The organism is Pseudomonas sp. FW305-20 (assembly GCF_058788075.1).
On record NZ_JBYTAJ010000021.1, the window covers coordinates 1 to 57387 of the forward strand.

A 57387-nucleotide genomic window follows, 5' to 3' on the forward strand; every position below is an offset into this window, starting at 1 on the left:
GGCTTGGGTAAGCTGGGGGGGATTATAGGAAGGAGGCTAACGATCGAACAAGGGGTCAAGGACTGGCGATGGCTCCCTCGCCACAGGTTGGGGGCAGGGTTCAAATAACTGCTGGAACTGAGCTGGTATGCCAGATCAAAACCCGCGTGACGCGATTGTCTTCAGTCTCCAGAATCTCCAGCCGATAACGCCCGATCTTCAGGCATACCGCACTGTCCGGAATCGTCTCCAGGGCCTCGGTCACCAACCCGTTGAGGGTTTTCGGGCCGTCGCTCGGCAAGTGCCAGCCCAGGCTCTTGTTCAGTTCGCGAATCGACGCTGCACCTTCGATCACCAGGCGGCCATCGGCCTGTGGGTGGATATGCGGGTTATCCAGGCTGTGCTGGCTTTCGAACTCGCCGACGATTTCTTCGAGAATGTCTTCCAGGGTCACGATGCCAAGCACTTCACCGTACTCGTCGACCACCATGCCCAGGCGTCGCTGTTGTTTGTGGAAATTCAGCAGCTGCAATTGCAACGGTGTGCTTTCCGGCACGAAGTAGGGGTCGTGACACGCTGCCAGCAGTGCTTCACGGGTCAGGCTGGCGTCGGGCAGCAGATGACGGATCTGCCGGGTATTGAGTACCGCCTCGACCTGATTGATGTCGCTGTGGAAAACCGGCAGGCGCGTGCGTTTATTGGCGCGAAGCTGCTCGATGATCTCCTCGAGGGAGTCATCCAGATTGACCCCGTCGACGTCACTGCGTGGCACCAGAATGTCGTTGACCGTGATGTTGTCCAGCGCATGGATGCCTGACAGCGGATGCGGGCGGCAGGCGGCGTGTTCGTGATCGTCGTGCCGATCATTCGGGGTCTCGTCTTCGCTCTGCTGCACCACTTTGACTTTGCGGGCGAACGGTCGCATCAGCAGCTGGCTGATGCCATTGAGCAGCCAGGCGGCGGGATAGATGATTTTCAGTGGCGCGCCAAGCAAGGTGTTGCCCAGGGCCAGGACGGCGTCCGGATAACGGGCGGCGAGGGTGCGCGGCAGGTAGTCGGCGAACACCAGAAGCACAGTGCCAGCCCCCAGGCAGGCGACCCATGGACCGTTTTCCGCCCAAGTGAAAATCGCCAGCAAGGTGCTGATGACTACCACCAGTGCGCGGCACAAGGTGTTGCAGAGGATCAGGCTATTGAGCGAAAAGCTCAGCTTTGCCACAGGTTTGTCGCTCGAACGCGAAGCGGTTCGCTGGGCGAGCAAGTGCTGTTGCGCCGCTTCGATGGCGGTAAACAGCCCCGACCATAAAATCAGCAGGGCCATTACCGCGAGCATCGGCCCTATGGGCAAGTCGTCCATTAATGCCGCCCGTCAGATATGCAGGATGTATTCACGGACCAGTTTACTGCCGAAATAGGCCAGCATCAGCAGGCAGAAACCGGCGAGGGTCCAGCGAATGGCCTTGTGTCCGCGCCAGCCGAGGCGATTGCGCCCCCATAGCAACACGCTGAAAACGATCCAGGCCAGGCAGGCCAGCAAGGTTTTGTGCACCAGGTGCTGGGCGAAAAGATTGTCCACGAACAGCCAGCCGGAAATCAGCGACAGCGACAGCAGGGTCCAGCCGGCCCAGAGGAAACCGAACAGCAGGCTTTCCATGGTTTGCAGCGGCGGGAAGTTCTTGATCAGGCCGGACGGGTGTTTGTGCTTGAGCTGATGGTCTTGAACCAGTAGCAGCAACGCCTGGAACACCGCAATGGTGAACATGCCGTAGGCGAGGATCGACAGCAGGATATGGGCGAGGATGCCCGGCTCTTCGTCGATGATCTGCACGGTGCCGGCGGGGGCGAGCTGTGCGAGCAGTACGGTGGCGGCGCCGAGCGGGAACAGCAATATAAGCAGGTTTTCCACCGGGATCCGTGAGCAGGCCAACAGCGTCAGGGCAATCACCGCGGCGGCAATCAGGCTGGCGGCGCTGAAAAAATCCAGGCCCAGGCCAATCGGTGTCAGCAGGTGGGTGAACAGGCTGGCGCTATGAGCCAGCACGGCGAGCACGCCGAGCGTGACCAGCAGGCGTTTGTTCGCCTTGGCACCGGTGGCCAGGCGAGTGCCCTGATAGAGGGTCGCAGCGGCGTATAAGCAGGCGGCGGCGAGGGTAACTAGCAAACTGGGTGACAAGGGGAGCATAAATCCTGTTAGGCAAGCCCGAAAGGCGCTGAGTTTGGCATAGAACCCCTACAGCACGAAAGACCATACAAGCTGACGACGAGGTGTCCGCCAGACGCAGTCTTCGCTATAATCCGCGACCTGCCCACGCCGCAGGCTCGCCGAGCACATGTTTATTCCGGTCTGGGCCGCCATTATCCCGGTCTACACAGGGCCTGAAAGGATCGCGCAATGTTTGAAAACTTAACCGACCGTCTCTCGCAGACGCTGCGCCATGTCACCGGCAAGGCCAAGCTGACCGAAGACAACATCAAAGACACCCTGCGCGAAGTGCGCATGGCGTTGCTCGAAGCTGACGTCGCCCTGCCGGTCGTCAAGGACTTCGTCAATTCGGTCAAGGAACGCGCCGTCGGCACCGAGGTGTCGCGCAGCCTGACGCCGGGCCAGGCCTTCGTGAAGATCGTCCAGGCCGAACTCGAAAGCCTGATGGGCGCGGCCAACGAAGACTTGAACCTGAGCGCCGTTCCTCCGGCCGTCGTGCTGATGGCCGGTTTGCAGGGCGCGGGTAAAACCACCACCGCCGGCAAACTCGCGCGCTTCCTCAAAGAGCGCAAGAAGAAGTCGGTCATGGTCGTGTCGGCGGACGTTTACCGTCCGGCGGCGATCAAGCAGCTGGAAATGCTCGCGGGTGAAGTCGGCGTAACCTTCTTCCCGTCCGACCTGAGCCAGAAGCCGGTCGACATCGCGCAAGCGGCTATTAAAGAAGCAAAACTGAAATTCATCGACGTGGTCATCGTCGATACCGCCGGTCGCCTGCACATCGATGAAGAGATGATGGGCGAGATCAAGGCGTTGCATGCCGCGATCAACCCGGTCGAAACGCTGTTCGTGGTCGACGCCATGACCGGCCAGGACGCCGCCAACACGGCCAAGGCCTTTGGCGACGCGCTGCCGCTGACCGGTGTGATCCTGACCAAGGTCGACGGTGATGCCCGTGGCGGTGCTGCACTGTCGGTGCGCGCAATCACCGGCAAGCCGATCAAGTTCATCGGTATGGGCGAGAAGAGCGACGCGCTCGAGCCGTTCCACCCGGAGCGTATCGCTTCGCGCATCCTCGGGATGGGCGATGTGCTCAGCCTGATCGAGCAGGCCGAACAGACCCTCGACAAGGACAAGGCCGACAAACTGGCCAAGAAGCTGAAGAAGGGCAAGGGCTTCGACCTCGAAGACTTCCGCGATCAGCTGCAACAGATGAAAAACATGGGCGGCCTCGGCGGCCTCATGGACAAACTGCCAAACATGGGCGGTATGAACCTGGCGCAGATGGGTAACGCCCAGGGTGCGGCAGAGAAACAATTCAAGCAGATGGAAGCCATCATCAATTCCATGACCCCGGCCGAGCGCCGCGACCCTGAGATGATCAGCGGTTCGCGCAAACGCCGGATCGCCATGGGTTCCGGCACTCAGGTGCAGGACATCGGTCGCTTGATCAAGCAGCACAAGCAGATGCAGAAGATGATGAAGAAGTTCTCCGCAAAAGGCGGAATGGCCAAAATGATGCGCGGCATGGGCGGTATGTTGCCCGGCGGCGGCATGCCAAGAATGTAAATAATTTACGCAAGGGCTTGCCCTTGCACCTCCCACACGGAAGTGGGATCTCCAGCAAACCCGCACTTGGCGGGAGCTGACTGGCCGTTTTCAACGACGGCTCTATAGCAAATCTTGATGGCGGCCGAAAGACCGCCGGAAAAAGACATTTGCAAAAGTCCGGATATTCCTTAGAATATGCGGCCTTTCGGGCACCTATGCCCGCTGTGCCTTTAGATTTGCAGCACCGACTACAGGAACGATGTTCACATGCTAACAATCCGTCTTGCCCTTGGCGGCTCCAAAAAGCGCCCGTTTTACCACTTGACCGTAACCGACAGCCGCAACCCGCGCGACGGTTCGCACAAGGAACAGGTTGGTTTCTTCAACCCTGTTGCTCGTGGTCAAGAAGTCCGTCTGTCCGTGAACCAAGAGCGCGTAGCCTACTGGCTGAGCGTTGGTGCACAGCCTTCCGAGCGTGTTGCTCAGTTGCTGAAAGACGCGGCTAAGGCTGCGGCCTGAGCAATATGAACGCGACGCCAGCTGTTGCTGATGATTTGATCGTTATCGGCAAAATTTACTCGGTTCATGGCGTTCGCGGCGAAGTGAAGGTGTATTCCTTTACTGATCCGACTGAAAACCTGTTGCAGTACAAAACCTGGACGCTCAAGCGCGAAGGCAATGTGAAACAGGTCGAGCTGGTCAGCGGACGCGGGAACGACAAGTTCCTGGTCGCAAAGCTCAAGGGTCTCGATGATCGTGAAGAAGCGCGTCTTCTGGCCGGTTATGAGATCTGCGTGCCGCGCAACCTGTTCCCTGAATTGACCGACGGCGAGTACTACTGGTACCAGCTGGAAGGTCTGAAGGTCATTGATCAACTCGGGCAATTGCTCGGGAAAATCGATCATCTTCTGGAAACCGGCGCCAATGATGTAATGGTGGTCAAGCCTTGCGCTGGCAGCCTGGATGATCGCGAACGCCTGTTGCCCTATACGGAGCAATGCGTGTTGGCTGTCGACCTTGCCGCAGGCGAGATGAAGGTGGAATGGGATGCGGACTTCTAAGCGTGGCTAACTTGCGCGTAGAAGTGATCAGTTTGTTTCCCGAGATGTTTTCCGCCATCAGCGAGTACGGCATCACCAGTCGTGCGGTGAAACAGGGGCTCTTGCAGCTCACCTGTTGGAATCCGCGAGACTACACGACGGATCGACATCACACTGTGGACGATCGCCCATTTGGCGGTGGTCCGGGCATGGTGATGAAGATCAAGCCCCTGGAAGATGCGTTGGTTCAGGCCAAGGCAGCAGCCGGGGAGGCGGCGAAGGTGATTTACCTGTCCCCCCAAGGCCGTCAACTGACTCAGTCGGCGGTACGCGAGTTGGCGAATCTGGATGCATTGATCCTGATTGCCGGCCGCTATGAAGGCATTGACGAGCGTTTTATTGATGCTCATGTCGATGAAGAGTGGTCGATTGGCGACTATGTACTGTCTGGCGGCGAGCTGCCGGCGATGGTCCTGATCGATGCGGTTACACGACTGCTGCCTGGAGCTTTAGGGCATGCGGACTCCGCCGAGGAAGATTCCTTTACGGATGGTTTGCTGGATTGCCCGCACTACACCCGACCGGAGGTGTATGCGGATCAGCGTGTTCCCGACGTATTGCTAAGTGGCAATCACGCGCATATCCGGCGTTGGCGTTTACAGCAGTCCCTTGGTAGGACCTTTGAACGACGCGCCGATCTTCTGGAAAGCCGCTCGCTTTCTGGAGAAGAGAAGAAGCTGCTCGAGGAATACATCCGCGAGCGGGACGATAGTTAACAACGTATCGATGGTAGATCCGACGATTTACCTTAGGAGCACAGCATGACTAACAAAATCATCCTTGCACTCGAAGCAGAGCAGATGACCAAAGAGATCCCTACCTTTGCCCCGGGCGACACCATTGTCGTTCAGGTGAAAGTGAAGGAAGGCGACCGTTCGCGTCTGCAAGCGTTCGAAGGTGTTGTTATCGCCAAGCGTAACCGCGGCGTAAACAGTGCTTTCACCGTTCGTAAAATCTCCAACGGTGTTGGCGTAGAGCGTACTTTCCAGACCTACAGCCCGCAAATCGACAGCATGGCCGTTAAACGTCGCGGTGACGTACGTAAAGCCAAGCTGTACTACCTGCGTGACCTGTCCGGTAAAGCAGCTCGCATCAAGGAAAAACTGGCTTAAGTCCAGCTTCCGATGCAGAAAAAAGCAGCCTACGGGCTGCTTTTTTGTTGCCTGCGATTTATCTTCCCTGACCGTACTGTCGGTCTTGCCTGAGCCTTTATGCCCGCCATCGATCATCCTTTGATAGACCAGTTTCTCGACGCGCTGTGGCTGGAGAAAGGTCTTTCCGATAACACCCGCGATGCCTATCGCAGCGACCTTGCTCTGTTCAACGGCTGGCTGCAGGAAAAAAACCTGGAGCTGATCAACGCCGGACGCGAGTTGATCCTCGATCACCTGGCCTGGCGTCTGGAGCAAAATTACAAGCCCCGTTCCACCGCGAGGTTTCTCTCGGGTGTGCGCGGCTTTTATCGTTATCTGCTGCGGGAAAAGTTGATCGCGGTCGACCCCACGTTGCGGGTCGATATGCCTCAACTCGGTAGGCCATTGCCCAAATCCCTGTCGGAAGCAGACGTAGAAGCGCTGTTGAAGGCTCCGGATTTGAGCGAAGCCATCGGCCAACGCGACCGCGCCATGCTCGAAGTGCTTTATGCCTGCGGCTTGCGCGTGACGGAACTGATCAGCCTGACGCTGGAGCAGGTCAACCTGCGCCAAGGCGTGCTGCGAGTGATGGGCAAGGGCAGCAAGGAGCGGCTGGTGCCGATGGGCGAAGAGGCGATTGTCTGGGTCGAGCGTTACCTGCGCGATGGCCGCCAGGAGCTGCTTGGCGGGCGTCCCAGCGATGTCATGTTCCCCAGCCAGCGCGGCGAGCAGATGACGCGGCAAACCTTCTGGTATCGCATCAAGCACCAGGCCAAGGTTGCCGGGATCGGCAAGTCGCTGTCGCCGCATACCCTGCGTCATGCCTTTGCCACCCACTTGCTCAACCACGGCGCCGACCTGCGGGTGGTGCAAATGCTGCTCGGCCACAGCGATCTGTCGACCACGCAGATCTACACCCACGTCGCCCGCGCCCGCTTGCAGGACCTGCACGCCAAACATCACCCGCGCGGATGAACACAACCCTTGTAGCAGCTGGCGGAGCCTGCGTTCGGCTGCGCAGCAGTCGTGAAATCAAACACCGCAGTGTTTCAGTTAAACCGCGAGCTTCAGGGTTTACGACTGCTTCGCAGCCGAACGCAGGCTTCGCCAGCTGCTACATAAAGGCGTCGTGCATCGTGAGCGAGATGTCCTGCATCAGGCGCATTCGGCCACAGGGGCCTTATGTGGTAGGCTTTGCCGGTTTGCACGATGGGCGTTTATGACCCGGTGTTTCGGCACGGGCGTTCTGATCGTCCCATTTGTCCGCCTTCAGGAGTTCTCATGCGTCTGACCCAGATTTTCGCCGCCGCAGCCATTGCGTTGGTCAGCACCTTTGCCGTCGCCGATGACGCGGCCGACAAAGCCATTCGTAAAAGCCTGGAAAACCTCCAGCTCGAAGTGCCGGTAGAAAGCATCTCCGCCAGCCCGCTGCCGGGCCTGTACGAAGTCAAGCTCAAGGGCAGCCGCGTACTCTATGCCAGCGCCGATGGCCAGTACGTCGTTCAGGGTTATATGTTCCAGCTCAAGGACGGCAAACCGGTCAACCTGACCGAGAAGACCGAACGCCTGGGCGTGTCCAAACTGGTCAACGCCATTCCAGTCGCGGAAACCGTGGTCTACCCCGCGATCGGCGAAACCAAATCGCACATCACCGTGTTCACCGACACCACCTGCCCGTACTGCCACAAGTTGCACGCTGAAGTGCCTGAGCTGAACAAGCGCGGCATCGAAGTGCGTTATGTTGCGTTCCCGCGCCAGGGCCTGGGCTCGCCGGGTGATGAGCAGCTGCAAGCGGTCTGGTGCTCCAAAGACAAGAAAGCGGCGATGGACAAGATGGTCGACGGCAAGGAAATCAAGGCCGCCAAGTGCGATAACCCGGTTTCCAAGCAGTTCGCCCTCGGCCAGTCGATTGGCGTGAACGGTACACCGGCCATCGTTTTGGCCGACGGCCAGGTCATTCCGGGCTACCAGCCAGCGCCACAAGTCGCCAAACTGGCGCTGGACGCGAAATAAATTCGCATCGTCACGGTCAGCCATTGACGATCATGGTTCGACGGCAGCGTTCGCCGAGCCATTAATAGAGAGCCGCGAGTATGCGGTTGTTTTCACGGCCGGCCTTGAGTCGGCCGTTTTATGGGGAGTTCACAGTGAAACCGGTCAAAGTAGGCATCTGTGGGTTAGGGACCGTCGGTGGCGGTACCTTCAACGTACTTCAGCGTAACGCCGAGGAAATTTCTCGTCGTGCCGGGCGTGGAATCGAAGTGGCACAAATTGCCATGCGCACGCCAAAGCCTCAGTTCCAGACGACCGGTATTGCGATTACCAACGATGTCTTCGAAGTGGCCACGAACCCTGAGATCGACATCGTCATAGAGCTGATGGGCGGCTACACCGTTGCCCGCGAGCTGGTACTCAAAGCGATCGAGAACGGAAAACATGTGGTGACCGCGAACAAGGCATTGATCGCCGTTCACGGTAATGAAATTTTCGCCAAGGCCCGGGAGAAGGGCGTGATTGTGGCGTTCGAAGCCGCCGTGGCCGGTGGCATCCCGGTGATCAAAGCGATCCGTGAAGGCCTGTCGGCCAACCGCATCAACTGGGTCGCCGGCATCATCAACGGCACCGGTAACTTCATCCTCACTGAAATGCGTGAGAAGGGCCGCACCTTCGAAGACGTACTCGCCGAGGCACAGGCCCTGGGTTACGCCGAGGCCGATCCGACCTTCGACGTTGAAGGCATCGACGCGGCCCACAAGCTGACGATCCTGGCGTCCATTGCGTTCGGTATTCCGCTGCAATTCGACAAGGCCTACACCGAAGGCATCACCAAGCTGACCACCGCTGACGTGAACTACGCCGAAGCGCTGGGCTATCGCATCAAGCACCTGGGCGTGGCGCGCAGCACCGCGGCCGGCATCGAACTGCGTGTGCATCCGACGCTGATCCCGGCCGACCGCCTGATCGCCAATGTCAACGGCGTGATGAACGCAGTGATGGTCAACGGTGATGCTGCCGGTTCGACCCTGTTCTACGGCGCTGGCGCTGGCATGGAGCCGACCGCTTCGTCGGTGATCGCCGACCTGGTGGACGTGGTTCGCGCCATGACGTCCGACCCGGAAAACCGCGTACCGCACCTGGCCTTTCAGCCGGATTCGCTGTCGGCCCACCCGATCCTGCCGATCGAGGCCTGCGAAAGCTCCTATTACCTGCGCATCCAGGCCAAGGATCATCCGGGCGTGTTGGCGCAGGTGGCGAGCATCCTGTCGGAACGCGGCATCAACATCGAATCGATCATGCAGAAGGAAGTCGAAGAACACGACGGCCTGGTGCCGATGATCCTGCTGACTCACCGCGTGCTGGAACAGCACATGAACGACGCGATCGCCGCCCTGGAAGCCTTGGCGGGCGTAGTCGGTCCGGTCGTACGGATCCGCGTCGAGCACCTGAACTAAGCCGTTATCGTTCACCGGGCTCGCCTGCGGGCCCGGGTTTGCGAACACTGTCTATTGGAGCCAGTCATGCGTTATATCAGTACCCGCGGCCAGGCACCGGCCCTGAATTTCGAAGACGTCCTGCTGGCCGGTCTGGCCACGGACGGTGGTCTGTACGTCCCGGAAAACCTGCCACGTTTCACCCAGGAAGAAATCGCTTCGTGGGCCGGCCTGCCGTATCACGAGCTGGCTTTCCGGGTGATGCGCCCGTTCGTCACCGGCAGCATCCCGGATGCCGATTTCAAAAAGATCCTCGAAGAAACCTACGGCGTGTTTTCCCACAACGCCGTGGCACCATTGCGTCAGCTGAACGGTAACGAATGGGTGCTGGAGCTGTTCCACGGCCCGACCCTCGCGTTCAAAGACTTCGCCTTGCAGCTGCTGGGTCGTCTGCTCGACTACGTGCTGGAAAAACGGGGTGAGCGCGTAGTGATTGTCGGCGCCACCTCCGGCGACACCGGTTCGGCCGCCATCGAAGGCTGCAAGCATTGCGAAAACGTCGACATCTTCATCCTGCACCCGCACAACCGTGTGTCCGAAGTGCAGCGTCGCCAGATGACCACCATCTTCGGCGAGAACATCCATAACATCGCCATCGAAGGCAACTTCGATGACTGCCAGGAAATGGTCAAGGCCAGCTTCGCCGACCAGAGTTTCCTCAAAGGCACGCGTCTGGTGGCCGTGAACTCGATCAACTGGGCGCGAATCATGGCCCAGATCGTTTACTACTTCCATGCAGCCCTGCAGTTGGGCGGCCCGGCACGTTCGGTATCGTTCTCGGTGCCGACCGGCAACTTCGGCGACATTTTCGCCGGTTACCTGGCGCGCAACATGGGCCTGCCGATCAACCAGTTGATCGTCGCTACCAATCGCAACGACATCCTGCACCGCTTCATGAGCGGCAATCAGTACGTCAAGGACACCCTGCACGCCACGCTGTCGCCGTCGATGGACATCATGGTGTCGTCCAACTTCGAACGCCTGCTGTTCGACCTGCACGGTCGCAATGGCGCAGCGATCGCCGGGTTGATGGACACCTTCAAGCAAGGTGGCGGTTTCAGTGTCGAACAGGAACGCTGGACCGAGGCTCGCAAACTGTTCGATTCGCTGGCCGTGGACGACGCTCAAACTTGCGAAACCATTGCCGAGGTTTTCGAGCAAACCGGTGAACTGCTGGATCCGCACACTGCCATCGGCGTGAAGGCAGCGCGCGAGTGCCGTCGCAACCTGGATATCCCGATGGTGATCCTCGGTACGGCGCATCCGGTCAAATTCCCCGACGCAGTGGAAAAAGCAGGTGTAGGAAAAGCACTCGAACTACCTGCACATCTTTCTGATTTGTTTGAGCGAGATGAGCGCTGCACCGTGCTGCCAAATGACTTGAAAGCCGTGCAGGCCTTTGTCAGCAAGCATGGCAACCGCGGCAAGCCTCTGTAACCAATTAAATCTGTCACATTTTGAAGCCCGTCTCCTGACGGGCTTTCTCATTTCTGCATGTCACACTTGCTGGGTTTTCGCCCTATGAAGGACGGGCGAGTTGATCACGAAGGAAGTGGCAATGCTGTTTTTCAGAGGGTTAAAACCAGCCGCGTGCTGGATGTTTTTTTTACTCGGCACCCTGGGCTTTGCTCAATCGGGGAGCGCGTCGCAATTGGCGGCAACTGATACTAAAGGATTGGTTGCTGGCCCAAGGATCGAGCTGGATGCTCAGGAGTTGAAATGGATTGCCGAGCATTCAAATGTCGTCGTCGCCTCGGTGCAATATCCGTTGTACCTGTTCAAGGATAAGCACGGCCAATGGAATGGCTTGAACAATGATCTGCTCAACCGCATCAGCGCGATGACGGGGTTGCGGTTTGTTCACGAAGAATCGTTTTCCACCGATCAGTTGCTCGGGCGCCTGGAAAGTGGTGCGGCGGACATGAGTACGACGCTGGCGATGAATGACGAACGCAAGATGTTTCTGGATTTCAGTCATGCGTTCGGTGGTGCTGGCTGGGTGTTCGTCGGGCGGGCCGGAGCGCCAGAGGTGCAATCCCTGAAGCAGCTGTCGGGAAGGGTTCTGGTGTTGCCGACCCGGCATGCGCTGGAGGCTACGATTCGCCGCGACTATTCGGACATCGAGCTGCGCTCGGTCAAAACCTACGCGGAGGCCCGGGCGCTGGTCGAGAGCGGCGAGGCCTATGCCACCATCGAAAACGAAACCGGAGCCCACCTCTATCCGTCCGGGCAACTCAAGGTCGGGTATACGGTGGAGGGCAAATGGGAGGCGGACCACCTGGCCGTTCGCAAAGGTCAACCTCAGCTGTCGAGCATCCTCAACAAGGCGCTTGAGGCGCTTGATCCTGCCGAACTGCGCGCCATGCGCCTGAAATGGCTCAATGGGATTGTCCCCGTCAAGGTGCCCGGCACCTGGCATCGACTCGCCGAGTGGGGCTGCTGGGGAATGTTTATCGTCAGTCTGTTCGGCTTGTTGTCCCTGCTCTGGAACCGACGGCTCACGATATTGATCCAGCAGCGCCTGGATGCCGAAAAAAGTCTGAGTGATCAACTCGCCTTCCAGCACGCGTTGATGGACGCCATGCCCGATCCGATGTTTGTTCGCGATCTGGAGGGGCGTTTGATCATGTGCAACAAAAGTTATGAGGAGGGCTTATCGACCCGTTTCGACCAGGTTCAGGGACGACAGTTGATTGAACTGGACGTCTTGCCCAAAGAGACCGCTGAACTGCTGCACGCAGAGTTCATGGCCCAGCTCGGTACGCGCAAGACGCGCTTCAGTGAGCGTCAATTGAAGTTCAACAACGGCGTCAGGCATATCTATCAGTGGACGGTGCCTTTTTACGGTGCCGACGGACAATTGCGGGGCCTGCTGGGAGGATGGACCGATATCGGCAAGCGCAAGCAGCAGGCATGACGCGGTTGTTTTTTATCTGTCATCTTGGCCGTGCATGCTCTATTGACCCGCAGCGCAGGTTCACCAGCAGTCGGTATCCAGAACTTTCTTCTCGAGCCCGTGGTCATTTACTGTAGGAACGCCTCTGGCACTTTGTTTTCGGACTATTGAGTGGTGATCGAGATGGAAAGTATCAGTCTATTGCTCGGTGAAGCTCTGAGCCCGTATCAGGTAACGTTGACCCCGTCGGGAACCCATGGCGAATGCCTGGTGACACTGAAAAATGCGACCGGCGCGATCGTGGTCGAACGGGCGTTCAATCAGGCCCAGCTGACCAGCAAGCGTCTGCTGACGGATGTCGTCGACGGATTGCATCGCGACGTGCTGATCGCCGAAGGCAGGCTGGAGCCCTGTGTCATCGCGGCGTTGCGCAATGCTGCCCAGGACAAGATCCTGGCCAACCGAAATTGAATTGTTTTTTGTGGGAACCTTCCTTCGCTCAGGTCAGTCAGACCTTGTAACAGCAGGATCGAGCATTGTGCTCCGGTGCTTGTAGCTTGCTGCCACTGGTCTTTATGTAGGCCACGTTTAACCCCGAGTCGTCTCCCCACTTCTCGGGGTTTCTTTTTGTCTGCGATTTGTCATTGCTCGGCCTGCTGCAGGAAAAATACCCGGCTGGCTTCCAGGTAGTCGCTGCGGCTTTCGGGGTCCAGCCAGGCGGCATATGCCTCGCTCAAGTGATCGTGGGGCAGGGTGCGCAACAGCTGGTTGATTTCGATGATCGCCTGCCGGCCCTGAGGGGTGTCAGTACAGCCGATGTAACCGGACAGGTATTTGCCCGTGCCGCGAATCGGGTAGAACTGCAATTCATCTTCCGCGATCCCTTGCTGCTGGGCCTGGTAGCGGATCTCCGAGCGGTATCCCAATAGCATCCGCAAGCGCCCCAGGCGTTGCATTTGCAACAGGCTGCCCAACGCATCGTTTCCGTAATGGAGAGTCAGTGAATTGGCTGGCGCTTGTTTGAGCAGTGCGTCGAGATATTCGCCGTAATTGCGCTCGGCAATAATGCCCAGTTTCTCTCGGCCACTGGCCAACAGGGCCGCCAGGTCCACTTCGCCGTCCTTGATAAAGGGCGTCAGCACCTCCCGATCGATGCGCCGCACTGCCAGGCCGTTACTCATGGCGCGAAAGACCGGAATGGAAAACGCGATCCAGCCAGCGCGCTCCTTGCTCCAGTTCAGCGCCGCATCGCACGTGAGGGAGGGCTCGTGGAGCATTTGCAAGCCGCGAGCGCGATTGACTCGCATCAGGGTGTGTTCGTATTGCGGCATGCGGGCGATCAGCATGGGTAATAGCTGATCGATGACTCCCTGGCCCTTTTTCGAACCCTCGAAAATCATCAGCGGTGGAAGGTCGCGCAGTAACCAGACCAGGGTTTCTTTTGGTTGCGCCAACGTTGGCTGAGCCTGGCCAGCGAGCAGCAAGAAAAACGCAAACGCGCACAATGCTCGCCCGCCGCGCAACAGGCAGTGGTTGATGGGGCGCGCCAGCAGGCAGCCCAGCTTAGATGGCCCCGTCTTCACGCAGCTTTGCGATCTGTTCCTTGTCATAACCAAGATCGTTGAGTACCTGCGCATTGTGTTCGCCCAACTGCGGCCCGACCCATTCCGATGTTCCGGGTGTCTCTGAGAGTTTCGGCACGATTCCCGGCATCTTGAAATCTTTGCCGTCCGGCAACTTGGCCTTGAGGAACATTTCCCTGGCCAGGTACTGCGGATCACTGAACATGTCCTCGGCACTGAAGATCCGGCTGGCCGGTACGTCGGCCTGATTCAACTGCTCGATGAGGGTGTCCAGCGGCAGCGAGTTGGCCCAGCGATCAATCACCCCATAAATCTCGTCGCGACGGTTATCGCGTCCGTCGTTGCTGGCCAGCGCAGGGTCGTTGGCCAGATCCTCGCGTCCAATGACCAGCATGAAACGCTTGAAGATCGCGTCGCCATTGGCGCCGATCTGCACATGTTTGCCGTCGGCACTGGTGTGGATCGACGAGGGCGTGATGCCCGGCATGATGTTGCCGGTGCGTTCGCGGATGAAACCGAACACGTCGAATTCCGGGACCATGCTTTCCATCATGGCGAAGATCGCTTCATACAGCGCCACATCCACCACTTGGCCAAGGCCACCGTTGACCTCGCGATGACGCAGGGCCATCAATGCGCCGATCACACCCCAGAGCGCGGCAATAGAGTCGCCGATGGAAATCCCGGTGCGCACCGGTGGTCGGTCTTCGAACCCGGTGATGTAGCGCAAGCCGCCCATGGATTCACCGACGGCGCCAAAGCCTGGCTGATCCTTCATCGGCCCGGTCTGACCGAAACCCGAGAGACGCACCATCACCAGTTTCGGGTTCAGTGCGTGCAAGACTTCCCAGCCCAGGCCGAGCTTTTCCAGCACGCCAGGGCGAAAGTTCTCGATCAGGATGTCCGCTTCGCTGAGCAGTTTTTTCAGAATCGCCAGCCCGTCGGGGTGTTTGAGGTTCAGGGTCAGGGATTTCTTGTTGCGCGCCTGGACGAACCACCACAGCGAGGTGCCTTCATACAGTTTTCGCCATTTGCGCAACGGATCGCCGCCATCGGGGGACTCGATTTTGATCACCTCGGCACCGAACTCGCCGCAAATGCGCGAGGCAAACGGCCCGGCGATCAACGTACCCAATTCAATGACTTTCAGCCCTGAGAGCGGTTTTCCGGTGAGCGGCATGCTGGATCCTGTAGGACAAAGGTTGAGCGAAGACAGGGTTTTAACATAGCCGAACGTCAGACGACCAAGGTTGATCGCCTTCAATTCGTGGATTGCCTACCGCATCGGTTAGACTTGCCGCCTTTCCCCGTATCAAGAAGCCCGTTCATGGCCCAGCCGTCCACGACCTACAAGTTTGAACTGAACCTTACCGACCTCGACCGCAGCGTGTACGAGAGCGTGAAGCAGACCATCGCCCGTCACCCTTCGGAGACCGAAGAGCGTATGACCGTGCGGCTGCTGGCCTACGCCTTTTGGTACAACGAGCAGTTGTCGTTCGGTCGCGGTCTGTCAGACGTGGACGAACCTGCCCTGTGGGAAAAGAGCCTGGACGACCGCGTCCTGCACTGGATCGAAGTCGGCCAGCCAGACGCCGATCGCCTGACCTGGTGCTCGCGTCGCACCGAGCGCACCAGCCTGCTGGCCTACGGCAGCCTGCGCGTCTGGGAGACCAAAGTGATCCCGGCGATCAAAAACCTGAAAAACGTGCACATCGCTGCAGTTCCGCAGGAAGTGCTGGAAACCCTGGCCAAAGACATGCCCCGGGTTATCAAGTGGGACGTGATGATCAGCGAAGGAACGATTTTCGTCACCGACGACCGTGGTCAGCACGAAGTCCAGTTGCAGTGGCTGAGCGGCGAACGCGGCTGATTATTCGCTGCTGGTCCGCGTTATCCGGTTTTGTCCTACGTCTCCAAGAGAAGCACCTGTCACCCCATGCGCATCGAACCTCGCCTGTTGCCCGATACCCTGCCATTCCTCGGTGATCTGCCGCCACTGCTGACCCGTCTGTACGCGGCGCGGGGCGTGCTGTCCGAGGCTGAACTGGACAAGAGCCTGGCGCGGCTGATTCCGTTCCAGCAACTCAAAGGCATCGATGCCGCGGTGGATTTGCTGGTGACGGCGCTCGAGCAGCGTCAGCGGATTCTGATCGTCGGTGACTTCGACGCCGATGGCGCGACGGCCAGCACCGTGGGCATGTTGGGCTTGCGCCTGCTGGGCGCGGCGCACGTCGACTATTTGGTGCCGAACCGGTTTGAGTATGGCTACGGCCTGACGCCGGAAATCGTCGAAGTGGCGCTGACCCGTACACCCCAGTTGCTGATCACTGTGGACAACGGGATCTCCAGCGTTGAAGGCGTGGCGGCGGCGAAAAAGGCCGGGCTCCAAGTGCTGGTCACCGACCACCACTTGCCCGGTGACGCGTTGCCGCTGGCCGATGCCATCGTCAATCCGAATCAGCCGGGTTGCGAGTTTGCGAGCAAGGCGCTGGCCGGCGTCGGGGTGATTTTCTATGTACTGATGGCCCTGCGCGCGCGTTTGCGTAGCCTCGGTTGGTACGAGAGCAAGCCGCAGCCGAACATCGGCGAGTTGCTGGACCTTGTGGCTCTTGGCAGCGTCGCCGACGTGGTACCGCTGGATGCCAACAACCGGATTCTGGTGCACCAAGGCCTGGAGCGGATTCGCGCCGGGCGTGCGCGGCCGGGGATCAAGGCGATCCTCGAGGTCGCCAAACGTGATCACACGCGCATCACCTCTACCGACCTGGGTTTCATTGTTGGTCCGCGTCTGAACGCGGCGGGGCGGCTGGATGACATGAGCCTGGGCATCGAATGCCTGCTCACCGAAGACGCTGGTCTGGCACGTGAAATGGCCGCACAACTCGACGGCATGAACCAGGACCGCAAATCCATTGAGCAGGGCATGCAGCGTGAAGCGCTGGCTCAACTCAAGGATTTGCCGGTCGAGTCGATGCCGTTCGGCCTGTGCCTGTTCGATCCCGAGTGGCACCAAGGTGTCATCGGAATCCTTGCATCGCGTATGAAAGATCGCTATTTCCGTCCGACCATTGCCTTTGCCGATGCCGGCGATGGTTTGCTCAAGGGCTCGGGACGTTCGGTTCAGGGTTTTCATATTCGCGACGCATTGAGCGTGGTGGCGGCGCAGCATCCGAATTTGATCAGCAAATATGGTGGCCATGCGATGGCCGCCGGCCTGACGCTGCCGGAAGCGAATTTTCCGTTGTTCGCCGAAGCCTTTGACGCGGAAGTGCGTAGGCAATTGCGCGAAGAAGACCTGACCGGGCGATTGTTGTCGGACGGCACGCTGGCGGTCGAGGAATTCCACCTGGAACTGGCCCGCGCCCTGCGCCATGCCGGACCTTGGGGGCAGCACTTCCCGGAGCCGTTGTTCCACGGCGTGTTCCAGCTGGTCGAGCAGCGAGTGGTCGGCGAGCGGCACCTCAAAGTGGTACTGAAGAGTGAATGCGGTTCGGTAAAACTGGATGGCATTGCCTTCGGAATCGACCGCGACATCTGGCCGAATCCGACCATCAAGTGGGTGGAATTGGCCTACAAACTCGACCTCAACGAGTTTCGTGGCAACGAAACGGTGCAGTTGATGATTGCCCACATCGAACCGCGTTAAGCCCTTCGCGGGCAGGCTCACTCCCACAGGATTTGCGCAAACCCTGTGGGAGTGAGCCTGCTCGCGATAGCGATCTTTCTGACACCGAATCCCTCGGAACCCTCCCTCATCCCCCGATGTCGACTAGTCTCTAAGCACTGCTTGATTCTCCTTGTGACGTCTTGTCGAATTTTTTGCCCGCGGGGGCGGGTGCTGCACCTTTTTCCTGTCACTCGTCGACTTTCAAACAGAACCCTGGAGCCTGCCCACTGATTCGAGAGGTGCCCCATGAGTCTGCTGCTTGAACCCTATACCCTTCGTCAATTGACCCTGCTCAACCGCATTGCGGTATCGCCGATGTGCCAGTACTCCAGCGTCGATGGACTGGCCAATGACTGGCACCTCGTCCACCTCGGCAGCCGTGCTGTCGGCGGCGCCGGCCTGGTATTTACCGAAGCCACGGCGGTCACGGCCGACGGGCGCATCACCGCCGAGGACCTCGGCCTGTGGAACGATGAACAGATCGAACCGTTGCAACGCATCACGCGCTTCATTGCGGCGCAAGGCGCTGTGGCCGGCATTCAGTTGGCTCACGCCGGGCGCAAGGCCAGCACCCATCGGCCGTGGATCGGTAAACATGGCAGCGTCAAACCCGAAGACGGTGGCTGGATGCCGGTGGGGCCGTCGCCGATTGCTTTCGACCCGCAGCACACCCATCCCAAGCAGCTCGATGAAAGCGAGATTGCCGAGGTCATTCAGGCCTTTGTCGCTTCGGCCAAGCGAGCGCTGACCGCCGGTTTCAAAGTGGTGGAAATACACGCCGCCCACGGCTACTTGTTGCATCAGTTTCTTTCGCCCCTGAGCAATCAGCGGCGCGATCAATATGGTGGCTCGTTCGAGAATCGCATCCGGCTGGTGCTGCAAGTCACCGAAGCGGTGCGTGCGGTATGGCCTGAAGAGCTACCGCTGTTCGTGCGGGTGTCGGCCACCGATTGGGTGGAAGACGGCTGGAACCCGGATGAAACCGTAGAGCTGGCGCGACGCCTCCACGCGTTGGGCGTAGATCTGATTGACGTCTCGTCGGGCGGTACGGCGGTCAACGCCGAGATTCCTACAGGTCCCGGTTATCAGACCCGCTTCGCTGAACGTGTACGCAAAGAGTCAGGCATTGCCACCGGCACGGTAGGAATGATTACCGAGCCGGCGCAGGCTGAGCACATTCTGCGCACCTGTCAGGCTGACATCATCTTTCTGGCCCGCGAGCTGTTGCGTGATCCGTACTGGCCGCTGCATGCCGATGATGACCTGGGTGGACGCAAGGCCATCTGGCCGGCGCAGTATCATCGGGCTACCCATCGTGAGCAGCCGATTCATGAGTCGGATTTGCGCGACTGATTGAGGCGGTAAAACCAAAAAGCCCCGGTCGTTGTGATCGGGGCTTTTGCGTTTCTGTGCAGGAGTGTTTGTTGCCTGTTCGGCCGTCTTCGCGGGCAAGCCCGCTCCCACAGGGGTGTAGTGGAGTTCACTCATTTTGTGCGACACCGCCGATCCTTGTGGGAGCGGGCTTGCCCGCGAAGAGGCCCGCCCAGACAACCAATTACCCTCAGGTGTACTTGCGCTTCTCAGGCGCCGGCGGGAAATACTGGTACAACCAGGTTTCACTCAACGTCCGGTCATTGGTGCGAATGAACAGCCGCAGCTCCACCGGCTCCACGCTGTCATTGGTCGGGTACCAGTCAAAGGTAATCCGGTAGCCCTTGATGTCATCGAGCACCAGCACGTTGAAATCCTTGACCTGCCCGTTCGAGCACGTGACCACCGGCTCGATCCCCGTGCCTTCAGGCAAGCGATCCAGACCGCCTCCGGTGAAGTCCACGGCAAACCGTCGAGCCCAGACTTCCGGGTAATGCTCGCCAGGTGCCCAGCCTTCGATGAAGCCGCCCATGCCCGAACGAGTGGCGTTGACCCTCGCCAACGGTGTGCCGACCGGTGGCAGTGCGCTCCAGTACAGCTTGTAGCCGTAGTTCAGTGAGTCGCCGGCCGCGACCGGTTTCTTCGGCGTCCAGAACGCGACGATGTTATCCAGGGTTTCGCCCGTCGTAGGAATTTCCAACAGATCGATAGAGCCTTCGCCCCACGCGGTCGTAGGTTCTACCCACAGGCTCGGACGCTTGCTGTACCAGTCGACGGTGTCTTGATAGCTGTCGAACTCATGATCGGTCTGCACCAGACCGAAACCTTTCGGGTCGGTGTCGGCGAAAGCGTTGAATTGCAGGGTGGCCGGGTTGTTCAGCGGGCGGCAGATCCACTCGCCGTTGCCGCGCCACATGGCCAGGCGATCAGAGTCGTGGATTTGCGGGTGAATCGTGTCGCACATGCGCCGTTCATGGGTGCCGCAGCTGAACATGCTGGTCATCGGCGCGATGCCCAGTTGTTCGATGGCAGTGCGGGCATTGATGTGGGCATCGATGGCCATGACAACCTGGCTGGCCTGGCAGTCGATGTCGAAACGGTAGGCACCGGTGGCGCTCGGCGAATCCAGCAGGGCATAGACCACGAAGCGGGTGCTGTTTTTGTCCGGGGTCTCGAACCAGAACTTGGTGAAATCCGGGAATTCTTCACGCTTCTTGGCATAGGTATCGATCGCCAGCCCGCGTGCCGACAGACCGTACTGCCCTGAGGCATCGACCGCGCGGAAATAGCTGGCGCCGAGGAAGGACAGTACGTCGTGCCGGTCCAGCTCCGGGGCCTTGAACAGCTTGAACCCGGAGAACCCCAGGTCGCCCGTGAGCTGTTTGGTGTCGACCGTGGTTTTTTCATAGTTGAACAGGGAAGGGCGGAAATGCACTTCCCGCGCCTGACGCGTCTTGGGGTCGACGCTGTACATGCGCACCGGCTGCTTGAACCCCATGCCCACATGGAAGAACTGCACATCCAGCTGACCCTTGAGGTCATGCCAGAGCGAGTGGTTGCCGTCGTAGCGGATCGCGTTGAAGTTCTGCGGCGTCATGGTCGCCAGGGTCGGCGGCAACACCTGCTTGGTGTCCTGATAGCGATTGCCGGCGAGCTGCTTGGCCTGGATCTTCAGCGCTTCGAAATCGAATGCCTGAGCCTCGCCATCTGCCGCGCCGGTACCGGCCCAGGCCCGCGAAGCCAGCAGGCCGGTGGCTGATAAACCGGTGTAGGCGGCGATGGCCATGGATGCTTTGAGCAAATTCCTGCGGTGCATAAGTTCAACCTGTCGTGAACAATCCCGCGCCGTTCCTGGCACGTGCTGGATCAAAAATAAAGGTTCGGACATGCCTTCGGCCAAACGCAACGGACATTAAACAGATAACAAATAGCTTAAACCGTTCGGTTGTGTAGAAAAAATGATTGGTAGCACTTTGGCTTCGCGGCAATGAAACAAGAAATGTCGGTTAAGTTTTCTGACAGTGCTTTCTGATTTATAGGGCATTTCTGCTTTTTTCGACTAATTACTCTAAAAATCGCTTTTCACCGCCGTGATAGTTCCTATTCTGTGTTCATGACCGACCCTGCCCTTCAGGCCGGCGACTACAAAAAGGAGAGGGCGATGCGGTTTTTGAAGTTTTCTCGGGCTTATAGAAGGACATCGTCCATGGCGAAAGTACAAGGCATCACTCAGTTGCTGGGAATCCTACCTTGCCTGAGCACTGCGCGCCGAAGGCGTCGGGTCAGCTCGGACGAGATGAAGTTGTTGGAGCGCTATCGGGAGCTGTCGGAAAGCGACCAGATTGCGATGCGGTATCTGGTGGAGGCGATGAGGAGTGTTTCGCGGTTTTGAGGAGGAGGGGATTTGGCTATGACGTGTTGTCGTGGCCAATCCTAAGCGCGGTAGGAGACCTGATACCAACGCGGTCTGTAGCAGCTGGCGAAGCCTGCGTCCGGCTGCGCAGCAGTCGTAACACCTGAGCACACGGTCTTCCTGAAGCACCGCGCAAGCTGATTTCACGTCTGCTGCGCAGCCGGACGCAGGCTTCGCCAGCTGCTACAAGGAGCGTGTATCTGCTGAGATTTTCTTAATCGACTGACATTAGGCAGGCAACTGATGTTGCGAGGTGAGGATTGATGCTTTGGGGTGAGACCGGGAGATTTGGAGAGCTGACTAACCAAAGGGGCGGACTGTGAAGTCTGCCCCTTTTTCATTTTTTCATCCCGCCTTCAACTGCAAGTGCCCATGATCGGGAAAGGTCGTTGTACCTGCATCAGATCAGGCATGTCCCGCCACTTGACCCAGGCCTGATGCTGCCAATGCAGCAGCGGCACCGAGATCCCGGCCCACTGCAACGAACTCAGGCTTGGAAAGTTATCCACAGATGCTGCTTTCGATTCACGCAGCATTGGGATGACTACGTTGCTCAACCACTGGCGCAGGTTTCGGTTTTCCGGGACGAAATGGTGCACCAGAAGGGCGTACATCCCTGATTCGCTGACCATCAGTGATTCGACTGTTTTGCCGTTCTTGGGCAGCCAGACGTATCGACGCTGGTCAGGATCAAGTTTCAGGGTGAGGCGTTGGTCCATCGGGCGGCCCATCAAGCGACCGGCACCACTAGCGGTACCGAGAGAGCAAAAAACCTTACCGACTAACCTTCCAAGCATCCCCCGCAGGCGCAGTCCCATGGTCATACGGCTTGGCCAGCCACATGTAAACCAGCCCCAACCCAATCACGATCGCAGTACTCAACACCATTGCATAGTTGATATGCCAAGCCGCATCCGGCGTGCGTGGCCAGGCCATGTTGATGATCGCGCCGACGCCATACACCAACGCGCCGATGTTCACGGCCCAGCCCCAGGCGCCGAGGGTGAATTTGCCGCTCGGTTTCCAGCCTTTCATGCGTGCGTAAAGCGCCGCGAGCACGATCATCTGGAATGCCAGGTAGATACCGATGGCCGCGAAGCTGACGATGGTTGCCACCGCATCCTGCAAGAAGAAGCCCAGCACAATGATCAGCGCTGGCAGGACGCCGGACACGAACAGCGCCGCAACCGGCACTTGAGTCGTAGGGGAAATCTTCTTCAGCAGTGAGCTGCCGATGACCATTTCATCCCGAGCGTAGGAATACAGCAGACGACTCGCCGCGGCTTGCAGGCTGATGACGCAGGAGATGAAGGAAATCATCACCACGCCCATCACCACTTTCGAACCGACCGGGCCGAAGGCGTTGTTGAGGATGGTGGTGACCGGGTCCTTGTCGGTGCCATTGATGACCGCTTGCATGTCTGGCACGGCGAGGATCAGCGCCAGGCAGGCGAACATCGCCGCGATGCCGCCGATGTAGATGGTCATGCGCATGGCCACCGGGATTTGCTTGCTCGGGTTCGGGGTTTCTTCGGCCACGTCGCCGCAGGCCTCGAAGCCGTAGTACAGGAACATCCCCGCCAGCGAGGCGGTGAGGAACGCCGGCAGATACGAGCCATCGACGCTGATATCGAAGGTGTTGAACAACACACTGATCGATTGATGACGTTCGAAAACCAGCAGGTAAACGCCGACGATCACCGAACCGACAAGCTCGCACAGGAAGCCGAACATGGCGATCCGCGCCAGCACTTTGGTGCCGCTGAGGTTGACCAGGGTGGCGAACAACGTCAGGAACAGCGCGATGACGATGTTGGTGGTGTTGCTCGGTTCAAAGCCCATCATGGCGGCCAGGTACGGACCGGCGCCGACCGCAACGGCGGCGATGGTGACGCACAGGGCGATGGAGTAGATCCAGCCGACCATCCACGCCCAGCGCTTGCCCACCAAGCGACGAGCCCACGGGTACACGCCGCCGGAAATCGGGAACTGCGAGACCACTTCGCCGAAGATCAGGCACACCAGCAACTGGCCGCATCCGACCAGTAAATAAGCCCAGAACATCGGTGGCCCACCGGCGGCGAGGCACAGGCCGAACAGGGTATAAACCCCTACGACCGGAGAGAGATAAGTGAAGCCCAGGGCGAAGTTTTCCCACAGGCTCATGCTGCGATTGAAGTTCGAGGTGTAACCTAGCTTGCGCAGTTGCTCGGCGTCGCTGTCGGCCACGGCTGCAGAGAGATCGGGTGATGCACTCATGTGTGTTAGCTCCGGAAAATCGGCAGATTTCGGATGTCCGAAACCGTGACAGGGCCATCACGGCGCTGCCCGGATCGGTGGTTATTGTTTTGTGTTGCGGTGAGGCCATCGCGAGCAGGCTCGCTCCCACATGGATTGCGCTGAACCTGTGGGCGCGAGCCTGCTCGCGATGCTTTTAGTGCTTGAACATCACATGCCGAACGACGGTGTAGTCCTCCAGCCCGTACATGGACATGTCCTTGCCATAACCGGACAGTTTCTGACCGCCGTGGGGCATTTCGCTGACCAGCATGAAGTGCGTATTCACCCAGGTGCAGCCGTACTGCAAACGCGCAGACAGGCGATGCGCACGACCGACGTCCGAGGTCCAGACCGACGACGCCAGGCCGTAGTTCGAATCGTTGGCCCAGCCCAGCACCTGCGCTTCATCGGCGAATTTGGTCACCGATACCACCGGCCCGAACACTTCACGACGGACGATTTCGTCGTCCTGTTGCGCGTCGGCCAACACGGTGGGTTCGAAGAAGAAACCATTGCCTTCCACAGCCTTGCCGCCGGTGATCAATCGGATATGCGGCTGCGCCACGGCACGCTCGACGAACCCGGCCACGCGGTCGCGATGTTGCGCGGTGATCAACGGGCCCAACTCGGTCGACGGATCATCCTGCACACCGTACTTGATGCTGCTGACCGCTTCGCCGAGCTTCTCGACGAACGTGTCGTAGATACCTTCCTGCGCGTAGATGCGGCAAGCGGCGGTGCAGTCCTGGCCGGCGTTGTAGAAACCGAAGGTGCGAATGCCTTCCACGGCGGCGTCGATGTCGGCGTCGTCGAAGATGATCACCGGGGCCTTGCCGCCCAGTTCCATGTGCATGCGTTTGACGCTGTCGGCGGTGCTGGAAATGATGTTCGAACCGGTGGCGATCGAACCGGTCAACGAGACCATGCGCACTTTCGGGTGTGTGACCAGGGGATTGCCAACCGTAGGACCACGACCGAACACCAGGTTAAGCACGCCGGCCGGGAAAATATCCGACGCCAGTTCCGCCAGGCGCAACGCGGTCAACGGGGTTTGTTCCGACGGCTTGAGCACCACGGTATTACCCGCGGCGAGGGCCGGGGCGATTTTCCAGGCGACCATCATCAGTGGGTAGTTCCACGGTGCGATGGACGCGATCACGCCGACCGGGTCGCGGCGGATCATCGAGGTGTGGCCGGGGAGGTATTCACCGCCCGCCGAACCGCTCATGCAACGGCTGGCGCCAGCGAAGAAACGGAACACGTCGGCAATCGCCGGGATCTCGTCGTTCAATGCGGCGCTGTAGGGTTTTCCGCAGTTATCCGATTCCAGTTTGGCCAGTTCTTCGCCATGGGCTTCGATGGCGTCGGCGAGTTTGAGCAGCAGCAATGAGCGTTCTTTCGGCGTGGTTTGCGACCAGCCTTCGAAGGCGCTGTCGGCGGCACGCACGGCGGCATCGACCTGGGCTTCACTGGCTTCGTTGATTTCCACCAACACACGACCGAGGGCCGGGTTGAACACCGGTTGGGCGGGGCCTTCGCCGTCGATCAGTTGGCCATTGATCAAGAGTTTGGTTTGCATGGCTTTGTCCTCTTCGCAACTGTTGTTTTTTCTCTGTAGGAGCCCGATCAAATTGTGGGAGTGAGCCTGCTCGCGATAGCGGTGTATCAGCTGACATCAATGTTGAATGTGATGTCCTCATCGCGAGCAGGCTCACTCCTACAGAGATTCGATTCCTTCAGTGGTCATTCGGTTATTTCCCGCCACTGCCCGCAACGCTTTCGCCGCCACGGGTCAGGTAATAGGCGCCGAGGATCGGCAGCATGGTCACCATCATCACCAGCATCGCGACGACGTTGGTCACCGGCACGTCCCGTGGGCGGCTGAGTTGGTTGAGCAGCCACAGCGGCAGGGTGCGTTCATGGCCGGCGGTGAAGGTGGTAACGATGATTTCGTCGAACGACAGGGCAAACGCCAACATGCCGCCGGCCAGCAACGCCGAGCCGAGGTTCGGCAGGACGATGTAGCGGAAGGTCTGCCAGCCGTCGGCACCGAGGTCCATCGAAGCCTCGATCAAACTGTGAGACGTGCGACGCAAGCGGGCGATGACATTGTTGTAGACGATCACCACACAGAAGGTCGCGTGGCCGACAATGATGGTGAACATTCCCGGCTCGATCCCCAGCGTCTTGAAGGTCGCCAGCAAGGCGATGCCGGTGATGATCCCCGGCAAGGCAATCGGCAGGATCAGCATCAGCGAAATGCCTTGCTTGCCGAAGAAATCCCGCCGGTACAAGGCCGCCGACGCTAGCGTGCCGAGGATCAGCGCAATCAACGTCGCGACGGAAGCGATTTGCAGTGACAGCTTGATCGCTTCCAGCACGTCCGGCCGGGAGAACGCCACGCCGATCCACTTCAACGTGAAGCCTTTAGGCGGAAAACTGAACGCCGCGTCTTCGGTGTTGAAGGCGTACAGGAAGATGATCAGGATCGGAAAGTGCAGAAACAGCAACCCGCCCCAGGCGGCGATGCGCAGGCCGAGCGAGGCTTTCTCCCCGTGGGTTTGCGGCACTGGTTTTTTTGCATCAGAGCGCATCGAAGGCCCCCAGTCGTTTCACGATAGTCAGGTAAATGGCGATCAACACAATCGGCACCAGCGTGAAGGCCGCGGCCATCGGCATGTTGCCGATCGCGCCTTGCTGGGCGTACACCATGCTGCCGACGAAGTAGCCCGGCGGGCCCACCAGTTGCGGCACGATGAAGTCGCCCAGGGTCAGCGAAAAAGTGAAGATCGAACCGGCCGCGATGCCCGGAATCGACAACGGCAGAATCACTTGCATGAACGTCTGGCGGGGCTTGGCACCGAGGTCGGCCGAGGCTTGCAGCAAGGACGGCGGCAGACGTTCCAGCGAGGCCTGGATCGGCAGGATCATGAACGGCAGCCAGATGTAGACGAACACCATGAACCGGCCCAGGTGCGAGGTCGACAAGGTGCTGCCGCCGACGCCCGGAATGCCCAAAACGAATTGCAGAACCGGCTCAAGGCCCAGGTGCTGAACGAACCACTGCGCCACGCCGCCCTTGGCCAGCAGCAACGTCCATGCATACGCCTTGACGATGTAACTGGCCCACATCGGCATCATCACCGCGATGTAGAAAAACGCCTTGGTTTTGCCGGTGGTGTAGCGCGCCATGTAGTAGGCGATCGGGAACGCGACGATGGCGCTGGCGATCGACACGACGACGGCCATGCTCAAGGTGCGCAGGATGATGTCGAAGTTCGACGGCTGGAACAGCGCAGCGAAGTTCGCCAGGGTCAGGTCGGGCGTGACCGCCATGGTGAAGTCATCGAAGGTGTAGAAGCCTTGCCACAGCAGAACCAGCAGCGATCCGAGGTAGATCGCGCCGAACCACAGCAGCGGCGGCACCAGCAGCAGCGACAGGTAAAAATTAGGCCGGCGATACAGCAGGTTGGAAAACCTGCGCAACGGCGAGCCGCCGGCCGGGGTTTGAGGGAGAGTCACGCTGTTCATCTCACACCCCGCCGACAGCGTTGTCGTGCAGCGGGATCATCGCTTCCCGTGCCCAGCGTGCGCTGATGCGTTGTCCGGTCTGATGCTGCGCGCTGACGTCGAGCCACTGGACGTTGGCCTGGCTGATGTTCAGGGTCTGGCCGTTTTCCAGTTTCACTTCATAGCGCGTGGCGCTGCCCTGGTACTGAATGTCGTGGAGCAAGCCGCTGACTTCGATTTCATGACTGGCCAACGGTCCTTCGGCGAAACGCACGTGTTCCGGGCGAATCGAAAACGGCTGTGGATTGCCACTCAATTGTTTCGCCAGGTCGCCGCGAATCACGTTGGAGGTGCCGACGAATTCGGCGACAAAGGTTGTGGCCGGTTTCATATAGAGGTTGCGCGGGGTATCGACCTGCTCGATGCGCCCCTTGTTGAACACCGCCACGCGATCCGACATGGACAGCGCTTCGGTCTGGTCGTGGGTGACGAAGATGAAGGTGATGCCGAGCTGGCGTTGCAGCTTCTTCAATTCACTCTGCATTTGCTCGCGCAGTTTTAAATCGAGCGCGCCCAACGGTTCATCGAGCAGCAGCACCCGCGGACGATTGACCAGGGCGCGGGCCAGGGCCACACGCTGGCGCTGACCGCCGGACAGTTGCACTGGTTTACGCGCGCCGTAGCCGCCGAGGGCGACCATGTCGAGGGCTTCTTCGGCGCGTTTCTGGCGTTCGGTTTTGCCGACGCCTTTGACCTTCAAACCGTAGGCGACGTTGTCGAGTACGTTCATGTGCGGGAACAGTGCGTAATCCTGGAACACGGTGTTCACGTCACGCTGATAGGGCGGCAGCCCGGCGGCCTCGAAGCCGTGAATCCGGATAGAACCTGCACTCGGTTGTTCGAAACCGGCGATCAGGCGCAGACAGGTGGTTTTGCCCGAGCCGGAAGGGCCCAGCATGGAAAAGAACTCGCCGTCCTGAATGTCGATGGAAACCCGGTCAACGGCCTTCACGTCGCCGAACTGACGGGAAACGTTGGTGAACTGGACTGCAAGCGTCATGGTGCGGTGCTCCAAAAAATCGAGGGCTGGTGATGATCGTTCCCACGCTCTGCGTGGGAATGCAGCCCGTGACGCTCTGCGTCACTTTTGCGCGAATGGACGCGGAGCGTCCGGTGATGCATTCCCACGCAGAGCGTGGGAACGATCGGTACGGGGTGTGTCAGCGACCACCCATGATCGAGATGTAGTCCTGGGTCCAGCGGCTGTATGGCACGAATTTGCCGCCCTCAGCCTGTGGGGTTTTCCAGAAGGCGATCTTCTCGAACTGGTCGAAGCCGTTGGTTTTACAGCCCTCGGCGCCGAGCAATTCGCTTTCTTTGCAGCCCGCAGGAACCGCCGGCAACGAACCGAACCAGGCCGCCAGGTCACCCTGGACTTTCGGTTGCAGCGACCAGTCCATCCACTTGTAGGCGCAGTTCGGGTGCTTGGCTTCGGCGTGCAACATGGTGGTGTCGGCCCAACCCGTTGCACCTTCTTTTGGAATGACCGAGGCCACCGGCTGCTTGTCCGCCACCAGGCCGTTGACCATGTAGCCCCAAGTGCTGGACGCCGCCACGCCTTCGTTCTTGACGTCACTCATCTGGACCGTTGCGTCGTGCCAGTAGCGGTGGACCAAGGGCTGTTGCTTGCGAAGCAGGTCCAGCGCCGCTTTGTATTGCGCTTCATTGAGCTGGTACGGGTCCTTGATGCCCAGCTCCGGCTGTTTCGATTTGAGGTAAAGCGCCGCATCGGCGATATAGATCGGGCCGTCGTAGGCCTGGACCCGGCCCTTGTTGGACTTGCCGTCCGGCAGGGTTTGCTCTTCGAACACCACACTCCAGCTGTCCGGCGCCGTTTTGAAGATATTGGTGTTGTACATCAGCACGTTCGGCCCCCATTGGTACGGGGTGCCGTAGGTTTGCTGGTTAACGACATACCACGGGCCATCCTTGAGCCGAGGGTCAATGGTCTTCCAGTTCGGGATCAACGCCGTATTGATCGGCTGCACACGTTTGCCGGCGATCAACCGCAGGGAGGCGTCGCCGGATGCCGTCACCAGGTCGTAACCACCCTTGGACATCAGGCTGACCATCTCATCGGAGGTTGCAGCAGTCTTGACGTTGATCTTGCAACCGGTTTCCTTTTCGAAACCGGTGACCCAGTCGTAGGCCTTGTCGCTTTCGCCACGTTCGATGTAGCCAGGCCAGGCCACAATATCCAGCTGACCTTCGCCGGCACCGACGGCTTTCAGCGGTTCGGCGGCCTGGATACTGGCACTGGCCAGCAGCGCGGTGGTAATAGCACTGAGCAGTGCGGTCTTGTGCACGAACATGGGGTTTCCCTCTTCTTTAATTATGGTCGGGGCAGTTTTGAACGTGGTGAAGCAGGCCGTTAGCGGCTTCTTATAAGCGTAGTCAGAGATGCTGGCCGTGGCGGGCCATGATGTGCCGCACCACGCTGTAGTCCTGGAGCGAATCGCTGGATAAGTCTTTGCCGTAGCCTGAACGTTTCAGGCCGCCGTGGGGCATTTCGCTGACCAGCATGAAATGGCTGTTGATCCAGGTGCAGCCGTACTGCAAGCGCGCCGCGACCTGCATCGCCTTGTCGAGGTTCTGGGTCCAGACCGAGGAGGCGAGGCCGTATTCCGAGTCGTTGGCCCAGTCCACGGCTTGTTCGAGCTGATCGAAGCGGGTCACGGTGACCACTGGCCCGAACACTTCGCGCTGGACGATCTCATCAGTCTGTTTGCAACCGGCCAGCAAGGTTGGCTGGTAATAGAAGCCGGCACCGGAATGCACCGCCGCGCCGGTCACTCGTTCGATGTGCGGCTGACCGAGGGCGCGCTCGACGAAACTGGCCACGCGGTCACGCTGGCGGGTGCTGATCAGCGGGCCAATCTCGTTGTCGGCGTCGCGCTTGCCGGCGAAGCGCAAACTGCTGACCGCCGCCCCGAGTTCGGCCACCAAGCGATCATGAATCCCGGCCTGTGCATAAATCCGGCAGGCCGCGGTGCAGTCCTGGCCGGCGTTGTAATAGCCATAAGTGCGCACGCCTTCGACCACGGCTTGTATGTCCGCATCGTTGCAAACGATCACCGGGGCCTTGCCACCGAGTTCGAGGTGAGTGCGTTTCAGGGTTTTCGCCGCGGCCTGGAGGATTTTTTGCCCGGTGACGATATCGCCGGTCAGCGACACCATGCGCACTTTAGGGTGACTGACCAAGTGGCTGCCGACGCCTTCACCGCCGCCGCAAATGATGTTGATCACACCGCGCGGCAGAATCTCGGCCAGCGCGGGCGCCAGGGCCAGAATCGACAGCGGCGTGTGTTCGGAGGGCTTGAACACCAGCGTATTGCCGGCGGCCAGGGCCGGGGCGATTTTCCACGCGGCCATCATGATCGGGTAGTTCCACGGCGCAATCGACGCCACCACGCCAATCGGATCGCGGCGAACCATGCTGGTGTAGCCCGGCAGGTATTCGCCGCTGAGCTGGCCGGTCTGGCAACGCACGGCGCCAGCGAAGAAGCGGAACACATCGACCGTGGCGCTCAAGTCATCTTGACGCGCCAGGTGCAACGGCTTGCCACAGTTCAGGGATTCGAGGCGGGCGAGGAGGTCGGCTTGTTTTTCGATGGCGTTGGCGATGTCCAGCAACAGGTTCGAGCGTTGTTGCGGCGTGGTTCGCGACCATCCGGCGAAGGCACGGTGGGCAGCGAGAATGGCGGCTTCGACTTGCTCGGTGCTCGCTTCGGCGATGTGCGTCAGCACTTCCCCGGTGGCCGGGTTGAGGATCGGTTCGACAAAGCCCTGGCCCGCGACCAATTCGCCATCGATCAACAACGCGGTGAACAACGGGGTCTGCGCGCCAGCCATTTTTCGGGTTCTCTTTTCTTGTGTGGCCATGCTGCTCCCTGTGACCGGGGCGCGACCGTCTTCTAGATGTACCAAGACTAGGCGCCGCACCCGAGGTCGACAAATTCTAAATACTGAAGGTGGCGTTCGATTAAATAGATGGCTTGCGCCCGCCGGGAGGTTGCTCGCGGGCGACGGTCAGGAACGGGTCCACCAGCGCTGGGCGCGCGGTGCCGCGACGCCAGGCCAGACCGACGTCGAGGGTCTGGCTCAGGTCGGCAATCGGCCGCGCTTCGATGATGTCGCCCTCCAGTGACCATGGGCGATAAGTCATGTCGGGCTGGATCGACACGCCCAATCCGGCTGCCACCAGGCTTCGCACCGCTTCCGTCGATGCCGTTCGCAAGGTGATGCGCGGTTGCAGGGAGGCCGCGGCCCACATGCGCTGGGCGTTGCGATCCATTTCATCGACGTTCAGCTGAATCAACGGCTCACGGGCCACATCGGCGAGGTTGATGCTGTCGTGTTCCAGCAGCGGATGCTGGGCCGGCAACCACAGCCGATGGGGCGAGTGAGTCAGCACTTCGGTCTGCAAGGCGTGGCGGTCTTCGAGGTTGGAGAGGATCAGCACGCCGACATCGATCTCACCGCTGACCAGCAAATGCTCGATGTAAGGGCGCTCGTCCTCCATCACCCGGATCTCGACATTGGGATAGGCGCGCTGGAAACGAGTGAGTAGATCCGCGAGGTAATAACCGGCCACCAGGCTGGTCACGCCGATGATCAACTGCCCGGCGACCTGATCGGTGCTTTGTTGCAGGCTGCGTTTGGCGTTGTCGACCGTTGCCAGAATCAGGTGCGCCTGGCGTAGGAATTGGTGACCCTGGTGGGTCAGCGTCATGCCCTTGGCGTGGCGGTTGAACAGGCCGACGCCGATTTCCTGCTCCAGTTGCTGGATCGCCAGGGTCAGTGTCGATTGGGAAATGAACGCGGTTTGTGCGGCGGCGGAGATCGAGCCGGTCTCGGCCACGGCGATGAAGTGACGAATCTGACGCAAGGTCATCATGTGGAATTACCCGGTGGGCGGTTTTTATAGATTTGCTTGAGTGTATATCCATTTTTCTGAAGGGCCCGTGATCAGCGCAAAGGCGCTACGCAACATCTCGAAGCACTCTCGCTCCCGAATGCCGGGCACTTTCGATCTAGGCTGGTGGCCTTATTGATCCGGTTAACCCCTTTTTTGGAGGCGGAAAATGAACACGCGTGGATTGCTCGATCAGCTACTCAAGTCCGGTCAGGACATGTTGCAGAACAAGGCCGGCGGCTCACAGAACAAATCCTCCGGCGGTGGCTTGGGCGGATTGCTCGGCGGCAGCAGCGGTTCGGGCGGCCTCGGCGGCTTGCTCTCGGGCGCAGGCGGCGGTGCGTTGGCAGCCGGTGCCATGGGCCTGTTGCTCGGCAGCAAGAAGGCACGCAACGTCGGCGGCAAAGTCGCCATCTACGGCGGCCTCGCGGCGCTCGGCGTCATTGCCTACAAAGCCTACGGTAATTGGCAGGCCCAGCAGGGCACCGTGTCAAAGACTGAACCGCAGACCCTCGACCGCCTGCCTCCAGCGCAAGTCGAATTGCACAGCCAGGCGATCCTCAAGGCGCTGGTTGCAGCGGCCAAAGCCGATGGCCATGTTGATGAACGCGAGCGTGCATTGATCGAAGGCGAATTCAGCAAGCTTGATAACGATCAGGAACTGCAGCAGTGGCTGCATGCCGAACTCAGCAAGCCGCTCGACCCGACAGAAGTCGCCCGCGCCGCCAGCACGCCGGAAATGGCTGCCGAGATGTACATCGCCAGTGTGATGTTGGTGGATGAGGAGAGCTTCATGGAGAAATCCTACCTCGATGAGCTTGCACGTCAGCTGAAGCTTGAACCGGGGTTGAAGGCAGAGCTGGAGAAGCAGGTGCGCCAGGCTTCTATCTAAGCCCTCATATAGGTTTACAGCTGTTTACCCCAACGCCCGATGCCCCGCATCGGGCGTTTTGTATTTAAGGACCGCTCGGTCGAGTGTGGGAGCGAGCCTGCTCGCGATGGCATTTTCAGCGGCACCACAGATTCTTTTGTCATCCACGACCCGTTTCTTGCGATTCAACCCAGACAACAGTCTTATAAATGAAACACAGCCCTCAGCTATACTCCGCAACATTTGAACCGCACCCGAGGACTGACTGTGAAGAACTGGACGTTGCGCCAACGCATCTTGGCGAGCTTTGCGGTGATTATCACCATCATGTTGCTGATGGTCGTGGTGTCGTATTCCCGTTTGCTGTCGATTGAGTCCAGCGAGAACGTTGTGCGCTCGGACAGTGTTCCCGGGATTCACTACAGCTCCCTGATTCGCGGTGCCTGGGTCGATGATTACGTGCTGACCCAGCAACTGATCGGGCTGGGTGGCGGTCGAGACATGACCCAGGCTGACAAGGATATGTACCAGCGTATTGAGGAACGGCTGGGACGCGCGATGGCCAGCTACCAGGGCACCATTTTCGAGAAAGATGATCAGGCAAGGTTCGACGAGTTTGAAAAGCTGCACGACCAATATGACGAGCAGCTCGAAGCGGTACTCGATGTCTACCAGAAAAAGGACTTCGAACAGGCCCGTCGCCTACTCGCCGAACAGTTGACCCCAGCCTGGACTGCCGGCCGCAAACAGCTGGATGAACTCATTGAATTCAACAGGCTGGCGGCTGAAGCGGCCACTGACTCGATCATTTCATCGGTCGCCGTGGCGAAGCTGATCATGGGCATTTCGTTGCTGGTCGCAGTCCTGTGTGCCGGGTTGTGTGGTCTTTTGTTGATGCGCGCGATCATGGCGCCGATGAATCGCATTGTGCAGATTCTCGAAATAATGCGTACCGGCGATCTCAGCGGTCGCCTCAACCTGGCGCGCAAGGACGAATTCGGCGCTGTGGAAACCGGCTTCAACGACATGATGGCCGAGCTGACGTCCCTGGTGTCCCAGGCCCAGCGTTCCTCGGTACAGGTCACCACCTCGGTGACCGAGATCGCCGCCACCTCCAAGCAACAGCAAGCGACCGCCACCGAAACCGCCGCCACCACCACCGAAATCGGCGCGACGTCCCGTGAGATTGCGGCCACTTCGCGGGATCTGGTGCGCACGATGATCGAAGTCTCCACCGCCGCCGATCAGGCCTCGGTGCTCGCCGGTTCCGGGCAGCAAGGCCTGGCGCGGATGGAAGAGACCATGCACTCGGTGATGGGCGCGGCCGATCTGGTCAACGCCAAACTGGCGATCCTCAATGAGAAGGCCGGCAACATCAATCAGGTGGTGGTGACCATCGTCAAGGTCGCCGACCAGACCAATCTGCTGTCGCTCAACGCGGCGATTGAGGCCGAAAAGGCCGGTGAATATGGCCGCGGTTTTGCCGTGGTCGCCACCGAAGTGCGGCGTCTGGCAGACCAGACCGCCGTCGCCACGTACGACATCGAGCAGATGGTGCGCGAGATCCAGTCGGCGGTGTCGGCCGGGGTGATGGGCATGGACAAGTTCTCTGAAGAAGTGCGTCGTGGCATGTCCGAAGTGCAGCAAATCGGCGAGCAGTTGTCGCAGATCATTCATCAGGTTCAGGCATTGGCGCCGCGGGTGTTGATGGTCAACGAAGGCATGCAGGCCCAGGCCACGGGCGCCGAACAGATCAACCACGCGCTGGTGCAGTTGGGCGATGCCAGCAGCCAAACCGTCGAGTCCTTGCGTCAGGCCAGTTTCGCCATCGATGAGCTGAGCCAGGTGGCCGTAGGGCTGCGCAGCGGCGTTTCGCGATTCAAAGTCTGATGAGCGAGCCCTCGGCCAAACGCACCGCCGTGAAGCCGGCGCTGCAATCATTGTTTCTGGTGTTCCGCATCGGCAGCGAGCGTTACGCCCTGCAGGCGATCGAGGTGGCGGAAGTGCTGCCGCGTCTGCCGTTGAAACCGATTCCCCGCGCGCCGGAATGGGTGGCCGGGGTGTTCGCCTACCGCGGCGCGGTGGTGCCGGTGATCGACCTCAGTGCGCTGACGTTCGGCCAACCGGCCCAGGCCCGTACCAGCACCCGCCTGGTGCTGGTCAACTACCGTGCGGACGAGTTCGCTGAGGCGCAATTGCTCGGGCTGATTCTGGAGCAGGCCACCGATACCTTGCGCTGCAACCCGGCGGATTTTCAGCCCTATGGCCTGGACAATCGTCAGGCGCCGTACCTCGGGCCAGTGCGTGAAGATGACCAGGGTTTGCTGCAATGGGTGCGGGTCGCCGACTTGCTTGACGATCAGGTTCGCGCGCTGCTGTTTCCAGCGCAGCCGTTGGACCTGGCGCTGCTTGAGGAGCGGCCATGAGCAACGATCAACGGTTTTTCGATTTTCTCAAAGAGCGCATCGGTCTCGATGTGACCTCGGTGGGCCCGGCGATCATCGAGCGTGCGGTGCGCCAGCGCAGCACGGCATCCAAAGCGCTGACGGCCGATGAGTACTGGCACACCTTGCAGGGTTCGCAGGACGAGCAGCAGGCGCTGATCGAAGCGGTGATTGTCCCCGAGACCTGGTTTTTCCGTTACCCGGAATCCTTCGCCACGTTGGCGAAACTGGCCAGCAAACGCCTGAGCGACATCAACAACATGCGCGCGCTGCGGGTTCTCAGCCTGCCGTGTTCTACCGGTGAAGAACCGTATTCCATCGCCATGGCGTTGCTCGATGCCGGGTTACAGCCGCACCAGTTCAAGGTCGAAGGCATGGACGTCAGCCCGTTGTCGGTGGAAAAAGCCCGGCGCGCGCTGTATGGCAAGAATTCGTTCCGGGGCCAGGACATCGCCTTTCGCGACCGGCATTTCAGCGCTGAAGGCGAGGAGGGCTATCGCCTCAGCGGGCGAGTGCTCGAACAGGTGCGTTTGCAGGTCGGCAATCTGCTGGATCCGACGTTGCTGGCCAACGAACCGCCGTATGACTTTGTGTTTTGCCGCAACCTGCTGATCTATTTCGATCAGCCGACCCAACAGCAAGTGTTCGAAGTGCTCAAGCGTCTGACTCATGTGGATGGCGTGCTGTTTATCGGCCCGGCCGAGGGCAGCTTGCTCGGCCGTTTCGGCATGCGTTCGATCGGCATCCCGCAGTCCTTTGCGTTCAGTCGTCAAAGCGCACCGGAGCCTGCGCCCATTGCGACGTTCGTGCCGACGCCACTGCCCGTGCGCCAACCGGTGCCCAGCGTGGCACCGCCGCCCGTTCGCAACCGGCCCTTTGCAACGTTGGTGCCGCTACCTGCCGTGACGAAAGTCGCCAACCCGGACACCGCCACACTGCTGGCAAACATCGCCGCGCTGGCCAACGAAGGCAAAAGTGCCGAGGCCCGCGCCGCGTGCGATAGCTATTTGCGCAGTCATGAACCCGTGGCCCAGGTCTTCTACTGGCTGGGCTTGCTCAGCGATGTCGCCGGCAGAGTCCTTGAAGCCCAGGGGTTTTATCGCAAGGCGTTGTACCTCGACCCGCAACATCCCGACGCGTTGATGCACCTCGCGGCATTACTGCAGTCCTTGGGCGACACCGCGGGAGCCAGACGATTGCAGGACCGCGCCGCCCGCAGCGAGCGCGCCGCTGACAGTGAGCGTAAACGATGAACGCCGCCGACACCTTTAGCCTCACCCATGAAGATGCCCAGGCCATCGACGACTGCTGGAACCGCATCGGTATCCACGGCGACAAGTCCTGCCCGCTTCTGAGCGATCACATTCACTGCCGCAATTGCGCGGTGTATTCGGCCGCGGCGACGCGCTTACTCGACCGCTACGCGTTGCAGCAGGAAGACCGTGGGCAAGTCTCCACGGTGGTCGAAAGCGAGATGAAAACCCGCTCGCTGCTGATGTTCCGCCTGGGTGAAGAATGGCTGGCCCTGGCCACTCGCAGTCTGGTGGAAGTGGCGCCGCTGCAAGCGATTCATTCCCTGCCGCACCAACGCTCCCGGGCTTTGCTCGGCGTGGCGAATGTGCGCGGCGCGTTGGTGGCGTGCCTGTCGCTGGTGGAATTGCTCGGGCTCGATGGCGCCAGCAGCACGGCGTCCGGTGCGCGGGTCATGCCGCGCATGCTGATCATCGCCGCACACGGCGGGCCGGTGGTGGTGCCGGTGGATGAAGTGGACGGGATTCACGCCATCGACGAGCGCGTCCTCGAGGCGGCGTCCCGCTCTGGTACGCAGGCCAGCGCCAAATACACCCGTGGCGTGTTGCAATTCAAAAGTCGCAGCCTGCGTTGGCTGGATGAAGAACAGCTGTTGTCCGCCGTGACCCGGAGCCTTACATGACCCCCGAGCAAATGCGCGACGCCTCTTTGCTGGAACTGTTCAGTATGGAAGCCGAGGCCCAGACGCTGGTGCTGAGCGCAGGTCTTCTGGCGCTGGAGCGCGACCCGACCCAGGCCGATCATCTCGAATCGTGCATGCGCGCGGCGCACTCGCTCAAGGGGGCGGCGCGGATTGTCGGCGTCGATGCCGGGGTCAGCGTCGCGCATGTGATGGAGGATTGCCTGGTCAGTGCCCAGGAAGGGCGCCTGTACCTGCGGCCCGAGCACATCGATGCCTTGCTGCAAGGCACCGATTTGCTGATGCGCATTGCGACGCCGGACAACAACCCTGAGCCGGCGGAAATCGAGGCCTATGGGGTGTTGATGGCGCTGTTGCTGGATCCGATGGCGGCGCCCGCTCCGGTCACTGCGCCAGTCGCGCCGGTGATGGCGGAACTTCAGCTCGAAGCACCTGCGCCCAAGGCCGAAGCGCCAATTCCGGTCGCCGAACCGCAACCCGCAGAACCGCCACGCAAGGCCAAGCGCACTACCGAAAATGGCGAGCGGGTGCTGCGAGTCACGGCCGAACGCCTGAACAGCCTGCTTGATCTGTCGAGCAAATCCCTGGTGGAAACCCTGCGGCTCAAACCGCACCTGGCCACCATGCAACGCCTCAAGCGCATGCAGAACAACGGCCTGCGAGCCCTGGAAAATCTCAACGTCCACCTCAAGGAACATGCCTTGAGCCTGGAAGCACAGGAAGCCCTCGAAGTCGCTCGTCGGCTATTGGCTGAGTCTCAGCAATTGCTGGCGGAAAAGAACGCCGAACTGGATGAGTTCGCCTGGCAGGCCAGTCAACGGGCGCAAGTGTTGTACGACACCGCGTTGGCTTGCCGCATGCGGCCGTTTGCCGATGTGTTGACCGGACAAGAGCGCATGGTCCGCGACCTCGGTCGCAGCCTTGGCAAGCAGGTGCGGCTGGAGATCGAGGGCGAGAAAACCCAGGTCGACCGTGACGTCTTGGAAAAGCTGGAAGCGCCGCTGACGCACCTGCTGCGCAATGCCGTGGATCACGGCATCGAATCCCCGGAGCAACGGCTATTGGCGGGTAAACCCGCTGAAGGCCTGATCCGTTTGCGCGCTTCCCATCAGGCCGGTTTGCTGGTGCTGGAGTTGAGCGATGACGGCAATGGCGTCGACCTGGAAAAGGTCCGCCGCAGCATCATCGAACGCCAATTGTCCCCGGCCGAAACCGCCGCGCAATTGAGTGAGGAAGAGCTGCTGACCTTCCTGTTCCTGCCGGGTTTCAGCCTGCGCAACACAGTCACCGAAGTCTCCGGGCGCGGCGTCGGGCTGGATGCGGTCCAGCACATGGTCCGCCAGGTGCGCGGCGCGGTCGTGCTGGAGCAGGTGGCGGGCGAGGGCAGTCGTTTTCACCTCGAAGTGCCGCTGACCCTGTCGGTGGTGCGCAGCCTGGTGGTGGAAGTCGGTGACGAGGCGTATGCCTTCCCGCTGGCCCATATCGAACGGATGTGCGATCTGGAGCCGGCGGACATTGTCCAGGTCGAAGGTCGTCAGCATTTCTGGCACGAAGGCCGGCATGTCGGGCTGGTCGCCGCCAGTCAGCTGTTGCAGCGCCCAGCGGGCCAGAACAGTCAGCAAACCCTAAAAGTGGTGGTGATTCGCGAACGCGAGGCGATTTACGGCGTGGCGGTCGAGCGGTTTATCGGCGAACGAACGTTGGTCGTGTTGCCGCTGGACGAGCGTCTGGGCAAGGTGCAGGACATTTCCGCCGGGGCCTTGCTCGACGATGGTTCCGTGGTGCTGATCGTCGATGTCGAAGACATGCTGCGTTCGGTGGACAAACTGCTCAATACCGGGCGTCTTGAGCGCATCGCCCGACAGGGCAACCAGGCGGTTGAAGCGGCTCGAAAACGGATTCTGGTGGTCGACGATTCGCTGACGGTGCGTGAGCTGCAACGCAAGTTGCTACTCAATCGCGGCTACGACGTGGCGGTGGCGGTGGACGGAATGGATGGCTGGAACGCATTGCGATCGGAGGATTTCGATCTGCTGATCACCGATATCGATATGCCGCGCATGGATGGCATCGAGCTGGTGTCTTTGCTGCGTCGGGACAATCGCCTGCAATCCCTGCCGGTGATGGTGGTGTCTTACAAGGATCGTGAAGAGGACCGTCGCCGTGGACTGGACGCTGGAGCCGACTATTATCTAGCCAAGGCCAGTTTTCATGACGACGCCCTGCTTGACGCGGTGGTTGAGCTCATTGGAGGAGCGCGTGCATGAAAATAGCGATCGTCAACGACATGCCCATGGCCGTGGAGGCCCTGCGCCGCGCCTTGGCTTTCGATCCGGCGCACGAAGTGGTCTGGGTCGCCAGCAATGGGGCCGAGGCGGTGCAGCGGTGCGCTGAAAATACGCCGGATCTGATTCTGATGGACCTGATCATGCCCGTGATGGACGGCGTGGAGGCGACTCGGCGGATCATGGCCGAGACGCCGTGCGCGATTGTCATCGTTACGGTCGACCGCGAGCAGAACGTGCATCGGGTGTTCGAAGCCATGGGCCACGGAGCGCTGGATGTGGTCGATACGCCGGCCATCGGTGCCGGCAATGCCCAGGAGGCAGCAGCCCCGTTACTGCGCAAGATCATGAACATCGGTTGGCTGATCGGTGATCGGGGCAATCGCGAGCGAGCCGCCCCGAGCCCGCACCGCAGTTCAGGTTCGCGCCAGCGCCTGGTCGCCATTGGCTCATCGGCAGGTGGGCCGGCGGCGCTGGAAGTCTTGCTCAAGGGGCTGCCGCAAAATTTTTCGGCGGCCATCGTGCTGGTGCAGCATGTCGACCAGGTGTTCGCCGCCGGCATGGCCGAATGGCTCAGCAGCGCCAGCGGCCTGGATGTGCGCCTGGCCCAGGAAGGTGAGCCTCCGCAGGCCGGCTCGGTGTTGCTGGCGGGCACCAACCACCATATTCGCTTGTTGAAAAACGGCACGCTGGCCTACACCGCCGAACCGGTCAACGAGATCTACCGGCCTTCGATCGATGTGTTTTTCGAGAGTGTGGCCAGTTACTGGAACGGCGATGCCGTGGGTGTTTTGCTCACCGGCATGGGACGCGATGGCGCACAGGGGCTTAAACTCATGCGCCAACAGGGCTACCTGACCATCGCTCAGGATCAGAACAGCAGTGCGGTGTACGGAATGCCGAAGGCGGCAGCGGCCATCGATGCCGCGATGGAAATCCGTCCACTGGACAAGATAGCGCCACGATTGCTGGAGATATTCCCCAAATGAAGAACTTTCACAGCAATCCTGGACCAAGTAGTACTCAGGTGACTGCCTATGAATGACTTACAGCTCGACGGCTTCAAAACCGACGAAAACGCCGCCATGGTGTTGTTGGTGGACGATCAGGCAATGATCGGCGAGGCGGTGCGCCGCGGGTTGTCGAACGAAGAAAACATCGACTTCCACTTCTGCTCCGACCCGCACCAGGCCATCGCCCAGGCGATCCGAATAAAACCGACGGTGATTCTCCAGGATCTGGTGATGCCCGGTCTTGACGGCTTGAGCCTGGTGCGCGAATACCGCAACCATCCGGCGACCAAGGACATCCCGATCATTGTCCTGTCGACCAAGGAAGACCCGCTGATCAAGAGCGCGGCGTTTGCGGCCGGGGCCAATGATTACCTGGTCAAGCTGCCGGACAACATCGAACTGGTGGCGCGCATCCGCTATCACTCGCGCTCCTACATGACGTTGCTGCAGCGTGACGCCGCGTATCGCGCGCTGCGGGTCAGCCAGCAGCAGTTGCTGGACACCAACCTGGTGCTGCAACGCTTGATGAACTCGGATGGCCTGACCGGGCTGTCGAACCGCCGGCATTTCGACGAATACCTGGAGCTTGAGTGGCGCCGTTCGCTGCGTGACCAGAGTCAACTGTCGCTGCTGATGATCGATGTGGATTACTTCAAGTCCTACAACGACAGTTTCGGTCACCTTGAAGGCGATGAAGCCTTGCGCAAAGTGGCAACGGCGATCCGTGATGCCAGCGCCCGACCTTCGGACCTGCCGGCCCGTTACGGCGGTGAAGAATTCGCCCTGGTGCTGCCCAATACGTCGCAGGGCGGTGCCCGGATGGTGGCGGAAAAACTGCGCCAGACCGTAGCGTCGCTAAAGATTCCGCATATTTCCCCGATCGAAGGATCGAGCCTGACCATCAGCATCGGCCTGTCGACCATGACCCCGCAACCGGGCGGCGATTGCCGTCAACTGATCTCGGCGGCGGACAAGGGGCTGTATCTGGCGAAGAACAATGGGCGCAATCAGGTTGGGATCGAATAACCCACAAACCACCTCACGCCGTAGCACCGTAGCTGCTGTCGAGCCCCGCGAGGCTGCGTTCGGTGCGGGCCGCGTTCGGACGCAGCCGTCGTAAAACCAGGCAACGCGATCTTCCAGACAAACCGCGTGCGCAGGACTGGCGAGGACTTCGTCCTCGAACGCGGCCTCGCGGGGCTCGACCGCTGCTACAAGTGTTCGCCGTTTAGCCAAAACCATTCGCCCCTAAAGCCGCCAGGCGGGCTGCCGTGACAGCCTGATTACGTTATACTCGCCGGCTTTCAAAAGTTCGCCAACGAGTGCTGCCCGCCATGGAAATCAACCCGATCCTTAACAGTATCAAGGACCTGTCCGAGCGCTCCGAAACTATTCGGGGGTATCTTTGACTACGATCAAAAGCATGAGCGTCTGACTGAAGTCAATCGCGAGCTTGAAGATCCGTCTGTCTGGAACAACCCGACGTACGCTCAGGAGCTGGGCCGCGAGCGGTCGCTGCTGGCTCAGATCGTCGAAACCCTCGACGAAATGCACACAGGCCTGGCCGATGCCAAAGACCTGCTGCTGATGTCCGCCGAAGAAGAAGACCAGGCCGCCGTCGATGACGTCGCTGCCGAAGTCGAGCGCCTGCGCGAATCCCTGGAAAAACTCGAATTCCGTCGCATGTTCAGCGGTGAGATGGACGCCAACAACGCTTACCTGGACATCCAGGCCGGCTCTGGCGGTACCGAGGCTCAGGACTGGGCCAACATCCTGCTGCGCATGTACCTGCGCTGGGCCGACAAACGCGGTTTCGACGCGACCATCATGGAACTGTCGGCCGGTGAAGTCGCCGGTATCAAAGGCGCTACCGTGCACATCAAGGGCGAATACGCCTTTGGCTGGTTGCGTACCGAAATCGGCGTGCACCGCCTGGTGCGCAAGAGCCCGTACGATTCCGGCAACCGTCGCCACACCTCGTTCTCGGCCGTGTTCGTGTCGCCGGAAATCGATGACAACATCGAAATCGACATCAACCCGTCGGACCTGCGCATCGATACCTATCGCTCCTCCGGTGCCGGTGGTCAGCACGTAAACACCACCGACTCGGCCGTGCGTATTACGCACGTACCGTCCAACACCGTGGTCAGCTGCCAGAACGAACGCTCCCAGCACGCCAACAAAGACACCGCGATGAAAATGTTGCGGGCGCGCTTGTACGAGCAGGAAGTACAGAAACGCAATGCCGCCTCCCAGGCCCTGGAAGACACCAAGTCGGACATCGGCTGGGGTCACCAGATCCGCTCGTATGTACTCGATGCGTCGCGAATCAAGGATTTGCGCACTAACATCGAACGCAGCGACTGCGACAAGGTGCTCGACGGCGATATCGACGAATACCTGGTGGCCAGCCTGAAACAAGGCTTGTAAACCGCCAGTCAAGACCTTAAGTCCCCTGCCACCCGCGGGGGCAACGAACCTGTGATGGAATTTTTAAAGACATGAGCGACCTAGAACTCGACCCGCAAGCCCTGCAACAGGAAGAAAACTCCCTGATCGCCCTGCGCAAGGAAAAGCTGGCTGCCGAGCGCGCCAAGGGCAATGCCTTCCCGAACGACTTCCGCCGCGACAACTACTGCGAAGACTTGCAGAAACAGTACGCGGACAAGACCAAGGAAGAGCTGGCAGAGGCTGCGATCCCGGTCAAGGTTGCCGGTCGCATCATGCTCAACCGTGGCTCGTTCATGGTGATCCAGGACATGACCGGTCGCATTCAGGTCTACGTCAACCGTAAAACCCTGTCCGAAGAAACCCTGGCCTCGGTGAAAACCTGGGACATGGGCGACATCATCGCAGCTGTTGGCACCCTGGCGCGTTCCGGCAAGGGCGACCTGTACGTCGAAATGACTGAAGTGCGCCTGCTGACCAAATCCCTGCGCCCGCTGCCGGACAAGCACCACGGCCTGACCGACACCGAGCAGCGCTATCGCCAGCGTTACGTTGACCTGATCGTCAACGAAGAAGTGCGCCAGACCTTCCGCGTACGTTCGCAGGTGATTGCGCACATCCGCAGTTTCCTGATGCAGCGCGACTTCCTGGAAGTGGAAACGCCGATGCTGCAAACCATTCCGGGTGGCGCGGCAGCCAAGCCGTTCGAGACTCACCACAACGCGCTGGACCTGGAAATGTTCCTGCGTATCGCGCCTGAGCTGTACCTCAAGCGTCTGGTGGTCGGTGGTTTTGAAAAGGTCTTCGAGATCAACCGCAACTTCCGTAACGAAGGCGTTTCGACTCGTCACAACCCTGAATTCACCATGTTGGAGTTCTATCAGGCTTACGCCGACTACGAAGACAACATGGACCTGACCGAAGAACTGTTCCGCGAACTGGCGCAGCTGGTTCTGGGCAGCACCGACGTGCCGTACGGCGACAAGGTGTTCCACTTCGGCGAACCGTTCGTGCGTCTGTCGGTGTTCGACTCGATCCTCAAGTACAACCCTGAGCTGACCGCTGACGACCTGACTGATATCGAGAAGGCCCGCGCCATCGCCAAGAAGGCCGGCGCCAAGGTGCTGGGCTTCGAAGGTCTGGGCAAATTGCAGGTGATGATTTTCGAAGAACTGGTCGAGCACAAGCTGGAGCAGCCGCACTTCATTACTCAATACCCGTTCGAAGTGTCGCCGCTGGCCCGTCGTAACGACGACAACCCGAACGTCACCGACCGTTTCGAACTGTTCATCGGTGGCCGCGAAATCGCCAACGCCTACTCCGAGTTGAACGACGCGGAAGACCAGGCCGAGCGCTTCATGGCGCAGGTGGCTGACAAGGACGCCGGCGACGACGAGGCCATGCACTACGACGCCGACTTCGTTCGCGCGCTGGAGTACGGCATGCCGCCAACGGCCGGTGAAGGTATCGGCATCGACCGTCTGGTGATGCTGCTGACCAACTCCCCGTCGATCCGCGACGTGATCCTGTTCCCGCACATGCGGCCACAAGCGTAAGTGTTTCGATAAAAAAGCCGCCTAAAACAGGCGGCTTTTTATTGCCTGTCTGGTACAAACGTATCAATTGGTTACTTTTCAAGTAAGAGAGGAATACCTGTCGTGAACCGTGCAATTGCTCAAGAGGGTGCAGCGGACGTCGCCACTGCGGTCGCTGAAAGTGTTCAGTACCAGGGTCGCAAGGCCAGCCGACAGGGCAGTGAACAGCGTCGACAGGACATTCTCGATGCGGCGATGCGCATTGTCGTGCGCGATGGCGTACGGGCCGTGCGTCACCGCGCGGTGGCCGCCGAGGCCGGTGTGCCGCTGTCGGCCACCACTTACTATTTCAAGGACATCGATGACCTGCTCACCGATACCTTTGCCCAATACGTGGAACGCAGCGCGGCGTTCATGGCCAAGTTGTGGACCAGCAACGAAGGCCTGCTGCGCGAGATGGTTGCTTATGGCGATGGCAGCCCCGAGTCGCGTTCGCAGCTGGCCGACGATATCGCGCGACTGACCGCCGATTATGTGCAGCGTCAGTTGCACACCCGTCGCGAACACTTGATGGCCGAACAGGCGTTCCGTCAGGAAGCCCTGTTGAACCCGCGTCTGGCGGAGTTGGTGCGCTCGCATCAGCAAATTCTTCTGCAAGGCACCTGCCATTTTTTCGAGGTGTTGGGTTCCCGCGAACCACAACAGGATGCCAAAGTGTTGACGGCGATTATCGGACGGATGGAATATCAGGGCCTGCTCAACGACGCCGAGCCTGTCGCCGAAGCCGAAATGCTCGGCATCCTGACCCGCTACATGCATTTGGTATTGGCGTCGGTGTAACCCCAGTGGGCGCCACACCTCCTGTGGGAGTGAGCCTGCTCGCGATAGCGGTTTAACATTCAACATTGATGTTGGCTGACACACCGCTATCGCGAGCAGGCTCGCTCCCACAGGGGGAGTTGGTGTTCACTTGAGGTCCGCGTGTATTCAAAGGGAGTGTTGAATGAAAGCCTGGCGTGTCGTTGTGATCGCCTTGTCGTTCCTGCTGCTCAGCGGCTGTCTGGTGACCTTCAAGGAGCCGCTGCCCTCGAGCGAGCCCGCGCCTGAAGGGTTGCTCGGCAAATGGACCAGCACCAACGCCTGGGGCGAGCCGATGAATCTGGAACTGACACGCCTGGGCGACAATCACTATCAGGCCGTCAGCTACTTCAAGACCAAACCCAAGGAGCGCGAAGCCTATCCCTTCACGGTGACCCGCCATGGCAGTCGCTGGTACTTGTCGGCCAAAGTACCGGCGCAGTTCGGTGGGCATTTCACTATCGCCGGTTTTGAACTCACCGATAAGCATGAGCTGGTGGTCTATAACCTCGACCTCGAGCAGATCAACCAGGCCCTGAGGCAAAAAATCCTCAACGGCGAAGGCTTCCAGACCGACGACGGCGACGGCGTATTGATCAACAACACGCTGGACCAGGTCTTCGCCTACCTCGACGACCCGGCCAATTCCGATGTGTTCGTCGAGGCCGTGCGCTATCAGCGCCTGGCCAAAGCCAAATAAACCCAGCACGTAAACGGTTTTTCTACAGGAGTTTCGGGTGGACGATTACCAGCAGTCGATACGCATTTTGTCCGATCGCATTGTGCTGGCGCAGACGCCGATTCGCGTCCTGGATGCGGTGAAGTGGGACGACAACATCCGCAAGGGTTTCCTCAAGGCCAAGGGCAAGGAAATGCCGGCGGTGGACCGCGATTACTACCTGAACCGGCCGCTGGCGTTCGACTCCAGCAAGGTGAAGCTGGAATTCCAGAACATCGAACGCGACATCACCCGACAGCTTGGTCAGTTCAACCCGGTCGGCCAGATCATGCGCCGCATGTGCAAGGAATACCGCATGGTGGTGCGCATGCTCGAAGCGCGCGGCACCGAGGATTTCGGGCTGATTTCACAGGAGCTTTACGGTGCCGCTTCCGACGCGTTCCACGCCGGTGATCCGACCCTTTCCGACCTGGGCCTGATGCTCTCGGATTACCTGAACAATATCGATGGCCGTGGCGACCTGAAGGACGAACCGAAACTCCTCACCGCCAAGGAAGCTGTCCACCTGCTGCAAACCCGCTTGAACAAGGTGTTCGGCGAGGCCGAGGAAACCATTCGCGTATTCGAGTCCGACGGAATCGTCGCCGATGCGGCGGCTGGCGCCGACTACATCAAGATCCGCGCCGACGCGATGTTCAACGACCGTGACGTGCGCGCCCTGGAAGTCCACGAAGGGCTGGTGCATGTGGGAACCACGCTCAATGGTCTGAACCAGCCGATCTGCACCTTCCTCTCCAAAGGTCCGCCGTCGTCGACGGTGACTCAGGAAGGCCTGGCGATCCTGATGGAAATCATCACCTTCGCCTCGTACCCGAGTCGCCTGCGCAAACTGACTAACCGCACCCGCGCCATTCACATGGTGGAAGAGGGCGCGGACTTCCTGCAGATCTTCGAATTCTTCCGTGAGCAAGGCTTTGAGATGGCTGAAAGCTACGGCAATGCCAGTCGGGTGTTCCGTGGCTCGGTGCCGACAGGTCTGCCATTTACCAAAGACTTGTCCTACCTCAAGGGCTTCATCATGGTTTACAACTACATTCAGTTGGCCGTGCGTAAAGGCAAGCTTGAGCAGATACCGCTGCTGTTTTGCGGCAAGACCACGCTGGAAGACATGCGGACCTTGCGCCAGTTGGTGGATGAAGGGCTGGTGGTGCCACCCAAATATTTGCCGGATCAGTTCCGTGACCTGAACGCGTTGTCGGCGTGGATGTGCTTCTCCAACTTCCTCAATCACCTGAGCCTAGACCGGATCGAAGCGGATTACTCCAACATTTTGTGAACAATGAGATCCCTGTGGGAGCCGAGCTTGCTCGCGATAGCGGTCTAACATTCAACACTTCTGTTGTCTGACACGCCGCCATCGCGAGCAAGCTCGGCTCCCACAGGTACTGTGTTCAGTCTCCAATTTTTGCGAGGTTTCATCGGATGAGAATCCTCGGTTTCTTCTGCCTTCTCCTGACCTTGAGCGGCTGCAGTTCGCTGTTGTTCTACCCTGAGCCCGGCCAGCTGTTTACCCCGGAAAAAGCCAAACTCGAATACCGCGACGTCACCCTGACCACCGCCGATGGCCTCAAGCTGCACGGCTGGTGGTTGCCGGCCAAACAAGGTGTCGAGGTCAAAGGCACGGTGCTGCATTTGCACGGTAACGGTGGCAACCTGCCCATGCACCTTGGGGGCAGTTGGTGGTTGCCGGCGGAAGGTTATCAAGTGCTGCTGGTGGACTATCGCGGTTACGGGCTGTCTGAAGGCGAACCGAGTTTGCCGGCGATCTATCAGGACATCGACGCCGCGTTCAAATGGCTCGACCATGCGCCGGAGGTCAAAGGCAAGCCGCTGATCCTTCTGGGCCAGAGCCTGGGTGGTTCGATGGCCGTTCACTATCTCGTTCAACACCCCGAGCGACAGAAGCAACTCAAGGCCTTCGTGCTTGACGGCGTGCCCGCCAGTTATCGCAGTGTCGGTCGCTTTGCGTTGAGCAATTCATGGGTTTTCTGGACGTTCCAGGTCCCGCTGTCCTGGCTGGTGCCGGACGGCGACAGCGCGATCAACTCCATGGCGCAGCTCAATGGCGTGCCGAAACTGATCTACCACAGCATCGACGATCCGATCGTGCCCCTTTCCAACGGCATCCGTCTGTATCAAGCTGCGCCGCCGCCGCGAGTGCTGCAACTGACCCGTGGCGGTCATGTGCAGACGTTCGCCGACCCGGTCTGGCGCAAAGTCATGCTGCGTTATCTCGACGACCCGCAGCATTTCAACGGTCTGCGCCGCCTGGGCGAAGTGCCGAATTACCCGGCACCGAACAATTCTGACGATGAACCACCAGAGAGTCCGCAATGAGTGAAGAACGTAACGCCATCCCGCTGATCATCACCGGTATCTGCAGCATCCTCGGCACCGTCGGAGCCCTGTGGTTCTACGGCTACTTGCACTTCGCCAAACCCGAAGATGCACTGCTGCTCAGCGATTTCACCATGCTCAAGACGGTGCCGGGCGAAGACTACAAAGTCTCCCTGGAACCGGCCGCGCAAGTCGCGCAGTGCATCGACGGCGTGCTGGTGATGTTCGACACCGAACAGAAAGGCCTGAGCGGTGTGTTGATCAACAACAAGAAAAAAGCGGTGCGCTGCATGGGTGAGGAAACCCCGCAGAAGCTGCAACCGTAACGCTCCTTTTGATCTTAAAAACAAAAGCCCCGCCTGATCAGATCAGGCGGGGCTTTTGTGTTTTAGCAGGCGAAGCTTAGTTCGAGCTGACAGCCGAACGCGGGATCACTGGCTGGTTGTCGTTGGAAATGGTCACTTCCACCCGACGATTCATCGCACGGCCCGAGACGCTGCTGTTCTCGGCCACCGGGTATTCCTTACCGTAACCCTGCGCCACGATACGCGCCGGATCAACGCCCATTTTCACCAGCGCCATGCGCACGGAACCGGCACGACGCTCGGACAGCGACTGGTTGTGGTTGGCGGCGCCCGTGCTGTCGGTGTAGCCCTCAACGATCACTTTGCGATCAGGGTTTTCCGAGAGGAACTGCGCCAGTTTGTTGATATTCACCAGACCGCTGGACTTCAGGTCAGCCCTGTCAGTGGCAAACAACACATCACCGAACGTTACCAAGGTGCCGCGATCGGTCTGCTTGGCGTTCAGGCTGTCCTGCAATTGCTTGATTTGCGCATCGCGGGCATCCAGACGAGCCTGGGCACGTTGCGCGGAAGCATTTTTCAGATTGGCTTCGGCGGTGCGCAGGGCGATGGTCTGCTTCGCCACTTCCACACGTTGATTGGTCAGGTAAGCCAGTTGATCGACCTTGGCCTGGTCTTGTTTGTCCTGGTAAGCCTTGTCGGCCTTGTCCAGGTAATCGCTGGCTTCTTTGGTTTCCAGTGCCGCCACTTTGCTGGCTTGCGGGTTGGTCTGCAGGCCGGTGTAGTTGCTGCGGGCCTGTTCCAGGTTCGCGTTCGGCGGCGTGGAGCAGGCGGCCAGTGCAACACTTGCAGCCAGCAGGGCAGGGATCATCAATTGTTTACGGGTCATGGTTTCGTCCTTTTAATCGAGTAAGAAGTGCGTCGTGCCGGCCGTTTATTGAACGGTGCGCTGGCTTTCCTGACGCAGTTCTTGAACACCTTTCTGAGAGTCCTTCACAGCCTGTTCAGCTTTGATCGCCTGGGCTTTGCGCTCAGCCACGCGAGCGTCCCACTCGGCCTGTTCGGCCAGGACTTTGGCTTCGTCATACTTTTTGTCGTGCATGGCGATTTCGGCTTGTTTGAGCTTGTCCTGTGCGGACTTCATTTCCACTGCCGCGAATTCTGTACCGCCGGCACTGACGGCGCTGTTGACTGCCGATTCCGTCACGGCGAATTGCTCGCTTGGCGGGTTACCGGCACAACCGGCCAGAACGAGGCTGCTGCCGATGGCCAGTGCTGCCAGTTTCAGGCTGCGCAGAGGGGGGAACGAGGATTTGGCAATTCGGGTTTTCATAGTCTTCAACTCCATTGGAATAACTCCTGAGAAACTTAAAAATCCATCCTGGGTATGGAGCCGCAACCTTCAATTTCCGGGGGTGTTTTGAAACGGCCGTCCCAGGCGTGGTTAATGGGTGTGACCCGAGGGGTTTTTCGAAAGTTCAGAGAATATGGCTCATTGCCCAAAAAAATTGACCGGGTGGACAAGGCTCTAAACCGGGAGTTCTTGCCGCAAGTAGCCGTATTCCGGGCCCTGTAGGGGGCAGGAATACGCATTTTGGAGGGGGAAAGAAGTGCGGTAATCAGTGTTTCTGTTTGTCGTCGACGGCCGACAAATCATGCAAATGACGACGGGACAATGCGAGAAAGCGCGGAGTCGGGCCAATGTCTTCGTACAGCGGGTCACCTTCTTCGTCGGTGGCCACGACGGTTGAGCCCTTCACGTACGGGAAGCTTTTTTCGAGTTCTTCCAGGGCGGCGCCGATCAGTTCGCCGAGCAGTTCTTCGGGCTGCCGTTTGGGATACATCTCGATAATGGCCGCCAACCGAGCGGCGGCCTCCACATCCAGATGAATCGAGTATCCGGTGTCGGTCAGGCGACCTTTGGCGTTTTCTTCCCAATGTTGGGCAAGCTCGCGGATTTTCATAGTGACCTCAATGCGCACCTGCTCGTGGCAGGCAGTGTCAGTGTCCGGCCATTGCCGGTGGCAGCCGTTGTACGGCTTATTCTTCAGACTAGCTTTAACGCTCAGGGTTTAAAGTCCCTTCGTCGTCTTATGGCGTTGGGAGGCATGGGAGGCATGGGGGGCATGGGGTTCATTGGGGAATTGGGTGTATATCCGTTTTTGGGGTGATGGCTGATTACGGTTTCGCTTTTACAGCGAGTCACTTGGAAGAGCCCCAAGTAACCAAGGGCTCTTGCCCCTGTCGTTCGGTGCCTCGCTAAGGCTCGCCATGCCCTCGCTCCGGTCCTGCTCCGTGGGCCCGCCGCCATCGGCCATCCATGGCCGGGGGCGGCTAACCCGGCATCCATGCCGGGTTGCCCACTGCGCAGAACCTCCACTCGGCCTCCCGAGGGGGCGTGCACCGCAAAAGCAAAGCAAGGCGGCCTACCGGCCGGCCTGTTTCCTCAACGCTTGCACGTATTGATCGTTCCCATGCTCCGCGTGGGAATGCCGCCGGGGACGCTCCGCGTTCCGCTGTCGACGCAAGGCTCGAGTCTTGCGCAGGGGTGACGCGGAGCGTCACGGGATGCATTCCCACGCAGAGCGTGGGAACGATCAGTTGGGTGTCGGGAGCTGTTGATCTGGCTCTGGCTCTGGCTTTTGATCTTGATCTGCCTGCCCCTTTCCCAGAGGCCGAACGCAGGCGTTGCGCAGGGGGCACCGCGGCAAGGATGCCGCGGTAGCCGCCCCCGGCCATGGATGGCCGATGGCGGCGGGCCCCCGGAGCAATGCCGGAGTGAGGGCATGCCGAGCCTAGGCGAGGCACCGAATGGCGGGGCAGGAGCCCTTGGTTACTTGGGGCTTCTCCAAGTGACTCGCTGTAAAAGCGAAACCGCCAGCAGCCGTTACCGCAGAAACGGATATGCCCCCAGCAATCCCAATCCCCACCCACAACCCCAAACTTTCTCAGGCGAACAGCATTCCCATTCTCGTCCGCTTGTAAGAACCGCTTTACAGCGGCACTCTCTAACCCAAGAGCATGGACCTCAAGTCACCCGGATTTTCGCTGGAGAACTGCTGATGACCGATATTGATGCACGCTTGCGCGAGGATGTTCACCTGTTGGGTGAGCTGTTGGGCAACACCATTCGTGAACAGTACGGGGACGGTTTTCTCGACAAGATCGAGCAGATCCGCAAAGGCGCCAAGGCCGACCGTCGCGGTTCGATGGACGCTGAACTGAGCGCCAGCCTCAACCAATTGAGCGAAGCAGAGTTGCTGCCGGTGGCGCGAGCGTTCAACCAGTTTCTCAACCTGGCCAATATCGCCGAGCAATATCAGCTGATTCACCGTCGCGAAGAGTCACAACCTGCGCCGTTCGAAGCGCGGGTACTGCCAGAACTGCTCGCCCGCCTGAGTGCTGAAGGCCATGGCGCCGACTCCCTGGCCCGGCAACTGGGACGGCTGGAGATCGAGTTGGTCCTCACCGCGCACCCGACCGAAGTCGCGCGCCGCACGCTGATCCAGAAGTACGACGCGATTGCCGCGCAACTGGCCGCCCAGGACCATCGCGACCTGACCACTGCCGAACGCGAGCAGATCCATACGAAGTTGCAGCGCCTGATCGCCGAAGCCTGGCACACCGAAGAAATCCGCCGCACTCGCCCAACCCCAGTGGATGAAGCCAAGTGGGGCTTCGCGGTGATCGAGCATTCGCTGTGGCAGGCGATCCCCAATTATTTGCGCAAGGCCGATAAAGCCCTGCATGACGCCACGGGCCTGCACCTCCCACTGGAGGCAGCGCCGATTCGCTTTGCCTCGTGGATGGGCGGCGACCGCGATGGCAACCCCAACGTGACCGCCGCCGTGACCCGTGAAGTCTTGCTGCTGGCGCGCTGGATGGCCGCCGACTTGTACCTGCGCGATGTCGATCATCTGGCGGCCGAGTTGTCGATGCAGCAGGCCAGCGACGACTTGAAGGCCAAGGCCGGGGACAGCGCCGAACCTTACCGTGCGGTGCTTAAACAGCTGCGTGAACGCCTGCGCGCGACGCGTAACTGGGCTCACGCCTCCTTGACTAAGACCACGCCGGCACCTGCCGATGTGTTGCAAAACAACCGCGAGCTGCTTGATCCGCTGGAGTTGTGCTACCACTCGCTGCATGAGTGCGGCATGAGCGTGATCGCTGATGGGCCGTTGCTCGATTGCCTGCGCCGGGCGGTGACGTTCGGGTTGTTCCTGGTGCGGCTCGATGTGCGCCAGGACTCGACGCGACATACCGCGGCGATGACCGAGATCACCGACTACTTGGGCCTGGGGCGCTACGAGGACTGGAGCGAGGAAGAGCGCATCGCTTTCTTGATGCGCGAGCTGAATAACCGCCGACCGTTACTGCCGGCGTACTTCAAGCCATCGGCCGACACTGCCGAAGTGTTGGCGACCTGCCGGGAAATCGCTGCTGCACCGAGTGCTTCGCTCGGTTCGTATGTGATTTCCATGGCCGGCGCCGCTTCCGATGTGCTGGCCGTGCAACTGCTGCTCAAAGAGTCGGGCGTATTGCGGCCGATGCGCGTGGTGCCGTTGTTCGAGACCCTTGCCGACCTCGACAACGCCGGCCCGGTGATCGAACAGCTGTTGCTGCTGCCCGGTTATCGCTCGCGCCTGCAAGGGCCGCAGGAAGTGATGATTGGCTACTCGGACTCGGCCAAGGACGCCGGCACGACGGCGGCGGCCTGGGCGCAGTATCGGGCGCAGGAGCGCTTGGTCGACATCTGCCGCGAGCAGCAAGTGGAACTGCTGTTGTTCCACGGTCGCGGTGGCACCGTGGGGCGCGGCGGCGGTCCGGCACACGCGGCGATTCTGTCGCAGCCGCCGGGTTCGGTGGCGGGGCGTTTCCGCACCACCGAGCAGGGGGAAATGATTCGTTTCAAATTTGGCCTGCCGGACATCGCCGAGCAGAACCTCAATCTGTACCTGGCAGCGGTACTGGAAGCGACTTTGCTGCCGCCGCCACCACCAGAGCCTGCCTGGCGCAATCTGATGGACGAATTGGCCGCTGACGGTGTCAGCGCTTATCGCGCCGTGGTGCGGGAAAATCCACAGTTCGTTGAGTATTTCCGCCAGTCCACTCCGGAGCAGGAACTGGGGCGCTTGCCGCTGGGCAGTCGCCCGGCCAAGCGCCGCGCCGGCGGGATTGAAAGCCTGCGGGCGATCCCGTGGATCTTCGGCTGGACCCAGACGCGCCTGATGTTACCGGCCTGGCTCGGCTGGGAAGCAGCGCTGAGCAAGGCGCTGGAGCGTGGCGAAGGCGAGCTGCTGGGGCAGATGCGCGAGCAGTGGCCGTTCTTCCGTACGCGCATCGATATGCTGGAAATGGTGTTGGCCAAGGCCGATGCCGATATCGCCCGGTCTTACGATGAGCGTTTGGTCGAGCCGGATCTGCTCCCTTTGGGTGCGCATTTACGCGACCTATTGTCGCAGGCCTGCTCGGTGGTCCTGGGGCTGACCGGTCAGTCGCAGCTACTGGCACATAGCCCAGCCACACTTGAATTCATCCGCTTGCGCAACACTTACCTCGACCCGCTTCATCTATTGCAGGCTGAGTTGTTGGCGCGTTCGCGACAACAGGAAGTGGCGCAGGGCAGCCCGGTGGAACAGGCGCTGCTGGTGTCTGTGGCGGGGATTGCCGCCGGTTTGCGTAATACCGGCTAAGGTTTTCGTCGTGGGTCAAGGCACTCGGCGCGAGCGTCGAGTTGCCGGTGGGCTGGGGGTTGAAAAGTGCTGCCAGGCGACAGTTAGTGATGGGGTTGCGACTAGGGTTACCCCGACGAAAGGCCACATCAGACGCGGGTTTCTCCGACTTTCGGCGGCTTGTGTGGTCCGGGCCTGCTGTGTATCTTGATCAGCCTTTGGCCGTTTGGGCGGTCACGACCCTTTTTTTGAGATTGGCCCCACGAGGCGAATCTGACGTTATCCATATAAAAAATTGAGGAGCACATCGATGCGCGTCATTCTGCTGGGAGCTCCCGGGGCCGGTAAAGGTACTCAGGCTAAGTTCATCACCGAAAAATTCGGCATTCCGCAAATCTCCACCGGCGACATGCTGCGTGCCGCGGTCAAGGCCGGCACCGAGCTGGGCCTGATCGCCAAGAGCGTCATGGACAGCGGTGGTCTGGTTTCCGATGACCTGATCATCAACCTGGTCAAGGAACGCATCAGCCAGGCCGATTGCACCAACGGTTTCCTGTTCGACGGTTTCCCGCGCACCATTCCTCAGGCTGAAGCCCTGGTGAAAGCCGGCGTCGAGCTGGATCATGTGTTGGAAATCGACGTTCAAGACGAAGACATCGTTCAGCGTATCGCTGGCCGTCGTGTTCACGAGGCCAGCGGCCGCGTGTACCACATCGTCTACAACCCGCCAAAAATTGCCGGTAAAGACGACATCACCGGCGACGAGCTGGTGCAGCGCAAAGACGACACTGAAGAAACCGTGCGTCATCGCCTGTCGGTCTACCATGCCCAGACCGAGCCTCTGGTGAAGTTTTACCAGGAGCTGTCCGTCGCTCAAGGCAAACCGAAGTACAGCCACGTCGAAGGTGTTGGCTCGGTTGAAGCGATCACCGGCAAAGTGCTTGAAGCACTGAGCTAAAAAAACGCTTCATCTTCTACGGCCCGCTTGCGGGCCGTAGTTGTTTATACTGGCGCACTTTTTCTGACCTCTCTTACGGAAACATCGATGAGCACCTTGCTGGCCCTGGACACCGCGACTGAAGCTTGCTCCGTTGCCTTGCTGCATGACGGCAAAGTCACGAGCCATTACGAGGTGATCCCGCGCCTGCATGCGCAGAAGCTGCTGCCGATGATTCAGCAGTTGCTGGCGGATGCCGGGACCACCCTGCAAGCGGTCGATGCCATCGCTTTCGGCCGTGGTCCGGGGGCGTTCACCGGCGTGCGGATCGCCATCGGCGTGGTGCAGGGGCTGGCGTTTGCGCTGGATCGCCCGGTATTGCCGGTGTCGAACCTGGCCGTGTTGGCGCAGCGGGCCTATCGCGAACATGGCGTGAGCCAGGTCGCGGCCGCCATCGATGCGCGCATGGACGAAGTGTATTGGGGTTGCTATCGCGAAACGGCGGGGGAGATGCGCCTGGTCGGCAATGAGGCAGTGCTGTCGCCGGAAGTGGCCGCGTTGCCGGCTGACGCCAGCGGTGAGTGGTTTGGCGCCGGCACTGGCTGGGGTTATGCCGAGCGAATCGCGGTCAGCCTGACCGGGCAGGATGCGGGCATGTTGCCTCACGCTGAGGACCTGCTGACCCTGGCACGTTTTGCCTGGGCGCGGGGTGAGGCGATCGTGGCCGATGAGGCTCAGCCGGTGTACTTGCGCGATAAAGTCGCGACGCCCAAAGCACGATAATCCGCATTGCTTTTGTGGCGAGGGAGCTTGCTCCCGCTGGGCTGCGAAGCGGCCCCAATCGTAGGCAAGTACACCCCCGCCGTCTGATTTTACGACTGCTTCGCAGCCGAGCGGGAGCAAGCTCCCTCGCCACAATGTGTACCAACGCAGCCAATCGTCGTTTTATATCCCCCAGCTTTTAAACCTTTTCCATTTTCTGTGTTCTAGTTATCACTCGGCGGTTTGCGAAGCGGGCTATGCGCCACTAAACTGCCATCATTGATACCGGACATGTACTCATGCGTATAGACGGCGTTCCCTCTCAGTCCTACCCCATCAAGCGCAAGCCTCGCAAAGGCCCCGTGGCGGATGACGACTACGTCGATATCGACGGCGAGCTGGAAATTCCATCCGAAGAGCAAATGGCCGCCCGCGCCGCCAAGGCCTCTGCGCAACGCTTGAGTAATCTCCCCGCCCGTCAACAAGACATGCTTTATCACCGTGCCATGAGCAGCAGTGTCGCCAAGGCCCTGGCCAGCTACCTGAGCACCGCCGGTTTTGTCGATTGGGATTCGGATGTGCTGGGCCTCGACCTGTACATCTGATGCAGTTGCCTTACTACCTGGGCTGTCCGTCCTGGAGTGAAAACGCCTGGCGCGATTACCTGTATCCGCAAGACGCAAAACCCACCGAATTTCTGAATCTCTATTCCCAGGTTTTCAACGCCGTGGAAGGCAACACGACCTTCTACGCGAGCCCGGCTGCGACCACCGTGCAGCGTTGGGCCGAGACCATGCCCGAACACTTTCGCTTCACTGCCAAGTTCCCCGGTGACATCAGCCACAGCGGTGACCTGCGCGAACAATTGGCCGCTGCCGAAACCTTCCTGCAATTGCTCAGCCCCCTCGGCGAACGGGTTTCACCGCTGTGGCTGCAACTGTCGAAAAGCTTCACGCCGCAGCGACTGTCGGAACTTGCCGGTTTTATTGATGCGGTGGACCGGCCTCTGGCGGTTGAAGTGCGGCATGACGAGTTCTTCGCCAAGGGCGATGCCGAGAGAATGCTCAATCGCCTGCTATTG

At 59.9% G+C, this 57387-nt stretch carries 50 protein-coding genes and 3 pseudogenes (1 of these 53 only partly in view); 36 read left to right on the forward strand and 17 right to left on the reverse strand.

Going from position 1 to position 57387, the window contains the following annotated elements; all coding sequences use genetic code 11:
- Nucleotides 1–100: 100 nt before the first annotated feature.
- Entirely contained in the window at nt 101–1336 is a 1236-nt protein-coding gene (locus AC3WP4_RS18335; protein WP_074879893.1) for a transporter associated domain-containing protein, read from the reverse strand.
- Between the two features lie 12 nt (nt 1337–1348).
- Complete coding sequence (locus tag AC3WP4_RS18340; RefSeq protein ID WP_074879890.1) at nt 1349–2161, reverse strand: cytochrome C assembly family protein; 813 nt, start codon at nt 2159–2161, stop codon at nt 1349–1351.
- 210 nt (nt 2162–2371) lie between these two features.
- Between AC3WP4_RS18340 and ffh the strand changes: the two genes are divergently transcribed.
- The 11 genes from ffh (at nt 2372) to AC3WP4_RS18395 (ending at nt 12821) form a co-directional block, all read left to right on the forward strand.
- Nucleotides 2372–3748 carry a signal recognition particle protein gene (ffh, locus tag AC3WP4_RS18345; RefSeq protein ID WP_074879887.1) on the forward strand — a complete coding sequence of 459 codons (1377 nt, stop codon included), beginning with the start codon at nt 2372–2374 and terminating at the stop codon, nt 3746–3748.
- 249 nt (nt 3749–3997) lie between these two features.
- Nucleotides 3998–4249: a 30S ribosomal protein S16 gene (rpsP, locus tag AC3WP4_RS18350; protein WP_007944872.1), complete on the forward strand. Its 252-nt coding sequence runs from the start codon at nt 3998–4000 to the stop codon at nt 4247–4249.
- A 5-nt stretch (nt 4250–4254) separates the two neighbouring features.
- Nucleotides 4255–4791, forward strand: coding sequence for a ribosome maturation factor RimM (gene rimM, locus AC3WP4_RS18355; protein ID WP_008014731.1), 537 nt, complete (start codon nt 4255–4257; stop codon nt 4789–4791).
- A complete protein-coding gene (gene trmD / locus AC3WP4_RS18360; RefSeq protein ID WP_173860472.1) occupies nt 4773–5546 on the forward strand; it encodes a tRNA (guanosine(37)-N1)-methyltransferase TrmD in 774 nt (257 codons plus the stop codon). Before rimM ends, trmD begins: the two co-directional genes overlap by 19 nt.
- A gap of 45 nt (nt 5547–5591) precedes the next feature.
- Complete coding sequence (gene rplS, locus AC3WP4_RS18365; RefSeq protein ID WP_003175895.1) at nt 5592–5942, forward strand: 50S ribosomal protein L19; 351 nt, start codon at nt 5592–5594, stop codon at nt 5940–5942.
- Between the two features lie 99 nt (nt 5943–6041).
- Nucleotides 6042–6938: a site-specific tyrosine recombinase XerD gene (gene xerD / locus AC3WP4_RS18370; RefSeq protein WP_102615610.1), complete on the forward strand. Its 897-nt coding sequence runs from the start codon at nt 6042–6044 to the stop codon at nt 6936–6938.
- Between the two features lie 306 nt (nt 6939–7244).
- Nucleotides 7245–7976 (forward strand): bifunctional protein-disulfide isomerase/oxidoreductase DsbC, encoded by a 732-nt coding sequence (gene dsbC, locus AC3WP4_RS18375; RefSeq protein ID WP_074879881.1) that lies wholly within the window; start codon nt 7245–7247, stop codon nt 7974–7976.
- A 134-nt stretch (nt 7977–8110) separates the two neighbouring features.
- Complete coding sequence (locus tag AC3WP4_RS18380; RefSeq protein WP_074880855.1) at nt 8111–9415, forward strand: homoserine dehydrogenase; 1305 nt, start codon at nt 8111–8113, stop codon at nt 9413–9415.
- Nucleotides 9416–9481: 66 nt separating this feature from the next.
- Nucleotides 9482–10891, forward strand: a complete 1410-nt coding sequence (gene thrC, locus AC3WP4_RS18385) for a threonine synthase (RefSeq protein ID WP_074879878.1) — start codon at nt 9482–9484, stop codon at nt 10889–10891.
- A 121-nt stretch (nt 10892–11012) separates the two neighbouring features.
- Nucleotides 11013–12371: a transporter substrate-binding domain-containing protein gene (locus tag AC3WP4_RS18390; protein ID WP_074879875.1), complete on the forward strand. Its 1359-nt coding sequence runs from the start codon at nt 11013–11015 to the stop codon at nt 12369–12371.
- 162 nt (nt 12372–12533) lie between these two features.
- Nucleotides 12534–12821 (forward strand): DUF3509 domain-containing protein, encoded by a 288-nt coding sequence (locus AC3WP4_RS18395; RefSeq protein ID WP_033056390.1) that lies wholly within the window; start codon nt 12534–12536, stop codon nt 12819–12821.
- Between the two features lie 170 nt (nt 12822–12991).
- On the opposite strand, the gene AC3WP4_RS18400 is transcribed toward AC3WP4_RS18395, so the two are convergent.
- Together AC3WP4_RS18400 and AC3WP4_RS18405 are read right to left on the reverse strand one after the other, a co-directional pair.
- Nucleotides 12992–13960, reverse strand: a complete 969-nt coding sequence (locus AC3WP4_RS18400) for a TIGR02285 family protein (protein WP_074879872.1) — start codon at nt 13958–13960, stop codon at nt 12992–12994.
- Nucleotides 13914–15113 (reverse strand): CaiB/BaiF CoA transferase family protein, encoded by a 1200-nt coding sequence (locus AC3WP4_RS18405; RefSeq protein WP_074879869.1) that lies wholly within the window; start codon nt 15111–15113, stop codon nt 13914–13916. The genes AC3WP4_RS18400 and AC3WP4_RS18405 overlap by 47 nt, the downstream gene beginning before the upstream one ends.
- Nucleotides 15114–15260: 147 nt before the next feature.
- On the opposite strand from AC3WP4_RS18405, the gene AC3WP4_RS18410 reads away from it, so the two are divergent.
- From AC3WP4_RS18410 to AC3WP4_RS18420, 3 genes are all read left to right on the forward strand, one after another.
- The gene (locus AC3WP4_RS18410) at nt 15261–15803 is read left to right on the forward strand and encodes a YaeQ family protein (protein WP_007897614.1); all 543 of its coding nucleotides are present in this window, start codon (nt 15261–15263) and stop codon (nt 15801–15803) included.
- 66 nt (nt 15804–15869) lie between these two features.
- A complete protein-coding gene (gene recJ, locus AC3WP4_RS18415; RefSeq protein WP_102615609.1) occupies nt 15870–17579 on the forward strand; it encodes a single-stranded-DNA-specific exonuclease RecJ in 1710 nt (569 codons plus the stop codon).
- A gap of 267 nt (nt 17580–17846) precedes the next feature.
- A complete protein-coding gene (locus AC3WP4_RS18420) occupies nt 17847–18953 on the forward strand; it encodes an NADH:flavin oxidoreductase/NADH oxidase (RefSeq protein ID WP_074879864.1) in 1107 nt (368 codons plus the stop codon).
- Between the two features lie 208 nt (nt 18954–19161).
- Here AC3WP4_RS18420 and AC3WP4_RS18425 read toward each other — a convergent pair whose 3' ends face one another.
- Complete coding sequence (locus AC3WP4_RS18425; protein WP_102615608.1) at nt 19162–20787, reverse strand: glucan biosynthesis protein D; 1626 nt, start codon at nt 20785–20787, stop codon at nt 19162–19164.
- 390 nt (nt 20788–21177) lie between these two features.
- On the opposite strand from AC3WP4_RS18425, the gene AC3WP4_RS18430 reads away from it, so the two are divergent.
- Complete coding sequence (locus AC3WP4_RS18430) at nt 21178–21363, forward strand: hypothetical protein (protein WP_102615612.1); 186 nt, start codon at nt 21178–21180, stop codon at nt 21361–21363.
- Between the two features lie 377 nt (nt 21364–21740).
- Here AC3WP4_RS18430 and AC3WP4_RS18435 read toward each other — a convergent pair.
- From AC3WP4_RS18435 to AC3WP4_RS18475, 9 genes and pseudogenes are all read right to left on the reverse strand, one after another.
- Nucleotides 21741–22124: pseudogene (locus AC3WP4_RS18435) on the reverse strand (BRO-N domain-containing protein); the annotation flags it as partial.
- 34 nt (nt 22125–22158) lie between these two features.
- Nucleotides 22159–23643: an APC family permease gene (locus AC3WP4_RS18440; RefSeq protein ID WP_102615607.1), complete on the reverse strand. Its 1485-nt coding sequence runs from the start codon at nt 23641–23643 to the stop codon at nt 22159–22161.
- 175 nt (nt 23644–23818) lie between these two features.
- A complete protein-coding gene (locus tag AC3WP4_RS18445; RefSeq protein WP_102615606.1) occupies nt 23819–25243 on the reverse strand; it encodes a gamma-aminobutyraldehyde dehydrogenase in 1425 nt (474 codons plus the stop codon).
- Between the two features lie 172 nt (nt 25244–25415).
- Nucleotides 25416–26258, reverse strand: a complete 843-nt coding sequence (locus tag AC3WP4_RS18450; RefSeq protein WP_074879845.1) for an ABC transporter permease — start codon at nt 26256–26258, stop codon at nt 25416–25418.
- Nucleotides 26248–27195 (reverse strand): ABC transporter permease, encoded by a 948-nt coding sequence (locus AC3WP4_RS18455; RefSeq protein ID WP_074879842.1) that lies wholly within the window; start codon nt 27193–27195, stop codon nt 26248–26250. The genes AC3WP4_RS18450 and AC3WP4_RS18455 overlap by 11 nt, the downstream gene beginning before the upstream one ends.
- Before the next feature lies 1 nt (nt 27196).
- Nucleotides 27197–28234 carry an ABC transporter ATP-binding protein gene (locus AC3WP4_RS18460; protein WP_074879840.1) on the reverse strand — a complete coding sequence of 346 codons (1038 nt, stop codon included), beginning with the start codon at nt 28232–28234 and terminating at the stop codon, nt 27197–27199.
- A 160-nt stretch (nt 28235–28394) separates the two neighbouring features.
- Nucleotides 28395–29546 carry a putative ABC transporter substrate-binding protein YdcS gene (gene ydcS / locus AC3WP4_RS18465; protein WP_074879836.1) on the reverse strand — a complete coding sequence of 384 codons (1152 nt, stop codon included), beginning with the start codon at nt 29544–29546 and terminating at the stop codon, nt 28395–28397.
- 82 nt (nt 29547–29628) lie between these two features.
- Nucleotides 29629–31116: a gamma-aminobutyraldehyde dehydrogenase gene (locus AC3WP4_RS18470; RefSeq protein WP_074879833.1), complete on the reverse strand. Its 1488-nt coding sequence runs from the start codon at nt 31114–31116 to the stop codon at nt 29629–29631.
- Between the two features lie 100 nt (nt 31117–31216).
- Nucleotides 31217–32131, reverse strand: a complete 915-nt coding sequence (locus tag AC3WP4_RS18475; RefSeq protein ID WP_074879830.1) for a LysR family transcriptional regulator — start codon at nt 32129–32131, stop codon at nt 31217–31219.
- A 187-nt stretch (nt 32132–32318) separates the two neighbouring features.
- Between AC3WP4_RS18475 and AC3WP4_RS18480 the strand changes: the two genes are divergently transcribed.
- From AC3WP4_RS18480 to AC3WP4_RS18555, 16 genes and pseudogenes are all read left to right on the forward strand, one after another.
- Nucleotides 32319–33041 (forward strand): tellurite resistance TerB family protein, encoded by a 723-nt coding sequence (locus tag AC3WP4_RS18480; RefSeq protein WP_074879828.1) that lies wholly within the window; start codon nt 32319–32321, stop codon nt 33039–33041.
- 306 nt (nt 33042–33347) lie between these two features.
- Nucleotides 33348–33767: pseudogene (locus tag AC3WP4_RS18485) on the forward strand (MCP four helix bundle domain-containing protein); the annotation flags it as partial.
- A gap of 69 nt (nt 33768–33836) precedes the next feature.
- A pseudogene (locus AC3WP4_RS18490) lies at nt 33837–34910 on the forward strand (methyl-accepting chemotaxis protein); the annotation flags it as partial.
- Nucleotides 34910–35446 carry a chemotaxis protein CheW gene (locus AC3WP4_RS18495; protein WP_102615604.1) on the forward strand — a complete coding sequence of 179 codons (537 nt, stop codon included), beginning with the start codon at nt 34910–34912 and terminating at the stop codon, nt 35444–35446. The pseudogene AC3WP4_RS18490 and the gene AC3WP4_RS18495, both read left to right, overlap by 1 nt.
- Nucleotides 35443–36717 (forward strand): CheR family methyltransferase, encoded by a 1275-nt coding sequence (locus tag AC3WP4_RS18500; protein WP_102615603.1) that lies wholly within the window; start codon nt 35443–35445, stop codon nt 36715–36717. The genes AC3WP4_RS18495 and AC3WP4_RS18500 overlap by 4 nt, the downstream gene beginning before the upstream one ends.
- A complete protein-coding gene (locus AC3WP4_RS18505; protein ID WP_102615602.1) occupies nt 36714–37397 on the forward strand; it encodes a chemotaxis protein CheW in 684 nt (227 codons plus the stop codon). Before AC3WP4_RS18500 ends, AC3WP4_RS18505 begins: the two co-directional genes overlap by 4 nt.
- Nucleotides 37394–39682, forward strand: coding sequence for a hybrid sensor histidine kinase/response regulator (locus AC3WP4_RS18510; RefSeq protein WP_102615601.1), 2289 nt, complete (start codon nt 37394–37396; stop codon nt 39680–39682). Before AC3WP4_RS18505 ends, AC3WP4_RS18510 begins: the two co-directional genes overlap by 4 nt.
- Nucleotides 39679–40689 carry a chemotaxis response regulator protein-glutamate methylesterase gene (locus AC3WP4_RS18515; RefSeq protein WP_074879811.1) on the forward strand — a complete coding sequence of 337 codons (1011 nt, stop codon included), beginning with the start codon at nt 39679–39681 and terminating at the stop codon, nt 40687–40689. Before AC3WP4_RS18510 ends, AC3WP4_RS18515 begins: the two co-directional genes overlap by 4 nt.
- Nucleotides 40690–40737: 48 nt before the next feature.
- A complete protein-coding gene (locus AC3WP4_RS18520) occupies nt 40738–41739 on the forward strand; it encodes a response regulator (RefSeq protein WP_074879808.1) in 1002 nt (333 codons plus the stop codon).
- A 308-nt stretch (nt 41740–42047) separates the two neighbouring features.
- A protein-coding gene (gene prfB, locus AC3WP4_RS18525; RefSeq protein ID WP_102615600.1) for a peptide chain release factor 2 occupies nt 42048–43143 on the forward strand; the annotation gives its coding sequence in 2 pieces (ribosomal slippage) (nt 42048–42119 and nt 42121–43143; 1095 coding nt in all).
- 71 nt (nt 43144–43214) lie between these two features.
- Nucleotides 43215–44717: a lysine--tRNA ligase gene (lysS, locus tag AC3WP4_RS18530; protein WP_074879805.1), complete on the forward strand. Its 1503-nt coding sequence runs from the start codon at nt 43215–43217 to the stop codon at nt 44715–44717.
- A 102-nt stretch (nt 44718–44819) separates the two neighbouring features.
- Complete coding sequence (locus AC3WP4_RS18535) at nt 44820–45536, forward strand: TetR/AcrR family transcriptional regulator (RefSeq protein ID WP_074879802.1); 717 nt, start codon at nt 44820–44822, stop codon at nt 45534–45536.
- Between the two features lie 163 nt (nt 45537–45699).
- On the forward strand, nt 45700–46254 hold the full coding sequence (locus AC3WP4_RS18540; protein WP_074879799.1) for a hypothetical protein: 555 nt from the start codon (nt 45700–45702) through the stop codon (nt 46252–46254).
- A gap of 37 nt (nt 46255–46291) precedes the next feature.
- Nucleotides 46292–47569, forward strand: a complete 1278-nt coding sequence (locus tag AC3WP4_RS18545) for a flavohemoglobin expression-modulating QEGLA motif protein (RefSeq protein ID WP_074879795.1) — start codon at nt 46292–46294, stop codon at nt 47567–47569.
- Nucleotides 47570–47715: 146 nt separating this feature from the next.
- Nucleotides 47716–48630: an alpha/beta hydrolase gene (locus AC3WP4_RS18550; protein WP_102615599.1), complete on the forward strand. Its 915-nt coding sequence runs from the start codon at nt 47716–47718 to the stop codon at nt 48628–48630.
- Entirely contained in the window at nt 48627–48956 is a 330-nt protein-coding gene (locus AC3WP4_RS18555) for a PA3694 family proteiin (RefSeq protein WP_074879789.1), read from the forward strand. The genes AC3WP4_RS18550 and AC3WP4_RS18555 overlap by 4 nt, the downstream gene beginning before the upstream one ends.
- 76 nt (nt 48957–49032) lie before the next feature.
- Here AC3WP4_RS18555 and lptF read toward each other — a convergent pair whose 3' ends face one another.
- The 3 genes from lptF to AC3WP4_RS18570 form a co-directional block, all read right to left on the reverse strand.
- Nucleotides 49033–49824, reverse strand: a complete 792-nt coding sequence (gene lptF / locus AC3WP4_RS18560; RefSeq protein WP_102615598.1) for a lipotoxin F family OmpA-related lipoprotein LptF — start codon at nt 49822–49824, stop codon at nt 49033–49035.
- Nucleotides 49825–49869: 45 nt separating this feature from the next.
- Entirely contained in the window at nt 49870–50283 is a 414-nt protein-coding gene (locus AC3WP4_RS18565; protein WP_074879783.1) for a DUF4398 domain-containing protein, read from the reverse strand.
- Between the two features lie 271 nt (nt 50284–50554).
- Complete coding sequence (locus AC3WP4_RS18570) at nt 50555–50899, reverse strand: pilin assembly protein (protein ID WP_076029900.1); 345 nt, start codon at nt 50897–50899, stop codon at nt 50555–50557.
- Between the two features lie 1098 nt (nt 50900–51997).
- Here AC3WP4_RS18570 and ppc point away from each other — a divergent pair.
- The 5 genes from ppc to AC3WP4_RS18595 all read left to right on the forward strand — a co-directional run.
- Nucleotides 51998–54628 carry a phosphoenolpyruvate carboxylase gene (ppc, locus tag AC3WP4_RS18575; protein ID WP_074879778.1) on the forward strand — a complete coding sequence of 877 codons (2631 nt, stop codon included), beginning with the start codon at nt 51998–52000 and terminating at the stop codon, nt 54626–54628.
- A 289-nt stretch (nt 54629–54917) separates the two neighbouring features.
- Complete coding sequence (gene adk / locus AC3WP4_RS18580; RefSeq protein ID WP_102615596.1) at nt 54918–55565, forward strand: adenylate kinase; 648 nt, start codon at nt 54918–54920, stop codon at nt 55563–55565.
- Nucleotides 55566–55652: 87 nt separating this feature from the next.
- The gene (gene tsaB / locus AC3WP4_RS18585) at nt 55653–56327 is read left to right on the forward strand and encodes a tRNA (adenosine(37)-N6)-threonylcarbamoyltransferase complex dimerization subunit type 1 TsaB (RefSeq protein ID WP_074879772.1); all 675 of its coding nucleotides are present in this window, start codon (nt 55653–55655) and stop codon (nt 56325–56327) included.
- A 278-nt stretch (nt 56328–56605) separates the two neighbouring features.
- The gene (locus AC3WP4_RS18590) at nt 56606–56911 is read left to right on the forward strand and encodes a hypothetical protein (RefSeq protein ID WP_008156859.1); all 306 of its coding nucleotides are present in this window, start codon (nt 56606–56608) and stop codon (nt 56909–56911) included.
- Nucleotides 56911–57387, forward strand: the 5' portion of a protein-coding gene (locus AC3WP4_RS18595; protein WP_102615595.1) for a DUF72 domain-containing protein. It continues 384 nt past the right edge of the window; the window shows 477 of its 861 coding nt (coding positions 1–477); it begins with the start codon at nt 56911–56913; the stop codon falls past the right edge of the window. Before AC3WP4_RS18590 ends, AC3WP4_RS18595 begins: the two co-directional genes overlap by 1 nt.

Excerpts from the sequence above, each read along its gene's own strand:
- AC3WP4_RS18335 (WP_074879893.1), bottom strand. The coding sequence starts at position 1,336 with ATGGACGACTTGCCCATAGGGCCGATGCTCGCGGTAATGGCCCTGCTG.
- AC3WP4_RS18340 (WP_074879890.1), bottom strand. The coding sequence starts at position 2,161 with ATGCTCCCCTTGTCACCCAGTTTGCTAGTTACCCTCGCCGCCGCCTGC.
- ffh (WP_074879887.1), top strand. The coding sequence starts at position 2,372 with ATGTTTGAAAACTTAACCGACCGTCTCTCGCAGACGCTGCGCCATGTC.
- rpsP (WP_007944872.1), top strand. The coding sequence starts at position 3,998 with ATGCTAACAATCCGTCTTGCCCTTGGCGGCTCCAAAAAGCGCCCGTTT.
- rimM (WP_008014731.1), top strand. The coding sequence starts at position 4,255 with ATGAACGCGACGCCAGCTGTTGCTGATGATTTGATCGTTATCGGCAAA.
- trmD (WP_173860472.1), top strand. The coding sequence starts at position 4,773 with ATGGGATGCGGACTTCTAAGCGTGGCTAACTTGCGCGTAGAAGTGATC.
- rplS (WP_003175895.1), top strand. The coding sequence starts at position 5,592 with ATGACTAACAAAATCATCCTTGCACTCGAAGCAGAGCAGATGACCAAA.
- xerD (WP_102615610.1), top strand. The coding sequence starts at position 6,042 with ATGCCCGCCATCGATCATCCTTTGATAGACCAGTTTCTCGACGCGCTG.
- dsbC (WP_074879881.1), top strand. The coding sequence starts at position 7,245 with ATGCGTCTGACCCAGATTTTCGCCGCCGCAGCCATTGCGTTGGTCAGC.
- thrC (WP_074879878.1), top strand. The coding sequence starts at position 9,482 with ATGCGTTATATCAGTACCCGCGGCCAGGCACCGGCCCTGAATTTCGAA.
- AC3WP4_RS18390 (WP_074879875.1), top strand. The coding sequence starts at position 11,013 with ATGCTGTTTTTCAGAGGGTTAAAACCAGCCGCGTGCTGGATGTTTTTT.
- AC3WP4_RS18395 (WP_033056390.1), top strand. The coding sequence starts at position 12,534 with ATGGAAAGTATCAGTCTATTGCTCGGTGAAGCTCTGAGCCCGTATCAG.
- AC3WP4_RS18400 (WP_074879872.1), bottom strand. The coding sequence starts at position 13,960 with ATGACAAGGAACAGATCGCAAAGCTGCGTGAAGACGGGGCCATCTAAG.
- AC3WP4_RS18405 (WP_074879869.1), bottom strand. The coding sequence starts at position 15,113 with ATGCCGCTCACCGGAAAACCGCTCTCAGGGCTGAAAGTCATTGAATTG.
- AC3WP4_RS18410 (WP_007897614.1), top strand. The coding sequence starts at position 15,261 with ATGGCCCAGCCGTCCACGACCTACAAGTTTGAACTGAACCTTACCGAC.
- recJ (WP_102615609.1), top strand. The coding sequence starts at position 15,870 with ATGCGCATCGAACCTCGCCTGTTGCCCGATACCCTGCCATTCCTCGGT.
- AC3WP4_RS18420 (WP_074879864.1), top strand. The coding sequence starts at position 17,847 with ATGAGTCTGCTGCTTGAACCCTATACCCTTCGTCAATTGACCCTGCTC.
- AC3WP4_RS18425 (WP_102615608.1), bottom strand. The coding sequence starts at position 20,787 with ATGCACCGCAGGAATTTGCTCAAAGCATCCATGGCCATCGCCGCCTAC.
- AC3WP4_RS18430 (WP_102615612.1), top strand. The coding sequence starts at position 21,178 with ATGGCGAAAGTACAAGGCATCACTCAGTTGCTGGGAATCCTACCTTGC.
- AC3WP4_RS18440 (WP_102615607.1), bottom strand. The coding sequence starts at position 23,643 with ATGAGTGCATCACCCGATCTCTCTGCAGCCGTGGCCGACAGCGACGCC.
- AC3WP4_RS18445 (WP_102615606.1), bottom strand. The coding sequence starts at position 25,243 with ATGCAAACCAAACTCTTGATCAATGGCCAACTGATCGACGGCGAAGGC.
- AC3WP4_RS18450 (WP_074879845.1), bottom strand. The coding sequence starts at position 26,258 with ATGCGCTCTGATGCAAAAAAACCAGTGCCGCAAACCCACGGGGAGAAA.
- AC3WP4_RS18455 (WP_074879842.1), bottom strand. The coding sequence starts at position 27,195 with ATGAACAGCGTGACTCTCCCTCAAACCCCGGCCGGCGGCTCGCCGTTG.
- AC3WP4_RS18460 (WP_074879840.1), bottom strand. The coding sequence starts at position 28,234 with ATGACGCTTGCAGTCCAGTTCACCAACGTTTCCCGTCAGTTCGGCGAC.
- ydcS (WP_074879836.1), bottom strand. The coding sequence starts at position 29,546 with ATGTTCGTGCACAAGACCGCACTGCTCAGTGCTATTACCACCGCGCTG.
- AC3WP4_RS18470 (WP_074879833.1), bottom strand. The coding sequence starts at position 31,116 with ATGGCCACACAAGAAAAGAGAACCCGAAAAATGGCTGGCGCGCAGACC.
- AC3WP4_RS18475 (WP_074879830.1), bottom strand. The coding sequence starts at position 32,131 with ATGATGACCTTGCGTCAGATTCGTCACTTCATCGCCGTGGCCGAGACC.
- AC3WP4_RS18480 (WP_074879828.1), top strand. The coding sequence starts at position 32,319 with ATGAACACGCGTGGATTGCTCGATCAGCTACTCAAGTCCGGTCAGGAC.
- AC3WP4_RS18495 (WP_102615604.1), top strand. The coding sequence starts at position 34,910 with ATGAGCGAGCCCTCGGCCAAACGCACCGCCGTGAAGCCGGCGCTGCAA.
- AC3WP4_RS18500 (WP_102615603.1), top strand. The coding sequence starts at position 35,443 with ATGAGCAACGATCAACGGTTTTTCGATTTTCTCAAAGAGCGCATCGGT.
- AC3WP4_RS18505 (WP_102615602.1), top strand. The coding sequence starts at position 36,714 with ATGAACGCCGCCGACACCTTTAGCCTCACCCATGAAGATGCCCAGGCC.
- AC3WP4_RS18510 (WP_102615601.1), top strand. The coding sequence starts at position 37,394 with ATGACCCCCGAGCAAATGCGCGACGCCTCTTTGCTGGAACTGTTCAGT.
- AC3WP4_RS18515 (WP_074879811.1), top strand. The coding sequence starts at position 39,679 with ATGAAAATAGCGATCGTCAACGACATGCCCATGGCCGTGGAGGCCCTG.
- AC3WP4_RS18520 (WP_074879808.1), top strand. The coding sequence starts at position 40,738 with ATGAATGACTTACAGCTCGACGGCTTCAAAACCGACGAAAACGCCGCC.
- lysS (WP_074879805.1), top strand. The coding sequence starts at position 43,215 with ATGAGCGACCTAGAACTCGACCCGCAAGCCCTGCAACAGGAAGAAAAC.
- AC3WP4_RS18540 (WP_074879799.1), top strand. The coding sequence starts at position 45,700 with ATGAAAGCCTGGCGTGTCGTTGTGATCGCCTTGTCGTTCCTGCTGCTC.
- AC3WP4_RS18550 (WP_102615599.1), top strand. The coding sequence starts at position 47,716 with ATGAGAATCCTCGGTTTCTTCTGCCTTCTCCTGACCTTGAGCGGCTGC.
- AC3WP4_RS18555 (WP_074879789.1), top strand. The coding sequence starts at position 48,627 with ATGAGTGAAGAACGTAACGCCATCCCGCTGATCATCACCGGTATCTGC.
- lptF (WP_102615598.1), bottom strand. The coding sequence starts at position 49,824 with ATGACCCGTAAACAATTGATGATCCCTGCCCTGCTGGCTGCAAGTGTT.
- AC3WP4_RS18565 (WP_074879783.1), bottom strand. The coding sequence starts at position 50,283 with ATGGAGTTGAAGACTATGAAAACCCGAATTGCCAAATCCTCGTTCCCC.
- AC3WP4_RS18570 (WP_076029900.1), bottom strand. The coding sequence starts at position 50,899 with ATGAAAATCCGCGAGCTTGCCCAACATTGGGAAGAAAACGCCAAAGGT.
- ppc (WP_074879778.1), top strand. The coding sequence starts at position 51,998 with ATGACCGATATTGATGCACGCTTGCGCGAGGATGTTCACCTGTTGGGT.
- adk (WP_102615596.1), top strand. The coding sequence starts at position 54,918 with ATGCGCGTCATTCTGCTGGGAGCTCCCGGGGCCGGTAAAGGTACTCAG.
- tsaB (WP_074879772.1), top strand. The coding sequence starts at position 55,653 with ATGAGCACCTTGCTGGCCCTGGACACCGCGACTGAAGCTTGCTCCGTT.
- AC3WP4_RS18590 (WP_008156859.1), top strand. The coding sequence starts at position 56,606 with ATGCGTATAGACGGCGTTCCCTCTCAGTCCTACCCCATCAAGCGCAAG.